Genomic DNA, 55,330 nt, shown 5'->3' with positions numbered 1-55,330 from the left:
GCGTAGCCGTCGCCGTTGAAGTCGGAGTGGGGGCCGGCCGGGGCGGACGCCCGCTCGGGTGCGGCCGGGGCTGCCGGGGCTGCCTGGGCCGTGGGCAGGGTGAGGGCGGCGGAGGCGACGGCGATGGCCAGGACCACACCGGTACCGAGTGCTCGGGATGCCACAGGGACTCCTTCTGCTGACGTGTGCGGAGATCGTTCTCGGGTTGTTCGTCGGGCGTTCCGCCGGTGTCTGCTGTACGGGGGTAGCACAGCGGTTCGTACCCGGTGAGACGGGCCGGCCGGTCCGGGGGTTGCGTACCGTTCCGGACAAGTACGCCTATCTTGTTCCCTGTTACCGACCCCGGACGAAGGAGCGACCCGGTGACCCCACAGGTCGGGCTCGTGACGGTGGAGGCGCTGCGCGGCTACGCCGAGGGCGTCCGCGCCGTGTACGCGGAGGCGTTCTCCGCCCCGCCCTGGCACGAGGACCCCGAGGCGGCGGACGGTTACCTGGAGCGGCTCGCCCAGGACGCGGCGAGGCCGGGATTCACGGCGGCGGTGGCCCTGGACGGGGAGGCCGTGACCGGCTTCGCCACCGCCTGGACCACGCCGGAGGTCTTCCCCCGCGACCGCAGTTACGGACAGGTCGCCGAGGCCCTGGGCCCCGACCGGGCAACGGCGCTGCTGTGCGGGGCCCTTGAGGTGGACGAGCTGGCCGTCAGCCCACGGGCGCACGGCACCGGACTGGGCAGGGCCCTGCTGGCGGCGGTGACGGGCCCCGCCGTGGACGGCCGCTGCTGGCTGCTGACCTCGGCACGGGCGAAGGCGGCGCTGCGGCTGTACGAGCGCGCCGGATGGCACCGCCACGCCACGCCCGTACCGGGCAGGGCGGGGCTCGTCGTGTTCCTCGGTCCCCGGCACCCGGGCCTCCCGGCAGCGGACCCCACGGCGGACCCGGAGGCGGCTGCGGTGTGACGGCCGGCGGGACGAGGGCCGCGGGCGAGAGCGCCGTACGGACCGGGTGGAGGGTGTTCCAGCGGGCCTCCCGCTGGAACACCCTTCACCCGCAGCCGTGTGCGCCCGCCCCCGCCCCTCGCCCGGACGCGCCGGGTGTCAGCCGATCTCGCCCTCCGTCCCGTCGCCGCTCTTCGGCTCCTCGCCGTTCCTGAGCCGGTCGGCCCGGCCGATCGCCGTCGCCAGCTTCCGTACCGAGTCGTCCTCGGTCTCCTGCGCCAGTTCCGAGGCCCGGGAGGCGAGTTCACCGAGGCCGGGCGAGCCCGGCAGCTCGCCGCCGCGCAGACTCTCGGCGAAGTAGGCCGCCACCGCCGCCACCTGGAGCCGCTTGCCCGGTCCGCCCCACAGCGCGCCGTCGATCGCCCCGCTCCCCACGGAGCCGGTCCTCTCATGGGCCTTCCGGGTCCTGGGGTCCAGCCAGCGCACCGTGGCCGTCGCCACATGGCCGGACGCGCCCTCGCGCAGCCGCACGGCGTAGAGCGCGGTCACCGTGTGGCCGGGGCCGACCTCTCCGCCGTCGACACCGTCGTCGCGGAAGTCCTCGTCGGCGACCTTGCGGTTCTCGTAACCGATCAGCCGGAACTGCTGGACGGTCTCGCGGTCGAAGGCGACCTGGGCCTTGGCGTCCCGCGCCGTCAGCTCCACATGGGCGGGCAGCTGGTCGACGAAGACCTTGCGGGCCTGCTCCTCGTCGGCGATGTACGTGGTGTGCCCGTCGCCCTTGTTGGTGAGGCGCTCCATCAGCGCGTCGCCGTAGTCGCTGCCGACCCCGACGCCGAAGAGCGTGATGCCGTGCTCGCGGCGGGCGTCGCCGATCCGTTCCAGGATGGCGTCGGCCTCGGTCTCCCCCGTGTTGGCGAGGGCGTCGGAGAGCAGCACGACACGGTTGTTCGCGCCCTTGCGGCGGCCCTTGACCGCCTCCTCGTAGCCGCGCCGGATGCCGGCGTCGACGTTGGTGGAGTCGGCCGGTTCCATCTCCTCGACCGCCTCGCGGATCCGGTTCCGGTTGCCCTGGAGCCGGGTCATCGGCAGCCGGGTCTCGGCCTCGTCGCTGAAGGTGACCAGGGAGACCGCGTCGTCGTCGCGCAGTTCGTCGGTGAGGATCGTCAGGGACTTCTTCGCCAGGTCCAGCCGGCCCGGTTCGGCCATGGACCCGGAGATGTCGACGACGAAGGTGAGGGCGGCGGGCGGGCGTTCACCGCTCGGCCGCGCCGCTCTGGTGGCCAGGCCGACCCGTACCAGGGACCAGTCTCCGGCCCCCTTGCCGGAGTCCTCACCGGACTTCCCGTCCGACGCCCCGCCGGTCCCTCCGCCGGCCCGTGCTCCGTCGACGGTCACCGAGAAGCCGTTGCCCTCGGGCCGCTCGTAGCCCTGCCGGAAGCTGTTGACGAACTCCTCGGGCCGTACGGTCCCGGGCTCCGGCAGCCTGCCGTCGCCCAGGGTGCGGCGGGCGTAGCCGTAGCTGGCGGTGTCCACGTCCAGGGCGAAGGTGGACAGATAGTCGGGCGGTGCGATGTCCCGCTGCTTCCCGTCCGTCCCGTCCTCGCGTGCGGCGCTGTCCCCCTTCGCGGAGCCGCCGGGCGCCCCGCCCGGGGCGGGCGGGGCGGGCTGTCCGCCGCCGGTCGCCCCGTGCGGCTGCCGTGCGCCGGTACGGCGGTCGGCCGACGCCCCCTCGCCCGTTCCGCCACCGCATCCGGTGATCAGCATTCCGCCCGCCAGCAGCAGCGCGGCGGCCCGTGTCCGGTGCTTCATCCGTATCCCCCACATCGTCGACAACTGTGAATGTGACGTGCGGGAGGGCCGTGGGGAGTCGACGAACACGTTGCGGAAGCGTCTCGATGCGGCAACGGGGACCGCCACCCGGGCGGAACATCAGGTTCAGGACACGATGTCCTTACGACTGAACCCCCGGAAGGCGAACGCGAACAGGATCAGGGCATACGTCACCGAGACCGCCGCGCCCTTCACCATCCCGCCCCACTCCAGTTCCGGCTGGAGCGCGTCCGCCCAGGCGAACTGCCAGTGCGCGGGCAGGAACTCGCGCCAGGAGCCGAGTGCGGTGACGGCGTCCAGCACATTGCCGACGATGGTGAGCCCGACCGCCCCGCCGACCGCGCCCAGCGGAGCGTCGGTCCTCGTCGACAGCCAGAACGCCAGGGCGGCGGTGACCAGTTGGGAGACGAAGATGAATGCCACGGCGAGCGCGATGCGCGGCACCGCGTCCCCGGTCGCGAGCGCTCCCCCGGTGGGCAGCTCCAGCGGTCCCCAGCCGTACGCCGCCGCGCCCGCCGCCAGCGCGACGACCGGCAGCAGCACCATCGCGGCCAGGCTGAAGCCGAGCGCGACGACGAGCTTGCTCCACAGCAGCCGGGTCCGGGGCACGGGGGCGGCGAGCAGATAGCGCAGCGAGGACCAGCCGGCCTCGGAGGCGACGGTGTCCCCGCAGAACAGGGCGACCGGCACCACCAGCAGGAACCCGGCCGAGACGAAAAGGCAGGTCGCGGCGAAGTTCGCGGCGGAGGCGGTCGCGGTGTCCATCAGCGTGAGCCGGTCACCGCCGCCGGGTCCGCCGTCGGGCGTGCCGCCGATCGCGAAGGCGATGATCAGGATGAACGGCAGCGCGGCCAGCACCCCGCCCATCAGCAGCGTGCGGCGCCTGCGCAGTTGCCGCATCGCCTCGACGCGCAGCGGCAGGGTGTGCCGGGCGCGGTAGCCGGGGGCCTGGGCGGGGTCGGCCGCCGTCCGGATGTCGGCTGCGGAGCTCATGCGGATCCTCCGGAGATGAGGGTGAGGAAGGCGTCCTCCAGGCGGCGGTGCGGCCCCACGCCCGTGACCGGGACGTCCAGCCGGACGAGTTCGGTGACGAGGCGGGAGGCGGTGGCGCCGTCGAGCCGGACGAGCAGCCCGCGTCCGTCGCCGGTGCGGACGGCGGAGCCGATGCCGGGCAGCGCGGAGACCTTCTCCACGAGCGGTTCGCTCACCTCCTCCGCCGTGGTGACGAGCAGCATGTCGCCCGAGCCGGTGATCTCGGCGACCGGTCCGGCCTGGACGAGCCGCCCCCGGTCCATGACGACCAGGTGGGTGCAGGACTGCTCGACCTCGGACAGGAGGTGGCTGGAGACGATGACGGTCCGGCCCCCGGCCGCGTACCGGATCATCACGTCACGCATCTCGCGGATCTGGGGCGGGTCGAGGCCGTTGGTCGGTTCGTCGAGGATGAGCAGGTCCGGCATGCCGAGCATGGCCTGGGCGATGGCGAGCCGCTGCCGCATGCCCTGGGAGTACGTGCGTACGGCGCGGGCCAGGGCGTCGCCGAGGCCGGCGATCTCCAGGGCCTCCTCGATGTGCGAGTCCTCGGCGGGGCGGCCGGTGGCCTGCCAGTAGAGCTCCAGGTTGGCGCGGCCGGACAGGTGCGGCAGGAAGCCCGCCCCCTCGACGAACGCCCCGACCCGGGACAGGACGGGGGCGCCGGGCCGGATGGCCTGCCCGAAGACGCGGATCTCGCCCTCGTCGGGGGCGATGAGCCCCATCAGCATGCGCAGGGTGGTGGTCTTGCCCGCGCCGTTGGGCCCGAGGAGCCCGAGCACCTGTCCCTTCTCCACCTGGAAGGAGAGTTCCTTCACGGCGTACCGGTCGACGGACTTGGCGTACTTCTTCGACAGGCCGGTGATCCTCAGCGGTACGCCGGTGAGTTCCGGGTCGGGGGCCGGGGTCGCGGTGCGGCGGCGCGCGGTGAGCAGGAGCGCGGCGGCGATGACGAGGGCGGCGGCCGGGAGTCCCCAGGTCCACCACGGGAGGCCGGCGGGCGCGGTCCTCACGGCGGGTGCGGTGGGGACGGTCAGCGGGCCGTCCGTGCTCACGGTGTACGTGACCGGCTCGGCGGGGGACGCGTAGCCGAGGTCGGTCGCGGACAGCACGAGGCGCAGCCGGTGCCCGGAGTCGAATTCGTGGTCGACGGCGGGGAGGGTCAGCTCGATGGGCCCGCCCTGTTCGGCGGGGGTGATCCGGTACGGGGCGACGAGCTGGGCGGGCAGTACCTGCTGCTTGCCGTCCGGCGACACGTCGTACACCTTGCCGAACAGCACGGCGTCGCCGCTGCCCGGTCCGGCCTTCACCCGGACCCGTACCGTCGGCGTCCCGGTGACCCGTACGGAGGTGTCGAGCGGGGCGGAGTCGAAGCGGGCGTACTGGCCCGGGAAGTCGACCGTCAGGCCGACGCCGAGCGAGGAGAGCCGAGCGAGTCCGCCGCCCACGCCGGGTACGGCGGAGATGGCGGGCGGGCCGGCTCCCGCAGGGTTGCGGAACGTCTCGGTCCGTCCGTCGAGGGCGATCTCCCGGCCGCCGCCGCGCAGTCCCGGGTAGGTGTCGCCGCTCGCGCCCCGCTTGAGCGCGGCGCCGTCGGTGGAGTCGATGCCGCCGGTGCGGGTGACCCGGAAGGCGGGGCCGGTGTCGGCGCCCTCGGAGTCCTTGAGGTAGCGGTCGAACCAGCCGCCGATACGGCTCCGGACGCGGTCGGCCTCCAGGTCCCCGCCGTCGTGCCCGCCCGCGATCCAGTCGACGGAGACGGGGGCGCCGTTGGCCTTGATCGCCTTCGCCATGTCGTCGGCCTGGCCGAGCGGGAAGAGCGAGTCGCTCTGTCCCTGCACCAGGAGCGCGGGGACCTTGATCCGGTCGGCGACGGCGGCCGGTGACCGCTCGGTGAGCAGCTCGCGGGCGGCCTCGTCCGGCTTTCCGCTGACGGCGACCCGCTCGTACATCTCGCAGAGCCGCTTCTCGAACTTCTCGCAGCCGCCGCCCGTGGTGACGAAGATCCCGGCCCAGAGCTTCTTGAAGACCCCGTCGGGGAAGAGCGCTTCGGCGAGGTTCCAGTAGGTGATGACGGGGGCGATGGCGTCGACGCGTTGGTCGTACCCGGCGGCGAGCAGCGAGACGGCCCCGCCGTACGAGGCCCCGGTGACCCCGACGCGGGGGTCGCCCTTGCCGTCGAGCTCCACCTCGGGGCGGCCGGCCAGCCAGTCGATGAGCCGGGAGACGTCCCTGACCTCGCGGTCGGGTGCGTTCAGGGAGATCTCCCCGCCGGACTTCCCGAAGCCGCGGGCCGACCACGTCAGCACGGCGTATCCGGCGCCCGCCAGCTCCTCGGCCTGGGCCCTCACGTCGGCCTTGCTGCCGCCGAAGCCGTGCCCGATGAGCACGGCGGGCCGCCGCTGCGCACCGCCCGCCGTGAAGTACGAGGTGTCGATGGGCACCCCGTCCATCGACAGCGTCCGGTCCTCGCGGTGGACGTCCGGCGCGCTGTCGTCGGCCGCCGCGGTCCAGGTCCCGGCGCCCGCGAGCACGACGAGCGCGGTGACGGCCGCTGCCCACCGGCCGCGTCCACGGGGCAGTCGGCGCCGCCATCGGGAAGTAGGGGTCTCCATGTCTCGACCCTAAACGGATGGTGCCGCCGTTCGGGGTGCCGCCGGGGGGAGCTGCCGGGCCTCCCTGAGAGGTACGGGCTCCGGGTTCCGTACTCCGTACGCGGTATGCCCCCGGCCGGTCCGCCGGGCCGCGCTCACATGGTGTTGACGATGAGGCCGATGTGGGTGAAGTAGTTGAGCCCGCCGAAGAACAGGAAGGCGAGTCCGGCCAGCGCCCACACGACGCCGACGACCGGGACCAGCCAGGTCCTGGGCCGGTGCAGGGCAAAGGGGAACAGGAGCGCGCCGATGCCCACGAGGACGTACAGCCCGGACATGAAGCTCGCTTCGAGCATCGGCATGTCGGCGAACTCCCCGGAGATGGGCTCCTCGGGCGGTGCGGCGAAGAGCGTGTACTTCCATCCGGCGGCGGCGATGCCGAAGCAGGCGAGGCCGATTCCGAAGACGAAGAGCGAGATGGGGGTGGCGACCCTGGCCGTGCGGACGACGCGGTCGGGGTCGTCGGCGAGTTCACCGCCGCGCTTCCAGAGGTAGAAGCACGCGGCGAGGAGGAACACGCCGAACGCGAGCGCCGGTTCACCGAAGATGATGTTGTCGAACGGGAAGCCCTGTCCGGCGAGGGGCCAGGTCAGGGTCATGTGGAGGCCGGTGGTGACGAGCGTGAAGCCGAGGGCTCCGAAGGCCAGCACCCAGCCGTCGGGGGTGATGGTGCGGCCGGGCGTGAGGAGTTGACGCCCCAGGGCCACCACGAGCAGCAGCCCGGCGCCGGCCGCCACCGACATGATCGTGTTGTACGTCGGCATCTGGTTCCAGTCGATCTTCAGACCGGATGCGGCGAGGGGAGTGAGATGGGGGATCATGCGCGGAGCATAACGCCGCATATGCACCATTCAGGGCATATATGCGTCTGCGTCGAAACGCCGCGCGCGCCGCCTCACGTGCCGGACTGTGTGCTTGTCGGACAGCGCGGGGTGCGCGGTGCGCGGGTGCGCGGTGCCCGGCGCGCACGGCGTGCGCGGTGCGTGGCCCGGTGTGCGCGGGTGCGCGGTGTGCGTGGTGCCCGGCCCGGCAAATCCGGTCGCGGAGGCGCGCGTCCGGCTGCCACCCTGCCCGCTTCGCCAACAGCGCCCGGAAGTCCCGGATTCTGGACGCACAGGCCCCGCCCGACACGGCGCGGGTCGCCACGGACGGCCGGACGGTCCCGGAGATCGCGGCAGAGGTGCTGACGGTCACCGGCTGGCCGGCACGGGCCGCGGTGCGCTGAGGCATTCGAGCGGCGTCTCCCTCGGGAGCAGTCCCGCCGCGCCGTCCCACTCGCCCGCGCGGACGAGCCCGTGGATCTCGTGCGCGAGCCCGGTCACGTCCCGCACGGACACCGTCCACTCGTCGGCGTACCGCCGCGCGGCCTCCCCGCTCAGGCCCAGCTGGAGGGAGCGGTACGGGAGCGGGTCGAGGCGCAGGTCGCGCTCGGGGTCCCACTGGACGCGGGCGGGGGCGCCGCGGAGGCTGCGCCGCCAGGCCTCCTGGTCCGGGTGAACACCCCTGACGTAGTGGGAGAGTTCGGCGTTCTCCAGCGCCCACACGAATCCCTCGCGGGTGATCTCCACGGCGAGAACGGTCTCCTGCCCCTCCTTCGTCCCCCAGCCGCAGCGGTACATCATCCACAGGAAACTCGGCTTGATCCAGGTCATCCGGTCGCGCTTCCAGGCGGCGGGGAACCGTCCGTCACGCGCGGCGGGCAGGCCGATGGAGGGCGGATAGGCCTGGTAGACGGTGACGGTGGAGGCCGAGTGCCGGGCGCGGATCTCGTACGGGGGCGGAACGTTCATGGACCCAGGGTGCGGCAGGAGCGCGCGCCCGGCATCCGAATATCCGGGACGGCCGCGGCGGCCCCCTCCCCTCCTCCACCACCGGAGAAAAACATTTCCCATTCTTGGCATTTCCCCAAGTCATATGAGGACAGGGCCCGTTGTAAGCTGCGGCGTCGCACGCGCGGGCCCGAAGAGGTGGGGGTACGGCATGGTGGTGGTCAATCCTGATCTCGGCACGCCCGATGACGACGGGCTGAAGAAGCTGGCCGCCGACCTCGACGAGATGCAGCGTCATCTCGACAGCCAGGTCCGGCGCATGGACGGAGTGGTGGACCGCATCCAGGCCCGCTGGCAGGGGCCCACCGGGACGGCGTACCGCACCCTGCACAACGGCGCGGCCCGGGACGCGGTGCGGATCCGCGAGACGTTGCGCGTCCTGGAGGAGGCCGTCCGCCTCAGCCGTGACGGCTTCACCGAGCAGGAGCTCGACATCCTCGCCCGGATGCGCCGGGTCCAGGACGACACGGATGTCGCGCGTGAGGCGGACGCGCTCCAGTCGCCCGCCCCCGCCCCGGAACCCGGCCCGCGCAGTCGTGTCCACGACCTGTAGGAGGAGAGCCGTACGTGACCGACGCCGAGCACATAGCCGTCGACTTCAGCACGCTCCAGCATCTGGCCGGTGAACTGGAGGACATCCTCAAGCAGTTGAACCAGCGGCTCGCCCTGCTGTACGAGCGGACCGAGAAGGTGGTGCTCACCTGGGACGGCGAGGCTCGGGAGGCGTTCGTCTCCTCGCTGGACCGCTGGAGCACCGACATGGCGGACCTCCAGGCACGGCAGGCCTGGCTGCACGAGGTCGTCACCACGGCCCACACCAACTACAGCTCCGCCCACCGGGCCGTCCTGCGCGGCTGGGGCGCCGCCTGATGACCTCCTCGCCGCCGCCCCCGGGGAACCCCGGGCACCCGCCCCCGCAGGTCCCCCAGCCGGGCTCGACCCCCCAGGTCCCCCAGCCGGGCTCGACCGCGCTGCCGGGTCAGGGGGGCATGCCCGCCTCGCCCCAGGCGCCGGGGCTGCCGGAACCCAGCCCCGGGAAGCTGGTCGACCCGCAGGGCAAGGACATCTCGCAGCACGACACCGGCTCGGCCAGACGGGCACTGATCAAGGAGGTCGAGGATCTCCGGCCCGCGGCGGGCCCGGGGCCCGGCCCCGGCGGAGGTTTCGACGTCCAGCCGCCGCACCTCTACTACACCTCGTACCTGATCCGGAACCTCCAGTTCGCCTTCAAGGAGCACCCGGACCGCCTGCTCGACTCGCTGCGCGGCCATGGCCACGCGTGCGGTACCGGCCGGGGGCCCTCGGCCTTCACCACCGCGTACGACAAGGTCTGCCGTCTCTACCTCCAGGTCTGGGCGAAGTCGGTGGTCTCCATCGGCGGCGCCTCGGTCGGTCTGACCATCACGTCGAACAACTACGTGGCCGCCGAGTACGCCTCCAACCCCCAGGCCGGCCCTCCCCCGGCCCCCAAGGCGTTACCCGGCGTCATCTCCAGGGCCCCGTCGTACGGGGACGTCACCGGCCTCGGCTGGCACGACGGCGGGGGCGGCGGTCCGCTGGGCGACCAGATCGTCGACGGCGCCGCCGAGATCGTGTCCTTCATCGGGAAGATGCTGCTGCGGCCGATCCTCAAGTACGCGCTGCGGCACGGCCGCGTCGCGGAGATCACGCCCGGCGGGGACGACTCCGAGCTGCCGAAGGTGGCGCAGGCCTGGCGGCAGATCGCGGACGACGCGCGGAAGTCGGGCGGCGACCTCGACGGCGCGATCGGCTACATCACCAACAACGCGTCGGGCCAGGACGAGTGGCAGGGGGCGATGCACCAGTTCTGCTCCAGCCTCTGGGGCACCACCCCCTACGGCAACGCGAATCTGCACAACCGCAGCTGGAAGCACGACGGCCGGCAGCAGCCGGTGCTGAGCGTCCTCAGCGACTCCGCGCGGGAGATCGCCAGGGCCCTCGACGAGTTCAAGACCAAGGTGTCGCGGGTCAGGCAGGAGATCACGGACGTCTACAAGCAGGCCGCCAAGGAGCTCGTCGACCACGAATCGTTCAAGTCGGCCGGGGAGACGATATTCAAGGTGGTCGGCGCGAACATCGTCGGACTCGCCGAGCAGTTCATCCAGAACATCGACACCAACCGCCTCAACGCGGCGGTCGATGTCTACAACCGGGAGACCGAGGCCCTCACCGGCATCCTGCTGGCGCTCGAACCGGCCCTGAACGAGGCCCTCCTCAGCGCCCCCACCTACGAGGCGGAGGAGGCGCGGGCCCAGGCGATCGGGGCGCGGGCGCTCGACGAGTTCAAACAGCCCGCGAAGTACACCGTGCCGGGAGGCTCCGCCACGGCCCACGCCTACCCCATCGACCTGGCGAACCAGGAGAACATGGCCGGCTCCCACCCCGTCGACAAGCACGTGGGCAAGACGGACGAGCAGCTGCAACAGCGGCTGCGCGACGATCTCAAGGCCAACGGGGAGATCAGGCCGTCCGCCGCGTCCACGTACGCCACCCTCGCCGATGCCCAGCAGATCACCCAGGCGGTCATCGACAAGGAGAGCCCGCGGATCGCCGCCTGGCTCGCGGGCAACCCGCCCGGCAACACACTGCCGCTGCCCCACTACGACGCCCCGGACGACGCGGTGACCGGCAGGACGGTTCCCAAGACCGGTCCGCACACCTACGGCGCCCCGGCCTACGCGACCGGCGCGAAGGTCATCCTTCGTAGACTGCCGGGCAGCAATCCGCCCACGTTCGTCGTGCTCACCTCGTACCCGGACTAGGAAAGGCCCCGTGGCACCGTGACAGACACCGAGCCCCGCACCCCCGCCGACTGGTGGCTGCGGCACCGCGGCCCGGCCCTGCTGCTGGAGGAGCTGGACCTCGCCGCGGCGGCGCGCCGCGAGCGGGCCGAGGAGGCGCGTGCCGTGCTGGAGCTGGGGGTCGCGCAGTACTGCCGGCGGCAGTGGCTGCTGCCCGCGCTCACCGCCCGGCAGCCGCAGGAGACCGCGTACTCCCTGCGCCAGGTCCTCGCGTACGGCGAGGAGCACCCCGCGTTCGGCGTGCTGGCGCGGACGGTCCCCGCCCGGATGAGGTCGGGGATCGGCACGGCGGAGCTCTTCGGCATCCTCTGCGACGCGATCGAGTCGGAGACCTGGCGCGACACCGAGGACGCCGGTGCGGGGGCCGGCACGGGCGACGGCCCCGGCTTCCGGCCGGACAGCCGGATCGGGATCAGCGGCTGCTTCCCGCGCCTCGTGGAGTTCTCGGAGGCGTATCTGGGGATCTCGGACGGCGAGGAGCCCGGTGACGTGATCGCCTGCTACATCGCGGAGTTCCATCCGCGTCACTGCGGCTGGATCCTGCCCGGACTCGTCGGTGAGGCCCACCGGGCCATCGCCACCTATCCCACCGAGGAGCTGATGAGCGAGGCCTTCGACCGTACGCTTCCCCTCGCCTCGGTGTCCGGAGCGACCTGGGCGCAGTGGTTCGGCCGCCTGGCCGACGAGCTGACCCGGCACATGAAGGAGCAGCATGCGCACGCGTAGCGCCACCTACCCGGACCGGGAGACCGCGCAGTGGGCGACCCAGATGGTCGTGACCCGCAACGACCAGGCCGTGCACCGGTGGCTGGCGCAGTCGACACGGCAGCGGCTCACCATCGAGGCCGCCTGGCCCTCCCGCCCGGAGCCGGTGGGCCGGGTGCTGCTCCAGGCGATGATGCTGGCGGGGCGCGGAGCGGTCGATGTGCGGGCCGCCCGCGTGATCCTCAAGCGGTCCACGTCCTCCCCGCACGGCTTCACCGTGCACGCCACCTTCCCGATCCTCCTCTAGAGGCAGGCCCACGTGCCCCTGACACCCCTGCAACACGACAGTTCCTACGGCGAGTTGGACCAGGTCCTGCACGCCTACGCGGGTCTGGGCGCCGACGACACCCCGGAGCGGCCGAGCGAGGCGCTGGCCGCCTATCTGCGGCACACCTGGCACACCCGGCCGCACGCCCTGGCCGCCGCCGAGGCGCAGCTGCGCTCCTACGCCCGCACCCCGCCGGGGCCGCTGCGGCTGCGTCTGGGGGAGTTCTACCCGGTGCCCGACGTGGGACTGGACGAGGACGCGGTCCGGGACTGGCTGCTGCTGCTCGCCGACCACCTGCGGCGCAGCATCGAGGCGGGCGAGGTCCCGCCGCCCTGCGCCCCGCGGACCCACTGGGAGTGGCACGCCCGCTTCCCCGAGCTGGGGCAGCTGCTCGGCGGCTGGTTCTCGCAGGACATGCCGGACGAGGCCGAGGACCATGACGCGGCGCTCCAGGACTATCTGGACACGACCGACCGTTCCCTGGTCACCCGGCTGGCCGGTGAGCTGCACGAGCTGCTGGCTCTCGGCCTGGACGAGGACGAGTACACGGTGGGGCTCACCGAACTCGGCCTGGAGGTGGATCCGCCGGACTCCTTCAGCCACGGCGCGTGGCTCGTCGCGCTCGCCCATGCCGTCCTGGCGGCCGGGGGTACCGGCCGCCAGGAGTAGCGGGGCCGCGCGTGCGGCGGGGCCGTCCTGTCTACAGGACGACGTCCGCCCGGTACGTGCGCAGCCAGGCGTCGAGCTGGAGGGTCGTCTCCAGCGCGGCGCGGCTCATGCCCTCCTCCAGGGCCGTGGTCCCGTCGCGGCGCAGTGCGGACCTGAGGTCCGACGAGACGAGCGGGCCGAGCGGGCTCGACCCGTCGAGCAGGACGTCCGAGAGGCGCTCGCGGAGCCCCTGGTTGTACGCCGCCGCCCGGATCGAGGGGTACGGCGTCTTGACGCGCTGGGAGATCGCCGTGGGCAGCAGGTCCTTCATGGCGGCGCGCAGCAGGCTCTTCTCACGCCCGTCGAAACTCTTCATCGCCCAGGGGACGTTGAAGGTGTACTCGACCAGCCGGTGGTCGGCGAACGGGACCCGGACCTCCAGCCCGCAGGCCATGCTCATGCGGTCCTTGCGGTCGAAGAGCACCTGGGCGTGGCGGGTGAGGGCGAGGTAGGTGGTCTCCCGGTACCGGGCCTCGGCGGCGTCGTCGAGGTGCCGGCCGGCGTCGATCTCCGCGACGGCGCTGCTGTGGCAGTCGCGTTCGTAGGTGTCCAGGTCGAGCTTGGCCATCAGGTCGGGGCTGAAGACGATGTCGTTGCCCTGGTAGTTGTGGCGGCCCTCGTGGACCCACGGGAACGTGGTGGAGAACACCGCGTCGGGGTCGCGCTGCCAGCGGTAGCCGCCGAACACCTCGTCGCCGCACTCACCGGAGAGGGCGACCGTGGAGTGGCGGCGGACGATCCCGAACAGCATGTGCAGGGAGGCGTGTTCGTCGCCCTTGGCCAGCGGGAGGTCGTACGCCCGCAGGACCGAGTCACGCAGCTCGGGTGCGAGCAGGTCCGGGGCCTTGAGCGGGAGTTCGCTGTGGTCCGAGTCGACGTGTTCGGCGAGCAGCCGGGCGTAGATGTGGTCCTCGTTGGCGGCGCTGCCCGCGCTGCCGTCGAGGTCGGGGTCGCTGACCGAGCAGGACCTGATGCGCCCCCGGCCCTGTGCGCGGGACGCCTGGGCGGCGAGCGCGGTCAGGGAGCTGGAGTCGAGTCCGCCGGACAGCAGGGTGCACAGCGGTACGTCGGAGACCATCTGCTCCTCGACGACGGCGCCGAGGAGGTCCCGTACGGTGCTGATCGTCCGGTCGAGCGGGTCGGGGTGCTCGGTGATCGCCAGTTGCCAGTAGCGCTCCTCCTTCGCGCCGGCGCGGCTGACCCGTACGGTGCAGCCCGGCGGCACCTCGCGCATGCCGCGGAACATCGCGTGGCCGGGGACCTTGGCGACGGAGAGGATGTCGCGCAGTCCGTCGGTGTCCAGGACGGGCCGGAACCCGGGGTGGGCGAGGATCGCCTTGGGCTCGGACCCGAACAGGACGCCGGAGTCCGTCTCGGCGTAGTACAGGGGCTTGACGCCCATGCGGTCGCGGACGAGCAGGAGTTCCTCCCGGTCGGCGTCCCAGGCGGCGAAGGCGTAGATGCCGCGCAGACGTGTGGCGCAGCCGGCGCCCCACTGCTGGAACGCCTTGAGCACGACCTCGGTGTCGCTGCGGGTGGTGAAGGAGTGCCCCAGGCTGCTGAGCTGGGTGCGGAGCTCCTCGAAGTTGTAGGTCTCACCGCTGTAGGTGAGGACGGCCCGGGTTCCGGGGGCCGTCCCGGCGGCCATGGGCTGGCAGCCGCCCTCCAGGTCGATGACGGACAGGCGCCGGTGCCCGAGGGCGACGTGGGTGTCCGTCCACAGGCCGCCGGCGTCGGGCCCGCGGCGTTCCATGGTGGCGGTCATGGCGTGCGCGATGTCGCGGTCCACCGGCCGTGCGAAGTCGACCCATCCTGCAATGCCGCACATGTGAATACTCCTGGGAGATACGGGTGTTGTGGTGCCGTGCGTGTGTGGCGGTCCGGAACTACAGGCGTTCGACGTGGGCCCGGGGGCGCGCGGTGCCCCGGGTGTCGAGCAGCAGCGGCGCGTGCTGTTCGATCACGTCGATGTCGTACTCCTTGTGCTGCTGGAGCAGGATGACGAGATCGGCCTGGGCCAGGGCGGTGGGCAGATCGGCCGGAGCGCTCGGCACGGGTGTGCCGTCCACCTCCCACGTGGGTACGTGCGGGTCGTGGTAGGTCACATCGGCGCCGAGCGAGCGGAGCCGGGTGACGACGGCCCTGGCCGAGGTCTCGCGCTGGTCGGCGATGTCCGCCTTGTACGTCACTCCCAGCAGGAGCACGCGCGAGGTGCTGAGCGTCCGGCCCTTGCGGTCCAGCAGGTGCTGGGCTCGTTCGACGACGTACCGGGGCATCCGGGTGTTGATCTCCTGGGCCAGTTCGACCATCCGGAAGGGGTAGCCCAGTGTGCGGACCTTGTGGGCCAGGTAGTTGGGGTCGATGGGGATGCAGTGGCCCCCGACGCCCGGACCGGGGCGGAACGCCTGGTAGCCGAACGGCTTGGTGGCCGCGCAGGAGATCGCGTCCCAGAGGTCGATGCCCAGTTCGTTGGAGAAGATCGCCATCTCGTTGACCAGGGCGATGTTGACGTGCCGGTAGGTGTTCTCGATGAGCTTGGCCATCTCGGCCTCGCGGGTGCCGGCGGCCTGGACGATCCGGTCGACGACCTTGCCGTAGAAGGCCGCCGCGACGGTGGTGCAGGACGGGGTGTGCCCGCCGATCACCTTGGGGGTGTTGCGGATGTTGTAGTGCTTGTTCCCGGGGTCCACGCGCTCCGGGGAGAAGGCCAGGTGGAAGTCCTGGCCGGCGACGAGGCCGGAGCGTTCGAGGAGGGGGCGGACGATCTCGTCCGTGGTGCCGGGGTAGGTGGTCGATTCGAGGACGACGAGGGTCCCGGGACGCAGGTGCCGGCCGATCGTGGCGCAGACGCTCTCGACCATGGCGAGGTCCGGGCCGCCCGACGGGGACAGCGGGGTGGGGACACAGATGACGACGGTGTCCGTGTCGGCGATCACGCTCTCGTCGGTCGTGGCGGTGAAGCCCTGGGCACGTATACCGACGACGGCGTCGTCGTCGATGTCGTCGACGTGGGAGATTCCGGTGTTGAGGCGGGCCACGGTGGTGGCGTCGCGATCGAGACCGATGACTTTCATACCGGATCGGCTGGCCTCGACCGCGAGCGGAAGGCCGACATAGCCGAGGCCGATGACCACGAGGTCACTGCGCACAACGTTCCCTTTCAGCGTGCGGGAAGAGCGGGACAGCGGTGTTCACACCGCGCGGGCGCGGACTGCCAGGGCGGCCACCAGGAGCGGTGGCGCGAGCAGGAGGGCGAAGGCGACGGCATAGCCGTCGAGCGCCGTCGCGCCGGAGGAGATACAGGCGTTGAGCACGCCGGAGGCCATGGCCAGCACGACGACCTGGCCGAGGTTCATGTTGGTCTGCATGGCGCTGGTGGTGTGGCCCTGCCGGTGCGGGGCGCTGTGCCCGAGCGACAGCACGGTGACACACGGATCGAGCAGGCCCATGCCGACGGCCGCCAGGGGCATCGCCGCCAGAGCCGTGGCCGGGGGGCCGAAGCAGCCCGCGACCGCGAGCGCGACGGAGGCGGCCATGATCAGGGCGCCGACGACGACCAGCCGGTGTCTGGCGACGTCCTGGAGCAGCTTGCCCTGCACCCAGGAGGCGCCCGCCCACAGCACCGCCGAGACGGTGAAGGCCACACCGACCGTCACCGGCGCCACATCCCGTTCGGTGATGAGCATGAGCGGGACCAGCGCCTCGATGGTGAAGTACGACCCCGAGGTCAGACCGCGCAGCAGCACCGTGGTGGGCAGACCGCGGGCGCTGCGCCAGGTGCCCTTCGGCAGCAGCTTCGGGGCGAAGACGACCAGGAGCGCGAGGCCCGCGGCGACGAACAGGAGGTGCCGCACGCTCCAGCCCGACACCCCGTACTGTCCCAGGGCCGCGCCGAGGCTGAGGAGCGCCGCGACCAGGAGCGGGGGGCGGGCCGCCCGTTCCTCCTCCGGCGGCAGGTCGGCCGGCCCGGCGGCGCCGTCTCCCGCCGGTCTGCGCAGGACGGCCATCAGGGCGACGGCGGGCAGGGCGGTCAGGACGGCCAGGCCGTAGAAGACGGCGCGCCAGGACCACCAGTCGGCGACGACACCGGCCAGCGGCGGGCCGACCAGCGACGGGATGACCCAGCTGGCGCTCATCAGCGCGAGCATCCTGGGCCGGAGCGACTCCGGGTAGGACTGGCCGATCGCGGTGGTCACGGAGACCGCGACCATGCCCGCGGCCAGACCGTCCAGGAACCGGCCGGCGGCCAGCTGCCACACGGACACGCTGGAGGCGGACACCAGCAGAGTGACGACCGACAGGACGATGCCGAGGGCCAGCGGGCGCCGGGCCCCCGACCGGTCGGCCCAGTGCCCGCCGAGGACGCCGCCGAGCAGGCTGGCCGCCACGAAGCAGCCCGCCACGACCGGGAACAGGGAGACCCCGTCCAGGTCCTGCACCGCCGTCGGCAGGGTGGGCACCACCGCGAGGGCGGCGAACCCGGTCAGGAACATCACCACGGCGAACGTGGTGGTGGCCGCCGCGTACGGCCGGGAGAAGATCCCGGCCTCGGCGTCCCGGGAGTCGAGCGTGTGCTGTTCGTCAGTCAACGGGACCTCGTCGTCGTGGCCTGGGCGTGAGCGTGTCGTGCGTGTCGCAGGCCAGCCACTGGGCCAGGGCCCGAGCGCCGTCGTGCACCGCGGCGGTGGGCTGCCACCCGGTCTCCGCCGTGATCAGCCCGGTGTCCATGACGGGCGCGTACGGCTGCTGCGCGGGGGTCTGCTCCCATGCGGTGCGGCGTGCGGTGAGCGCCGCGAGTTCGGCGAACTCCGTCTCGTCGAACTGTGCCGAGGCCACGTTGTAGACGGCCGTCGACGCGGGGCGCGCCAGGACGGCGGCGAGTGCGTCGGCCAGGTCCCGGTGGTCGAGGATCTGGTGGCGGCGCCCGTCGGTCAGACGCATCGGCCTGCGGGTCCAGGCGTCCAGCATCCAGCCGGCCAGTACGCCGTCCAGGGGCGCGTGCGGGCCCACGAGTTCGGCGGCGCGGAGGATCTGGACGGCGGCGCCGGTCTCGGCGCCCCAGTTCAGGCAGGCCTGCTCCTCCTGGCGCCGGGCGAGGGCCGACGCGTCGAGCGGCCGGTCGAGCGGCAGGTCCTCCGCGTGGTTCCCGCCGGGCTCGCCCCGGTAGACGGCCGCCGAGCCGATGTGGACCAGCCGTCGGACACCGAGCTTCTCGGCGTCGGCGAGCAGATCCGTCAACGGGTAGGCGGTGTCGCCCGGTCCGCCCGGACTCACGACGGTGGTCACGTTCGGGTACCGCTGCGCGTCGAGGCGCTCCGCGTGGGCCGCGTGCACCCCCGCGTCGCGCAGCAGGCGGGCCAGCTGCCCGGCGAACTCCCGGTCGCCGCCGGTGACCACGACCTCCGCGGTCTCGTCCGGCTCCCCGGCGCGGGGTTCCTCGGAGACGGCCCGGTGGGCCGCGCGCCCGGAGGCGAAGGCGTCCAGGGCCAGCCGGCGGATCAGGGGGATCATGTCCAGGAGTTCGGCGCCGGTGTACTCCTCGCACAGGCCGCCCGGCCCGAGGGAGTTCATCACGGCGTCGGCCACGGCGGGGTCCGGGTCCTCGGCGCTCAGGCCGTCGAACACGGCGCCGGTCGCGAAGGCGGTCAGCCACACCTGGCGGCGGACGCGTTCGGGCAGGTCCGGGGCGTCCGCGGCGGCGAGGCCCGCGTCACTGCGTGCGAGGAGGCCTTCGCGCAGCAGATACCGGTGGGTCTCCAGGTACTCCCAGTGCGCTCCGTAGCGCACCGCGCACTTGGACTCTCCGTACTGGTAGAAGGGCACCACGGTGAAGGTGGCGCAGTCGCCGGTGGCGGTCGCGGGCGTCCGCTCGCCGAAGAACGTGGCCCGCCGCCAGCCGTGGGTGCTGTTCCCGGCGAGGCTGGGTACGTCGTCGTGGTCGACGGTGCTGGGAACGCCGATGCGCACGGGGATGCCGAGCGACTTGAGGTAGCGCTGGATGACGACGTCGTAGGGCCAGCCGTCCCCGTGCTCCGCAGCGAACCGCGCGTAGCCGCGGGCGGCTTCGGCCGGGAGCATCAGGGCGAGCGAGGGGACGTGTTCGTCGATGGCGTACGCCCAGGACGCTCCGGTGAGCGCGCCCAGCCGGACGACACCGCTGTTCCGGCCTTCCCAGCCCTCGTAGAAGGCGACGGCTTCACCGGGAACAGCGGCGGCGACCTCTTCCGCATACGCAAAGAAGTTGTCCGCCATCAGGATGTCGTCCTGGAACACGACATGGTGGGTGGCGTCACCACCTACACAGCTCCACGAGGGATTCGCGGTGCGCAGTGCGGTGGGCGGGCCGGATGGATCAGGGTCGGTGACGACCTGGATCCGGCCCTGCGGGTCCTTGGCCGCGATGCGTTGTGCCGCGTCGATCCGCCTGGGGTGCGTCATGACTGCGCCGGTCAGAGAGACAGCGTTCACCGCTTGCCTTCCGGTCGTTTGGATTCCGGTCCGGTGTGTGCTCCGGACCGGCAAGGAGAAAAGGTGTCCGTGGTCTTCCGGCAGGCAGCACTACGCCGTGCGGTCGAGCCGGCGACCGCCTCCGCGCATCCGGAATCCGTTTTACGGATTCCCCGGGGATGCGGGGCGCGGTCTGTGCGGTCGAATGCGTCAGCCTTCGGACGCGTCGGAGTTGCGTACCTGACGCACGTTCTCCTTCAGCCCGTGATCTGCGCCTTGTTCACGTTCGAGCTGGATCATGGAGGCGGGCCGGTAGTTCAGGATGTACGCCCGCCGGGTTCCGTCGGTGGTGTTGCCGCGCGACGAGTGCAGCGTGGAACCGGAATGTGCCACGCCCTCCCCGGCCCGCAGCGGCACCGCGGTGGCGCCCGGCTCGTCCTCCGAGCAGTCGCACTCGATGTTCTTGCCGTCGCTGGTGGGCCGGTGCGGCCTCAGCGGCTGCAGGTGGGAGCCCTGGACGTACCACATGCACCCGTTGTCGAGGTGCGCGTCGTCCAGCGCGACCCAGATCGAGACGGCCCGGCGGTCGGGCATGTCGACCCAGTACGCGGCGTCCTGGTGCCACGGGGTGGGGACGCCCGAGTTCGGGCCCTTGTGGATCATCATGTCGAAGTCGAGTTCCGCGTCGTCGCCTATGAGTTCACGGGCGACGGACAGGGCCCGGTCGTGCAGCGGCAGATCCCGCAGCGGCGGGTGGAGCGCCGACGGCCACATGATCTGCGTGATGTTCTCGCGGACTCCCGCTTTCCGGGGCACATGCGAACCGAGGTCCGACCGCTTGTCCCCCGTCGCGATGTCCCCACTCAGAAGACGGTCGTAGACTTCGCGATAGAGCGCGAGCTCATCGTCCGAAAGAAGTTCCCCGACAGCTGTGAATCCGTCAGATGTGAACTTCTGCTTAAGTCCGGAAACTACCGGCGTGGCCACAGTGAACAACCCCCCTCACACCCCCTCCCCGCGTCGCGGCGGAGCGCAGAAGAGGGGGAAGACCGTCATGGAGTACCAGCCCAGACCCCACAAGCTGGTCTGGACCTTTGGGCAACGAGGCAGGAATCTACGGAACCGGCCACCCGAGGTCAACCACCTGGAATTGGCCAAGCGAAGGTCTGAAAATTGCCGTTTGATTTCGGCCTACTCGGTGATCTCGCCATTTGCGCCCGGAAAGTCCTGGCTTCCGAATTCGGCGGATCGGATTCCCGTGGCGCGGAAAGGATCAAGCGGCTACGGTTCATCGCGCCGCCGGTCCGCCGAAACCGGACAACTCCCGTCCGTCACCGACAAGGAGCACCGTGAGCGCCCCATCCAGCCCGCCGCGCGTACACGCCGCGATACGTCGCAACCCCTACGGCTACATGCTCAGCGACGCCGAACTCACCGAGCTGCTCACCGATCTGGGCCGGCGCCGCGCCGTGAGCATCCAGCGGAACCACACCGCGTCCGCGGGCGAGGCGCCCCGCGGCCCGTATCCGCGTCCGGCCATGGGTTTTGTGATCCTGGACCCCACCGCGGACGCGGGCACCGGCCACGCCGACGCCGTCCTGGCCGCGCTCACGGTCGGGGAACAGGCGGCGGCGTTCCTGCCGAAGGCGGCAGCCAAGGCCGCCGCCCACCGGCGGCTCGGCCACAACAACGGAACGGCCGCGCACACCGACCCGCACCTCATGGGGAGCGGGGCGTTCCGCTACGGCCACTCGGCCGAGGTCCGCGGGGTGATCGTCGCCGCCAGCTCACAGAGCACCGACCAGGACCTCTACGAGGCCTCCCGGCTGGCCGCCGAACTCGTCGAGGTGCTCGGGGAGCGCCATCGCGCGTACGAATGGCGTCAGGGCGAGACGGACTGGCTCTCCTCGCAGGACCATGTCCCGGAGATCTACCGCGAGATGGTCGCGTGGTTCCCGGACGACGCGCCGGGCGCCGGGGCCTGAGCGGACGTCCGGAGCCTGAGCGGGCGGGCCGCGCCCGGACCCGCGAACGCCCGAGCCCCCACCCGCGAGTGCGGGCAGGGGCTCGGCCGGGCAGCGGCGGGTCAGTGGCCGCCGGGGCGCAGTGGTTCGCCGGGGCTCAGTGGTTGCGGGGGAATCCCAGGTCCACGCCCGAGGGGGCGTCCGCCGGGTCGGGCCAACGGGTGGTGACCACCTTGCCCCGGGTGTAGAAGTGCACGCCGTCGTTGCCGTAGATGTGGTGGTCGCCGAAGAGCGAGTCCTTCCAGCCGCCGAAGGAGTGGTACCCCACCGGCACCGGGATCGGCACATTGACGCCGACCATGCCGGCCTCGATCTCCAGCTGGAAGCGGCGGGCCGCACCGCCGTCGCGGGTGAAGATCGCCGTGCCGTTGCCGAACGGCGAGGCGTTCATCAGGGCCACGCCCTCGTCGTACGAGTCCACGCGCAGCACGCACAGGACCGGGCCGAAGATCTCGTCCCGGTACGCGTCGGAGTCGGTGGAGACGTTGTCCAGGAGCGAGAGGCCGATCCAGTGGCCGTCCTCGAAGCCCTCCACCGTGTGGCCGGTGCCGTCCAGCACCACATCGGCGCCCTGGGCGGCGGCGCCCGTGACGTAGGAGGCGACCTTGTCCCGGTGGGCGGCGGTGATCAGGGGGCCCATCTCGGACGTGGGGTCGTTGCCGGGACCGATCTTGATCTTCTCCGCGCGCTCACGGATCTTGGCGACCAGCTCGTCGCCGACCGCGCCGACGGCGACGACCGCCGAGATCGCCATGCAGCGTTCACCCGCGGAGCCGTACGCGGCCGAGACCGCCGCGTCGGCGGCGGCGTCCAGGTCGGCGTCCGGCAGGACGAGCATGTGGTTCTTCGCGCCGCCGAGCGCCTGGACGCGCTTTCCGTTGGCGGAGGCGGTGGCGTGGATGTAGCGGGCGATCGGGGTGGAGCCGACGAAGGAGACCGCGGCCACGTCCGGGTGGGCCAGCAGGCCGTCGACCGCGACCTTGTCGCCGTGCAGGACGTTCAGGACGCCGTCGGGCAGCCCCGCCTCGGCGGCCAGCTCGGCCAGCAGGTTGGCGGCCGAGGGGTCCTTCTCGCTCGGCTTCAGGACGAACGTGTTGCCGCACGCGATGGCCAGCGGGAACATCCACATCGGCACCATGGCCGGGAAGTTGAACGGCGTGATGCCCGCGACGACACCGAGCGACTGGCGGATCGAGGAGACGTCGACCCGGCTGGAGACCTGGGTGGACAGCTCGCCCTTGAGCTGGGTGGTGATGCCGCAGGCCAGCTCGACGATCTCCAGGCCGCGGGCGACCTCGCCCAGCGCGTCGGAGTGCACCTTGCCGTGCTCGGCGGTGATCAGCGCGGCGATGTCGTCGCGGCGGGCGTCCAGCAGCGCGCGGTAGCGGAACAGGATCGCGGTGCGGGTGGAGAGCGAGGACGTGCCCCAGGTCGCGTAGGCGGCCTTCGCGGCGGCGACCGCTGCGTCCACCTCCTCGGCCGAGGCGAGCGCGACCCGGGTGGTGACGGCGCCGGTGGCCGGGTCCGTCACGGGGCCGTAGTTGCCCGACGTGCCCTCGACGGTCTTGCCACCGATCCAGTGGTCGACGGTCTTCGTCATTGCGTACTCCTTCAAGCTGTCAGAGGTGGCGGCGTCGGGCTGCGACGTGGCGGTCGTACTCCTCGCGGGCCTCGACCGCCGACGAACGGGTCGCGGTCTCGGCTACCGGAACATCCCACCACGCCTGTGCCGGAGGGGGGCCCGACACTGTGTCGGGCGTTTCGGTCTCGACGTAGACACAAGTGGGACGGTCCGCGGCACGGGCCTCTGCGAGCGCTTCGCGCAGGTCGTGCACGGTGCGGGCGCGCAGCACCCGCATGCCGAGGGAGGCCGCGTTGGCCGCGAGGTCGACGGGCAGCGGCTCGCCCGTGAAGCCGCCCGCGCCGTCCCGGCGGCGGTAGGCCGTGCCGAAGCGCTCGCCGCCGACGGACTCCGAGAGACCGCCGATGGAGGCGTACCCGTGGTTCTGGAGGATGACCAGCTTGACGGGCAGCTCCAGCTGGACGGCCGTGACGATCTCGGTGGGGTTCATCAGATACGTGCCGTCGCCGACGAGCGCCCAGACCGGGCGGTCCGGAGCGGCGAGCAGGACGCCGATCGCGGCCGGGATCTCGTAGCCCATGCAGGAGTAGCCGTACTCGACGTGGTACTGGTCGCGGGAGCGGGCCCGCCAGAGCTTGTGCAGGTCGCCGGGGAGCGAGCCGGCCGCGTTGACGAGGATGTCGTCCTCGGTGACCAGGGCGTCGAGCAGACCGAGGACCTGGGCCTGGGTGGGGCGCGCCGCGGGGTCGGGGGCGGCGAGGGCGGTGTCGACCCGGTGCTCCCAGCGCTCCTTGGCGTCGGTGTACTCGGTCTCGTACGCGGGATCGACCCGGTAGCCGCGCCCGGCGAGGGCCTCGCCGAGCGCTTCGAGGGCGGTGCGGGCGTCGGCGACGAGCGGGAGCGCGGCCAGTTTGTGGGCGTCGAAGCCCGTGATGTTCAGGTTGAGGAAGCGGACGGCGGGGTCGGCGAAGAGCGTGCCGGAGGCGGTCGTGAAATCGGTGTAGCGGGTGCCGACCCCGATCACCAGGTCCGCGGTGCGGGCCAGTTCGTCGGCGGTGGCGGTGCCGGTGTGGCCGATGCCCCCGACGTCGGCCGGGTGGTCGTGGCGCAGGGACCCCTTGCCCGCCTGGGTGGAGGCGACGGGGATCCGGGTGGACGCGGCGAAGGCGGCGAGGGTCTCCTCGGCGGCGCTGTGGTGGACGCCGCCGCCCGCGACGAGGAGGGGGCGGCGGGCGGAGCGCACCGCCCGTACCGCCTGTTCCAGTTCGTACGCGTCGGGGGCGGGCCTGCGCACATGCCAGTCCCGTTCCGCGAAGAACTCCTCCGGCCAGTCGTACGCCTGCGCCTGCACGTCCTGCGGCAGCGCCAGGGTGACCGCGCCGGCCGTGGCCGGGTCGGTCAGGGTGCGCATCGCCCGGAGCGCGGCCGGGATCAGGGCCTCGGGGCGGGTGATCCGGTCGAAGTAGCGCGAGACGGGGCGCAGACAGTCGTTGACCGACACATCGCCCGCGTGCGGGACTTCGAGCTGCTGGAGTACGGGGTCGGCGGGCCGGGCCGCGAAGGTGTCGCCGGGCAGCAGGAGGACGGGGAGGTGGTTGACGGTGGCGAGCGCGGCGCCGGTGACGAGGTTGGTGGCGCCGGGGCCGATGGACGTGGTGACGGCGTGCGCGGAGAGCCGCCCGCACTGGCGGGCGTACCCGACGGCGGCATGCACCATGGCCTGCTCGTTGCGCCCCTGGAGATAGGGCATCCGGGAGCCGGTCTCCAGGAGCGCCTGCCCGATCCCGGCGACATTGCCGTGGCCGAAGATGCCCCAGGTGGCGTCGATCAGCCGCCGGCGCCGCCCGTCGCGCTCGGTGTACTGGCGGGCCAGGAACGCGACCAGGGCCTGGGCCGTGGTCAGTCTGCGGGTGCGGGGCGGGGTGCGGTCGCTCGGGTTCGTCACCGGGCATCCTCCGGGCCGTAGAAGGGGAGTCGGGGGTCGAGCGGCTGATCCGGCCAGGTGTCACGGATCCAGCGGTGGTCGGGGTGGTCCCGGATCAGCCACTCGCGCCGCCCCGGCCCCGCCATCACGTTCAGGTAGTACAGGGTGCGGCCGGGCGGTGCGATGGACGGGCCGTGCCAGCCGTCGGGGATGAGGACCGCGTCCCCGCCCCGGACCTCGGCCAGGACATCCGTACCGCCCTCGCGGGAGGGGGTGACCCGGTGGTAGCCGAGCCCGTCGCCCTCCACCTCGAAGTAGTAGATCTCCTCCAGCTGCGACTCCACGCCCGGGTGGTGCTCGTCGTGCTTGTGCGGCGGGTACGAGGACCAGTTGCCGCCGGGGGTGAGGACTTCGACGGCGATGAGCCGGTCGCAGTCGAAGGCGTCGGCCGCGGCGAAGTTGTTGACCTGGCGCGAGCAGTTCCCGGTGCCGCGCAGTTCGACGGGTACCTCCGGCGCGGGGCCGTAGCGAGCGGGGAGTCGTCGCTCGCACTTCGCTCCTGCCAGGGCGAAGCGGCCTCCCGCGCCGGAGGCGATCTGTGCGTGGGCGTCACGCGGTAGATACGCGAAATCGGTCACACCGCTGAACACACTTTCCCGGCCCAGCAGTTCAAAGATGTCACCTGCTGTGTGCACCGTACAGCCGCCGGTCAACGGCAGCACGATCCATTCACTCTCCCCGGTGACAAGCGTGTGAACACCGCCGGGTGCCAGCTCCAGCACCCGCAGGCTCGACCGGTCCCAGCCCGCGCCGTCGGGATCGATGTCGAGGGCATAGGGGCCGCGCGCCGCGCCGCCGGCCCGCACATGGCGGTCGTGGAACCTTACGCCCTGCCGGTCGCCGTCCCGGCCGCCGTCGCCGTCCCGGCCGCGCTCGCTGTCGTGGTGCGTCGTCGTCATGCCCGGTTCCCTACCCTTCGGCAGCCGACTACAGCAGCGACACGGCGGTGTCGACGGCCCCCGCCACGTCCCCGTCGGCCGGGTAGAGCAGTGAACGCCCCACGACCAGCCCCTGGACGGTCGGCAGCCGCAGCGCCGTACGCCACTTCCCGTACGCGCCGTCGAGGTCGTCGCCGACGTCGCCGCCGAGCAGCACGGCGGGCAGCGTGGAGGTCTCCATCACCCGGGCCATGTCGTCGGGGTCCTCGGTGACCGGCACCTTGAGCCAGGTGTACGCGGAGGTGCCCGCGAGCCCGGAGGCGATGGCGATGGAGGTGGTGACGGCGGCGGCGCCGAGGTCGGTGCGCAGCCGACCGCCGGCGCGGCGGCAGAGGAACGGTTCGACGAAGACGGGCAGCCGGTGCGCGGCCATCGCGTCGATGGCGCGGGCGGCGGTGTGGAGCGTTTCGAGGGAACCGGGGTCGTCGTGGTCGATACGGAGCAGCAGCTTGCCCGCGTCGAACCCGAGGCGGGCCAGGTCGGCCGGACGGTGTCCGGTGAAGCGGTCGTCCAGCTCGAAGGCGGCGCCCGCGAGTCCGCCCCGGTTCATGGAGCCCATGACGACCCTGTCCTCCAGGGCGCCGAGCAGCAGCAGGTCGTCGAGGATGTCGGCGGAGGCGAGGACGCCGTCGACTCCGGGCCGGGAGAGCGCGAGGCAGAGCCGTTCGAGCAGCTCGAAGCGGTTGGCCATGGCCAGTGCGCGGTCGCCGACGGCGAGCGCGCCGCGCGCCGGATGGTCCGCCGCGATGATCATCAGCCGGCCGCCGGTACGGATGAGGGGGCGCCGCTGCCGCCGGGCCGCGGCCTCGGCCACCGCCTCGGGGCGGTGCGCCCGCAGCCGCACGAGATCGGCGACGGAGGCGGCGGTGGGCGTGAGGGGCGGCGGCGTCATGGGGTCGCTCCGGTCTCCGGTGCCGCGCCGCCGCCCGACGTGACGGCGCCGTCGGCCAGGGCCTGTTCCACTTCGTACGGGTACGGCATCGCGGACGAGCAGGCGAGGCGGGAGGCGACGATGGCCCCGGCGGCGTTGGCGTACCGCATGATCCGCGCGGTCTCCCACCCGGCGAGCAGTCCGTGGCACAGCGCCCCGCCGAACGCGTCCCCGGCACCGAGGCCGTTGACCACGCGCACGGGCAGGGGCGGCACTTCGACGGTGGTCCCGTCCCGGTGCGCGGCGAGGACCCCCTCGGGGCCCTGCTTGACGACGGCCAGCTCCACCCCGGCCGCGAGCAGGGCGCGGGCCGCCGCGTACGGCTCGCGCTCCCCCGTAGCGATCTCGCACTCGTCGAGGTTGCCGACGGCGACGGTGGCATGGGCGAGGGCCTCGCGGTAGCGGGCGGGCGCGAGGGTGCTGTGGTCACCGTCGTCCCAGAACATGGGGCGCCAGTCCAGGTCGAAGACGGTGGCCGTGCGGGACCCGGAGGCCGTACCCGCACCGCCCGCCCCCGGGGCGCGGGCGCGGAGCGCGGCGAGGGTCGAGGTGCGGCTCGGTTCGGCGCTGAGGCCGGTGCCCGTCATCCAGAAGATCCGGGCGGCACGCACCGCCGCCAGGTCGAGTTCCGGCGGCCGGATCTCCAGATCGGGCGCCTTGGGCTGCCGGTAGAAGTAGAGGGGGAAGTGGTCCGGCGGGAAGATCTCGCAGAACGTCACCGGGGTCGGGTACTCCTCGACATCGCTCACCCACCGGTCGTCGACCCCGAACTCGCGCAGCTGGTGGTGGAGGTACTCGCCGAACGCGTCCCGTCCGGTACGGGTGATCACGGCGGTCCGGCGGCCCAGGCGCGCGCCCGCCACCGCGACATTGGTCGGGGAGCCGCCGAGGAACTTCCCGAAGGTGTCGACCCGGGAGAGCGGTACACCGCTGCGCAACGGGTAGATGTCCACCCCGATCCGCCCCATGGTGATCACGTCGTACGGCTCAGGCATACGCGTCCCTCCGGCCCGCTGCGACCCCGCTCCGACCGTGCCCCGCGCCCTCCCGCCGCCGACGCCCGGCCGCGGCCGGATGGCCCGGTCCCAGGTCTAGCCCTCCCCCGGAGCCCTGTCAACATTTTGTCCGGACATTCGGACGAAGTCTTGACACCTCTTCACGAGGGCCGGAAGGTGGGCGATATGGCCCCCTCCGCACCGTCTCCGGCCCGCATCCGCATCGGCTCGGCACCCGATTCCTGGGGAGTGTGGTTCCCCGACGATCCGGAACAGGTGCCCTGGCACCGCTTCCTCGACGAGGTCTCCGAGGCCGGTTACGAGTGGATCGAGCTAGGACCGTACGGCTATCTGCCGACCGATCCGGCCCGGCTCACGGACGAGACCCGCAGCCGCGGGCTGTCGGTCTCGGCCGGCACCGTCTTCACCGGATTGCACCACGGACCGGACGTCTGGGACCGGACCTGGGCGCATGTCGCGGACATCGCGGCGCTCACCCGGGCCATGGGCGCGGAGCACCTGGTCGTCATCCCCTCCTTCTGGCGCGACGACAGAACGGGTCAGGTGCTGGAGGACCGCACGCTCACCGCCGCGCAGTGGCGCGACCTCACCACCCAGACCGAACGGCTGGGCCGCGAGGTGCGCGACCGCTACGGCCTGCGGATCGTCGTGCACCCGCACGCGGACACCCATATCGACGGCGAGGAGAACGTGAACCGCTTCCTCGACGCCACCGACCCCGCCCTGGTCTCGCTCTGCCTGGACACGGGGCACTACGCGTACTGCGGCGGGGACAGCGTCAAGCTCATCGAGACCTACGGGGAGCGGATCGGCTACCTCCACCTCAAGCAGGTCGACCCGGAGATCCTGGCCGGTGTCGTGGCGGACGGGGTGCCCTTCGGCCCGGCAGTGGCACGCGGGGTGATGTGCGAACCGCCGGGCGGGGTGCCCGCGCTGGGGCCGGTCCTCGACGCCGCCCGCGGTCTGGACGCCGAGCTGTTCGCGATCGTCGAGCAGGACATGTACCCGTGCCCGCCCGAGCGGCCGTTCCCGATCGCGCGCCGCACCCGCGACTACCTCCGCACCTGCGGCACGCCCTCGCGCCCGCTCTGAGACCTGTCGTCCAGCGGCCGGTTGTACGCGTCGAGGTAGGCGATGGCGAGCCGGCCCGTCACCGGATTCCGGTAGGTCTCGCACTCGACCTCGTACACCTCACGGATGAGTTCGCGGGTGAGGACCCGGTCCGGCGGACCGTGGGTCACCACGGCCCCGTCCTTGAGCACATACAGCTCGTCGCAGTAGCCCGCCGCCATCGACAGGTCGTGCAGCGCGGCGAGCACTCCGATGCCGAGCTCCTTGACGATCGAGAAGATCTGCAACTGGTACTTGATGTCGAGGTGGTTGGTCGGCTCGTCCAGGATGAGGAAGGACGGTTCCTGGGCGAGCGCCCGCGCCAGCATCACCCGCTGCTTCTCCCCGCCGGACAGGGTCCGGAAGCTCCGATCCGCGTACGCGCCCATCCGCACCCGGTCCAGCGACAGCCGTACGGTCTCCCGGTCCCGCTCCCCCGTGGTCTCCAGCAGCCGCTTGTGCGGGACGCGCCCCATCGCGACGATCTCCGCGACGGTGAAGTCGAAACTCAGCTCATTGAACTGGGCGACCACCGCGAGCCGGGTGAACACCGTGCGGGGACGGCTCGCCAGCACGTCCAGCCCGCCGAGCGTGACACCGCCGGAATCGGGGGTGACGACCTTGTAGACGCTCTTGAGGAAGGTGGACTTCCCGCAGCCGTTCGGCCCGACCACACCGACGAACCGGCCGGCGGGCACGTGCATGCTCAGCTCTCTCACGACCTGTGCGCCGCCGAGCGTGACCGAGATGTTCTCCGCGGTCAGCCCGGTCCCCTCACGGGGGCGCGCCGCACGCCCGGGTGCCGTCGTAGGGCCACTACTTGTCACCGAACCCGTACTCCTTCCGGATCAGCATGTGCAGGAACAGGGGAGCGCCGAGGACCGAGGTAACGATGCCGATCGGCAGCTCGGCGTTCGGGACGACGACGCGTGCGGCCACGTCCGCCCAGATGAGGAAGAGCGCGCCGAACAGCACGGTGACGGGAAGGAGACCGCGGTGGTCGGGCCCGATGACGCTGCGGGCGACATGCGGGACGATCAGGCCGACGAAGCCGATGATCCCGCAGGTGGCCACGAGCATTCCGGTGACCACCGCCGCCGGCACCAGGTGGATCCGCCGGTACAGCCCCGGGGCGATGCCGAGCGTGACAGCGGCCTCGTCGCCCATGAGCAGCGAGTTCAGGACCCGGCTCTGGAAGAGGAAGAAGACCAGGACGACCAGGACCACGGTGCTCACGGCGGGCAGTGTGGCCCATTCGGCGGAGGCGAGGCTGCCCATGGTCCAGAAGGTGACCGAGCGGACCCCCTCGGCGCTGTTGGCGAAGTAGACCAGCGCGCTGGAGGCCGCGCCGCACAGGGCGTTGACCGCGGTACCGGCGAGGATGAGCTTGACGGCCGAGGCGCGCGATCCGGCGCTCCCCACGACCAGCACCAGCCCGGCCGCGGCCAGCGCCCCGGCGAACGCCCAGAACGGTACGCCCAGTCCGGCGGCGGCTCCGGCGGTCCCGGCCGCGCCGAACCCGACCAGGATCGCGAAGGTCGCGCCGAGGGAGGCACCGGAGGAGATGCCGAGGATGAACGGGTCGGCGAGCGGGTTCTGGAGGGTGGCCTGCATCACCGTGCCGCACAGCGCGAGCCCGGCGCCGACGACCGCGGCCAGCAGCACCCGCGGAAAACGGATGCTCCAGATCACGTCCACGGCCATGGGGTCCCCGGGGCCGCCGATCCCGGTCAGCTCACGGAGCAGGATCCGGAAGGACTCCCCCACGGGGACGTCGACCTGGCCGATGGAGACGGAGACGACGACCGAGACGACGAGCAGGACGAGAAGCCCCGCGGCCAGGACGAGCGGGGCCACCCGCCGCGCCCGTCCGCCGCCGCCCCGCCCGGCGCCCCGGCCCGGCTTCGCGCTCCCGCCCGGCTTCGCCCCTCGCTCCTCGCCCTCCGTCGTGGGCAGGGCCGCGCTCATGCGGCCGGGAAGAGGTCGGGATGGATGAACTCCGCGATGTCCTCGCACAGATCGGCGAGGGCGAGCGAGCCGCGGATCGAGGTCGTGTAGTCGGCGATCATCACCTCGCCGTTCAGAATCGCCGTGACGTTCTTCAGACGTGGGTCACGGAGCAGACGCTCGCGGGACTTCGCCCCGTCCGACTTCTGGAACTCGGTCACGATGATCTTGTCCGGGTCCGCCGCGACGATCGATTCGGGCGAGAGCTGCGCATAGGTGTCGTCGGTCAGTTCCATGTACGTACCGCCGGCGCCGACGACCATCTCGTCCACCAGGCCGAGGGAGGGTGCGTAGTAGTCGTACGTGTCCCGTCCCCCGCTGGCGACCAGGAGCACCTTCGGGGAGTCCGTGGCCTTCTTCGCACGCCGCCCGATCGCCGCGATCCGGCTCTTCTGCTCCCGTGTGTACGCCTCGGTCCGGGCGGTGGCGGCGAAGACCTCCCCCAGGTTCCGGACGTCCTGGAAGTAGCTCTCCAGATCACGTCCGGTGGTGTAGTTGACGGCCGGGAGCACGTCGGCACCGCGTTCGTTCCAGAAGCCGACCTCGCCGATCTTGTCCGGCTTCAGCGCGAACGACATGGTGAGCACCAGGTCGGGGCGCCGGGCGAGTACCGCTTCCTTGGAAGGGAGCTGATCGGAGATCTTCGGCAGCGCGTCGATCCGGTCCGCGTACTTCGAGTACGAATGGTCGAGGTAGCCGACGCCCACGATCCGGTCCTCAAGACCGAACTCGATCATCAGCTCCGCCAGGGCCTGACCGATCACGACGACGCGCTGCGGCGCGGCTCGGACGGTCTGCCGGAGTTTCTTCCCCGCGTCGTCCATGACCTCGACGGTGACCGGGTAGTGGGTCCCGGCGGACGCGTCGGCGGCGTCGGGGGCGGTGGTGGGCCGGGCGGTGTCCGCGCAGCCCGCGAGGAGCAGCACCGCACCGGCGGCGAGGGCCGCGCGGGCGCGCAGCGGTATCCGGAGCCTCGGTGTCCGGAGCGGGAAGACGTTCACGGTGTCCTTTCGGGGAAGGCGTGGCGTTTCGGCCACCCGGCCATCCTCGGAAGGACCGTCGCGGAACGTGTACGGAGAGAGGTGCCGCGAAATGTGGAGCGAGCGTCAGACGACGGCTTCCCGGGCCCCGGCCGGAGCCCTGCCGGCCCGGTACTGCCGGGGTGTCTGCCCGAAGTGCCGCTTGAAGGCGAAACAGAAGTTGCTCGGGCTGGAGTAGCCGGAGCGCAGCGCCACGGCGGCGACACTGAGGTCGGTCTCCACGAGCAGCATCGAGGCCCTGCGCAGGCAGGCGTTGCGGTGATGGCTGAAGATCGTGTCGCCGTAGAGCTGCTTGAAGCCATGGCTGAGCCGTTTGGGAGTCATCCCCAGCGCGCGGGCGAGCGACTCCCCCGTGTGCTGCTCGTGGAGGTTCTCCATCAGCAGTTCCGGAATCCGCCGGATCCGCTCGATCTCGTACGCCGCCATCGGCGCCTGCCCGGCCGGGCCGCGCGGGGGCGGGGACCCGGTGGCGGTGCCGGTCCCGGCGACGATCCGTGCCAGGATCTCCATCACCTTCGATTCGAGGTACAGCGCACGGAACCGGGCCGGCAGCACACAGGTGAACAAGTCGGCGAAGGCCGCGGCCAGTTCCGGGGGAGCCTGTCGCCCCAGGTAGTGCGCGTCGCGCAGCTCCGCCGGCATCCCCTCGACGCTCTCCTCCCACGCCGCGGTCCCCAGGCTCCCGAAGAAGGCGGTGGTGGCCGCCCGCCGGGCGGCGATCGACACGCCCCGGTAGCGCTGGCCCGCCGGCCGGACCAGGCGGCCGGAGCAGGCCCGCGAATGCGAGATGGACAGCTCGTTCGCGCCGAAGACCGCTGTCCCCGTCCCCCGCTCCTCCAGATGCATCAGCCCGTCGACGCAGTACTCCAACTCGAAGTAGTCGCTGGTGAGATCGAAGTCCAGGACCAGCTCGTCGTGGAACGTCAGGTCGTAGAGCGTGAGGGTGACGCCGTGGAGCAGCTCATGGACGGTGATGCTTCCGACCCCGGCCTCCGGCCGCAGGTCGTACACGCGGGCCCCCTCCGCGCCCCCGTCGCGGCAGCTTCCGATCGCCGCGTAGAAGTCCCGGTACTGCCGCCCGAGATCCGCGTACCCGTGCGCAGACGTGAGCGAGAAACGCCTGGTCACACCGCCTCCAGAGACGAAGAATCCACCCCCCGCAAGATAACTTAGGGTACCCTAAGCGACCCTGCGCGACAGGGTGCCGCCCATGACGGACGACGGACGGCCGCCCGCAGATGCCGAAGTCACCCCTTCGTCACACATGTCACCACTTCGCGGGTGTTTCGTCACAGTCGCTCAACAGCCCCACCCCGCCTGCCGCTCGCCGGTGCCCACCGGAGCACAGGCTGAGGGCGCAAGGAAGCGCAGAGAAGTACAGACAAGTGCAGAGAGGCGTCACCGATGACGGACAGAACGCTCTGGTCCTACAAGGACATTGCCGCGCACATCGAGGTCCAGCCCGACACCGTTCGCTCGTACCGCAAACACGGCCTCCTCCCCCCGCCCGACCAGGTGCGGAACGGCAAGCCCCACTGGTACGGGGACACCGTCCACGCCTGGGTCGCCGCCCGCCCCCGCAACCGGAGCCGCTGACACCGCGTCCCCCGCCTCACCGCCGCGCCACCGCCGGCACCGGGGCCTCTCGTTCGGATCATGTCGGGCTCGCCGCCGACGGGTTACGGCCCTCGGGGCGGGCCGCGGTTTCTTCGGCATGCTCGCGACATCGTCCGCGACGCAACGTCCGGCGGCCGGTGAGCGTCTCATCGGGCGTGATGGATCTTCCCGAGACCATGGACTCCGGCGACACCCAGGACGAGCACGAGGACGAGCGGGTGCGGTCCGGCCCGCTGTGGCGCCATGCGCTGTGGGCGGCGCTCGTCACCGCCGCCGGAGTGACGCTGGGGTGGCTGGGCGCCCTGTTCCGCATCGGCCCGGAGGAGTACGGCCTGCCGCCCGCCGCACCGGGAGCGCTCTGGCCCTATCTGCTCGCCTGGGCCGTGATCGGCCTGGGGCTGGGCGCCGTCCTGCGGTTCGTGGCGGCCAAGGTGCCCGTCTACTCCCCGTCGGAGGTCCTCCTGGGCACCGTCATGATCGGCACCCGGCTGTCCCTGGGCTGGCGGCCGGAGCCCCTCGAAGTCGCGGGCCTGGCCGCGGCGGCACTGCTCCTGGTGACCGTCTGGTGCGCCGTCGCACTGCGCGGGGCGGCCGTCGTGCGACGGTCGGAGGACGCTTCCGGGGTCGCCTGAGGGTTGTCCCGTGATCCCTGGCGGATCAGCGCGCGGCGTCGGATTCGGTGCATCGCAGGGCGGAGGGACGCCTCATACCGATCCGAACGAAACCGCCCGGCCCCGGGCGGACCGGCGGAACAGGGCCGTCCAGAGAAAGTCCTCGCCGAAGAGCGGGGACCCGGACGGCTCGTCGCGCATCCGGCGCAGTTCGACCTCCTCCAGGTCCGAGAAGATCCGGCGCAACGACTCCGGCGCGTAGGCGATGCCCCCGTGGAGCCGGGCCTGCCGGTAGAGGTCCGCGTCGGAGAGTTCGGAGCCCATCGCACCGGCCGCGAAGCAGGTGAGGGCGAACCGCCCGCCGGGGGCGAGGGCCCGGTCGAGCAGGGCGAGGTAACTGACGCGGCGGTGCGGCGGCAGGTGGTGGAAGCAGCCGGAGTCGTAGATCAGGTCGTACGGCCCGGCCAGCTCGGCCGCCATGTCGCCGAACGCGTCGCCGCAGTGGAACCGGATGCCACCGCCGGGACCCGCCCCGGCCTCCGCCCCGACCCTCACCCCCGCCTCAAGGGCCCGCTCCCCGGCCCAGGCGATGGCCGCCGGGGACAGATCCACGGCGTCCACCTCGAAGCCCAGAGCGGCGAGCCGGAGCGCGTTGCGCCCCGGACCGCAGCCCAGGTCGAGCGCGCGGCCCGGCGGGATCAGCCCCCGGTCGGCGTACGAGACCAGGTTCTCGTCGGGCTTCGACACGAAGAAGGGCACCGCCTTGGAGCGGTCCGCGTAGAAGCCGTCCCACCAGGAGGACGCGTCGGCCGTCCACCGGTCGGCCTCCGGCGCGAACAGGCCGTCCATGAGCCGCAGTACGTCGTCCATCGTGCGTATGTTCCGGTCCACCGAAGTCCCCTTTTCCATAAGGGAATTGTATGACCGGGATACACAAAAGCCCAGCTCAGAGGGTGTTTCCGGAAGTCGATGAAAGGCGCCGGCGGGCGACTGAGGGGCGACCGGGGACACACGGGACCCGCCCCGCGCGCCGGGCGGGTCCGGTCGGCAGCGCGCCGCCCGAAGGGGTTCCCGGGGGCATTCCCGCCATCGCCGAGGCGGGTTTTCGGGGCGGGCCCGGGGGCGGCCGTCGACGCGCTGCCGCCGAAGACCGCCGGCGGGAGCGGGAGGGGGCTCGAAGGCGGGAGCGGGAGGGGACTCGCATTCATACCCCCTAGGGGTATAGTATGACGTGTATGAGGCACACCGGGCTTCCCGGTGGCCCCTCGTGCCACGTTCCGCGTGTGCCCCACATGTGTTTACCGAAGAGGAGAACGTCATGACTGTCGAGACCGAGACCCCCCAGGCCACCGGCTCCTGCTGCACGCCGGCCGGCACCTGCCACGACGGTGCGGCCGACGTGCAGGTCGGCGCCGTCACCACCGTGTACGAGGTGAAGGGCATGACCTGCGGCCACTGCGAGGGCGCCATCTCCGAGGAGGTCTCCGGCATCGAGGGTGTCACCTCGGTCAAGGCCGTCGCCTCCACCGGCCGGGTCACCGTCGTCTCGCAGGCCCCGCTGGCCGAGGACGCCGTGCGCGCCGCCGTGGACGAGGCGGGCTACGAGCTCGTCGGCCAGGCCGCCTGAGACCGCACCACCCGCACCACCCGCACCACCGCTCTGCCGTCGGGCCGGACCCACCAGCACATACTGGAGGGGTACGGCCCGACCTGCGTCACCCAGGAGTTCGGACATGGCCACCACCACCGCCCCCGAGGCCCCGGCCCCGGGAACCTCCGAAGCCGAGTTCACGATCGGCGGCATGACCTGCGCGTCCTGCGCGGCCCGCGTCGAGAAGAAGCTCAACCGGATGGACGGCGTCACCGCCACGGTGAACTACGCGACCGAGAAGGCGCGGGTCACCTTCGGCGGGGAAACCGCCCTGGCGGACCTGATCGCCACGGTCGAGAAGACCGGCTACACGGCCCGCCCGACAGCGGTCTCCGGGGGAACGGAACCGGCCCCAGCGGCAGAGACGGGGGCCGAGGCAGGGGCATCGGGCGGGACGGACGAGACCGATGCGGCTGTCGGGACCGACGCGGTCAGAGACGCCGACGCGGCCGAGGACGCCAGGGATGCCGCGCTCGCCTCGCTCCGGCAGCGCCTCGTCGTCTCCGCCGCGCTCGCCCTCCCCGTCATCCTGCTCGCCATGATCCCCGCCCTCCAGTTCGACAACTGGCAGTGGCTCTCCCTCACGCTCGCCGCACCCGTCGTCATCTGGGGCGGCCTCCCCTTCCACCGCGCCACCTGGACCAATCTGCGGCACGGTGCGGCCACGATGGACACCCTGGTCTCCATCGGCACACTCGCCGCGTTCGGCTGGTCGCTGTGGGCACTGTTCTTCGGGCAGGCCGGCATGCCGGGCATGCGGCACGGCTTCGACTTCACCGTCTCGCGCGCCACGGGCTCCGCCGACGCGTCCTCGGCGATCTATCTGGAGGTCGCGGCCGGGGTCATCACCTTCATCCTGCTGGGCCGCTACCTGGAGGCGCGGTCCAAGCGGAAGGCCGGTTCGGCACTGCGGGCGCTGATGCACCTGGGCGCCAAGGACGTCGCGGTGCTCAGGAACGGCCGGGAGGTACGTGTCCCGGTCGGCGCGCTCGCCGCCGGTGACCGTTTCGTGGTCCGTCCCGGCGAGAAGATCGCCACCGACGGCACCGTCGTCGAGGGCGCCTCGGCCGTCGACGCCTCCATGCTCACCGGCGAGTCCGTCCCCGTGGACGTCGGGGCCGGCGACCCGGTCACCGGGGCCACGGTGAACGTCTCGGGCCGGCTGGTCGTCGAGGCGACCCGGGTCGGCGCCGACACCCGGCTCGCCCGGATGGCGAAGCTCGTCGAGGACGCCCAGAACGGCAAGGCGGACGTGCAGCGCCTGGCCGACCGGATCTCCGCCGTGTTCGTCCCCGTGGTGCTGCTGATCGCCCTGGGCACGCTGGTCGCCTGGCTGCTGATCACGGACGACGCGACCGCCGCTTTCACGGCCGCCGTCGCCGTACTGATCATCGCCTGCCCCTGCGCCCTCGGGCTCGCCACCCCCACCGCCCTCATGGTCGGCACCGGACGCGGCGCCCAGCTCGGCATCCTCATCAAGGGCCCCGAAGTCCTCGAAACCACCCGCCGCGTCGACACCATCGTCCTCGACAAGACCGGCACCGTCACCACCGGCAGGATGACCCTCCTCGACGTCCACACCGCCGACGGCACCGACCGGCACGACGTCCTCCGCATCGCCGGAGCCCTCGAACACGCCTCCGAACACCCCATCGCCCAAGCCGTCGCCACCGGCGCCACGAACGAGGTCGGCACACTCCCCACCCCCGAGGACTTCACGAACGTCCCCGGACTCGGGGTACGCGGCACCGTCGAGGGCCGCTCCGTCCTCGTCGGCCGCCCGGCGCTGCTCACCGAAGCCGGGATCGCCCTTCCGCAGGGCCTGTCCGCCGCGCTGGCGGACGCCGGGCATCAGGGCCGCAGCGCCGTCGCCGTCGCCTGGGACGGGGAAGCCCGGGGCGTGCTGTCCATCGCCGACGCGGTGAAGGACAGCAGCGCGGAAGCCATCGTGCGACTGCGGGCCCTGGGACTCACCCCGATCCTGCTGACCGGCGACAACCGGGCCGTGGCGGAAGCGGTCGCCGCCGAGGTCGGCATCGACGAGGTGTACGCCGAGGTCATGCCGGAGGACAAGGTCGACGTCGTCAAGCGCCTCCAGGCCGAGGGCCGTTCGGTCGCCATGGTCGGCGACGGCGTCAACGACGCCGCCGCACTGGCCACCGCGGACCTCGGGCTGGCCATGGGCACGGGCACCGACGCCGCGATCGAAGCCGGCGATCTCACCTTGGTTCGTGGAGATCTTAAGGTGACTGGTGATGCAATCCGGCTCTCCAGGCGTACGCTGACCACCATCAGGGGCAACCTCTTCTGGGCCTTCGGGTACAACGTTGCTGCGTTGCCTTTGGCTGCATTTGGCCTGCTCAACCCTATGATCGCGGGAGCCGCCATGGCGTTTTCGTCCGTGTTCGTCGTCACCAACAGCCTGAGGTTGCGCTCCTTCACGTAACTTCCACAAAGAGATCTAGATCACACCGTTTGCAGGGTAACCATCCGGTGGGTTCGCGAGTCTAAGAGTGCGATGCCAAGGATGTCTTGGGGGACGTCCGATGGAGTGTCTTGGGGGACGCTTCATGGCAAGCGTTGGCCGGGGCGCGTGCACCGGGGAGCTTTGAGCGGCCCTCCCGTGCGTACGTTCCCCGGCAGACCGCAGCACAACAGAACAACGGGAGCCTCGGCTCCCTGTAGACGCCCGGCCGGATCCCGTGGGGGGAATCCGCTCCGGGATATGGGAAGCGCCCCGTTCGTCGACCCGTGGGGGGATCGACGGCGGGGCGTTTCTCGCACCATCCACGAACCGGAGCCGTCCGCGTCCGCCCCGGAACGCCGAATCGCCCCGGACACCGCGCTCTGTGCGAAGCGCGGTACGCGGGGCGAAGGCAGTCGGCCGAAGAGGCCGGGTACGACGGGGTTACCCGTACGACGTCGACGTCACGTCGTACGCAGAGCCGTGGGAAGCGGCCCGCGAGCGAAGTGCGCGGGCGGGCCGGCGAAGCCGGTCCGGCTTCAGCGGCCCTCGACCGGAACGAAGTCGCGCAGGACCTCGCCGGTGTAGATCTGGCGCGGGCGACCGATGCGGGATCCCGGCTCCTTGATCATCTCGTGCCACTGGGCGATCCAGCCCGGAAGCCGGCCGAGCGCGAAGAGCACGGTGAACATCTCGCTCGGGAAGCCCATGGCCCGGTAGATCAGACCCGTGTAGAAGTCCACGTTGGGGTAGAGGTTGCGCGAGACGAAGTACTCGTCGGAGAGCGCGTGCTCCTCCAGCTTGAGCGCGATGTCGAGCAGCTCGTCGGACTTGCCGAGCGAGGACAGCACATCGTGGGCCGCAGCCTTGATGATCTTGGCGCGCGGGTCGAAGGACTTGTACACCCGGTGGCCGAAGCCCATCAGGCGGACGCCGTCCTCCTTGTTCTTCACCTTGTTGATGAAGGAGTCGACATCGCCGCCGTTGGCCTGGATGCCTTCCAGCATCTCCAGCACCGACTGGTTGGCGCCACCGTGGAGGGGGCCCCACAGCGCCGAGATACCGGCGGAGATCGAGGCGAACATGTTCGCCTGCGAGGAGCCGACGAGACGCACGGTGGAGGTCGAACAGTTCTGCTCGTGGTCCGCGTGCAGGATGAGCAGCTTGTCGAGCGCCGAGACGACGACCGGGTCCAGCTCGTACTCCTGGGCGGGGACCGAGAAGGTCATCCGCAGGAAGTTCTCGACGTACCCGAGGTCGTTGCGCGGGTAGACGAAGGGGTGACCGATCGACTTCTTGTAGGCGTACGCCGCGATCGTCGGGAGCTTGGCCAGCAGCCGGATCGTCGAGAGGTGGCGCTGCTCCTCGTCGAACGGGTTGTGGCTGTCCTGGTAGAAGGTGGACAGCGCACTGACGACCGAGGACAGCATGGCCATCGGGTGGGCGTCGCGCGGGAAGCCGTCGAAGAACCGCTTGACGTCCTCGTGCAGCAGCGTGTGCTGGGTGATCTCGTTCTTGAAGGTCGACAGCTCGTCGACCTTGGGAAGCTCACCGTTGATCAGCGTGTACGCGACCTCAAGGAAGGTCGAGCGCTCGGCGAGCTGCTCGATCGGGTATCCGCGGTAGCGCAGAATGCCCTGCTCGCCGTCGAGGTACGTGATGGCGGACTTATAGGCGGCGGTGTTGCCGTATCCGCTGTCCAGCGTCACCAGGCCGGTATTGGCCCGGAGCTTCCCGATGTCGAAGCCCTTGTCGCCGACGGTGCTGTCGATCACCGGGTAGGTGTACTCGTCATCGCCGTACCGCAGTACTACAGCGTTGTTGGTGTGCTCGCTCACGTCATCCCTCACCGACGTAGTGCCTCTTCTTCGAGGTGCCCTGACTGTCTCCACCCTCCCCCATTTGGCTCAGGAGAGTGCACTCGGGGTCGTCCATTGGACCTACTGGCGGCACTGAGTGCCGCCAACTTACTCATCCTGCCCCCTTGACTGCGGTTCCGGAAGACCTCCGTGATGTTTCCCACCGATTTGATCGATCATTTTTGTACGAGGCTCACACGAAGTCTCCGCCGCTACCGCCCCTGAGCCGGAAATCCAGCGCCGTACAGCGTCTGCCTGCGGAAACCGTGCGCACCGCCTGGCCGATCGCCTTGCGCGATCCGACCAGCACGACGAGCTTCTTGGCCCGGGTCACCGCTGTGTACAGCAGGTTCCGCTGGAGCATCATCCAGGCGCTGGTCGTGACGGGTACGACGACGGCCGGGTACTCGCTGCCCTGGGAGCGGTGGATGGTCATGGCGTACGCGTGGGACAGCTCGTCCAGCTCGTCGAAGTCGTAGCCGATCTCCTCGTCCTCGTCGGTGCGGACGGTCAGCTTCTGTTCGTCCACGTCGAGGGCGGTGACGACGCCGACCGTGCCGTTGAAGACGCCGTTCTCGCCCTTGTCGTAGTTGTTGCGGATCTGCGTGACCTTGTCGCCGACGCGGAAGACCCGGCCGCCGAACCGCTTCTCGGGCAGGTCGGGGCGGCCGGGCGTGATGGCCTGCTGGAGCAGGCCGTTGAGATGGCCCGCCCCGGCCGGCCCCCGGTGCATCGGGGCGAGAACCTGCACGTCACGGCGGGGATTCAGGCCGAACTTGGCCGGGATGCGGCGCGCCGCGACATCCACGGCGAGCACGCCCGCGTCCTCCGTCTCGTCCTCCACGAAGAGGAAGAAGTCGCTCATGCCCTCGGTCAGGGGCGGCTGTCCGGCGTTGATCCGGTGGGCGTTGGTGACGACCCCGGACTGCTGGGCCTGGCGGAAGATCCGGGTCAGCCGGACGGCCGGGACCGGGCCGCCGTCCGCGAGCAGGTCGCGCAGCACCTCGCCCGCGCCCACGGAGGGGAGTTGGTCGACATCGCCCACGAGCAGGAGGTGGGCACCGGGTGCCACCGCCTTCACGAGCTTGTTGGCGAGGAGCAGATCGAGCATCGACGCCTCGTCCACGACGACGAGGTCGGCGTCCAGCGGACGGTCCCGGTCGTACGCCGCGTCCCCGCCGGGCTTCAGCTCCAGCAGCCGGTGCACGGTGGACGCCTCGGCTCCGGTCAGCTCGGACAGCCGCTTGGCGGCCCGCCCGGTGGGTGCGGCCAGCACCACCTTCGCGCGCTTGGCACGGGCCAGTTCGACGATGGAGCGGACCGTGAACGACTTCCCGCAGCCGGGCCCGCCGGTCAGGACGGCGACCTTCCGGCTGAGCGCCAGCCGGACCGCCTCCTCCTGCTCGGGCGCCAGCGTCGCGCCGGTACGGGTGGCGAGCCAGGCCAGCGCCTTGCCCCAGGCCACGTCCCGGAAGGCGGGCATCCGGTCCTCCGGGGTGTGCAGCAGCCGCCGGACCTGAGCGGCGAGCGAGATCTCGGCACGGTGGAACGGCACCAGATACACGGCCGTGACAGGCTCCCCGCCCTCGGGGGACGGCACCTTCTCCCGTACGACGCCCTCGGGGTCGGCGGCGAGTTCGGCCAGGCAGTCGATGACCAGGCCGGTGTCGACCTGGAGGAGCTTGACCCCGTCCGCGATGAGCCGCTCCTCGGGGAGGAAGCAGTGCCCCTGGTCGGACGACTGGGACAGGGCGTACTGGAGTCCCGCCTTGACCCGCTCCGGGCTGTCGTGCGGAATGCCGACCGCCTGCGCGATCCGGTCGGCGGTGAGGAAGCCGATGCCCCAGACGTCGGCGGCCAGCCGGTAGGGCTGGTTCTTCACGACGGAGATGGAGGCGTCCTCGTACTTCTTGTAGATACGGACGGCGATGGAGGTGGAGACGCCGACGCCCTGGAGGAAGACCATCACCTCCTTGATCGCCTTCTGTTCCTCCCACGCGGCGGCGATCATCTTCGTCCGCTTCGGCCCGAGTCCGGGGACCTCGACGAGGCGCTCGGGTTCCTGCTCGATGATGTCGAGGGTGTCGACGCCGAAGTGGGTGGTGATCCGGTCGGCCATGACGGGGCCGATGCCCTTGATCAGACCGGAGCCGAGGTAGCGGCGGATGCCCTGGATGGTGGCGGGCAGCACCGTCGTGTAGTTCTCCACGGTGAACTGCTTGCCGTACTGGGAGTGCGACCCCCAACGGCCTTCCATCCGCAGCGACTCACCCACCTGCGCACCGAGCAGCGCGCCGACCACCGTGAGGAGATCGTTGGCACCGCGCCCGGTGTCGACCCGGGCGACGGTGTACCCGTTCTCCTCATTGGCGTACGTGATCCTCTCCAGGACCCCTTCGAGAACGGCCATGTTGGACATGCGCCGACGCTACCGGGTCCCGCCGACAAGCGGTGCGGTCCGGTCCCGGTCCGCCTCCTCGGCCAGGAAAGTACTTTCCTTAATGGAAAGTACATGCCAGGATGAGCGGGCAGATCACGCACTTCGCTGACGAGAGGTCCGGGAAACACGATGTCCCCGCAGGAGAACACCCCCATCCACTCCGGCGGTACGGACGTATCCGCCGACCGCGCCACGGAAGCCCTGCGGAGCGTCGAATCGGCGAGGGAGGGCGCCCGCCTCCGGGCCGGGCTGGCTCCCGTCTGGTACGGCCCCGCGGCTGCGGCGGCGTTGATCGTTCCCGCTCTCGGGCAGGCGTGGGCCGAGGAGCGCGGCAGCTGGGGGGTGCCCCTCTCGCTGACCATCTCACTCGCGGGCCTGGCCGTGGTGCTCGTACTCGTCAACGCCGCCGGGCGGCGGGCGGGCGTCACAGTGGCCCGCCCCCTGTCCGCACGGCTGCGCCGGGCCGCGGGTCCGCTGTCGGCACTCCTCGCCGCGGGGCTCGTGACGTGGGGGCTGTGCCACCTGTTCGGGGCCGACCGCTCCGTCACCAAGGTCGCGCTGTTCACCGTCCTCGGACTCGGCGCCTGGGCGGTGTTCGCCGCGCGGAACGCGTCGATCACACGGAAGCTCCAGGACGTCGGATGACCGCGGCCCCCGCACCTGGACAGCCGGCGGTCGACGCGGCAATCAACCACCCCACCCGGCTGGCGGTCGTCGCGTTTCTCTCCGCGTGCGACGAGGCCGAGTTCGCCACCGTACGGGACAGCTGCCAGGTGTCCGACTCGGTGCTGAGCAAGATCGCCTCCGCCCTGGAGGGGATCGGATACCTCGCCGTCCGCAAGGGCTACGTCGGCAGGCGCCCCCGGACCTGGCTCTCCCTCACACCCGAGGGGCACCAGGCCCTGGCCCTGCACATCGCGGCGCTCCAGGGCATCGCCGCCACGGCCCGGCGGGCGGGCGCGGAAGCGGGGGCGGCCCCGCCGCCCTGACCCGGACCCGCGCCGGGCGGAACCGCGGAACGCGGCGGGACCGATCGCTCCGTCACCGAGTTCGCGCGGTGTTCAGTCGCCGAGAGCCAGCCGGACGCCGAAAGCGGCGATGACGGTCCCGGTGATCCGGTCGAGCAGGCGACGGGCCCGCGGCTTGCGGAGCCAGCCGTGCAGGACACGGGCGAAGCCGATGAGGACGGCCGACCAGATCAGGCCGATGAGGATGTGCACCGTGGTGAGCAGGAGCCCCATGGTGAAGTGGCTCGCGCCGACGGGGATGAACTGGGGCAGGACGGCCACGTAGAAGGCGCCCATCTTCGGGTTGAGCAGGTTGGTGAGTGTCCCCTGCCGCCACCCCGCGCCCACCGAGTCCGTGCCGGCGAGCAGCGCGGAGTCATGGGCGTCCGGGGCCGGAAGCCCCCGGAAGGTGTCCCGGAGCATGCGGATACCCATCCAGACCAGATAGGCGGCTCCGACCCAGCGCAACGTCGTGTAGGCGAGGTGGGAAGCCGTGAGCAGAGCGGTCACTCCGAGAGAGGTGAGCGCGCCCCACAGCAGGGTGCCGGTCTGGATTCCGAGGACGACGCCCCAGGCTCTGCCGCGTCGGCCGAGGGCCGATGTGCGCAGGATCAGAGCGGTGTCGAGACCGGGGGTGAGAGTGAGAAGCCCTACGACGAGGGCGAAGGACCACAGCGCGGTGCTCATTGCCATGGAATGCCAGCGTACGCCACCTGATCTGCGGCCCTGCTCACGCATCCCCCCTCGTTCGCATCCGCTCCGCGCCCATGAACAGCGCACCGGTACGACGACGGCACGGTCACGGCCCACGACCTGACAGGGGTGTCGTCATGCCCCATTGGCTCAACTAGTCAAATTTTATTACTGTGCGGGGCATGACCGAGAAGACCATCCCGCTCCTCCCCTGCCGGACGCAGTTGATCAGGCCGGTGGTCGACTTCTACACGGCCCTGGGCTTCGGGACGACGTACCTCCAGACCAGCCCGTACGCCTACGCGGTCGTCGAACGCGGGGCGATCGAGCTTCAGTTCTACGGAATGAAGGAGTACGACCCCGCCGCCTCGCACTCCGGCTGCTACGTCCTCACCGAGGACGTCGACGGCCTGCACACCGCGTTCCGGGAAGGACTCAAGGCGGCGTACGGCAGGATTCCCACGCGCGGGCTGCCCCGCATCGGCCCGCTCAAGGACATGTCGTACGGGGTGCGGCAGTTCCTGATGACCGACCCCACCGGCAACACGATCCGGATCGGGCAGCCGACGAGCGACGACCCGAGCCACCGGCCCGCCCCCAAGGAGACCTTCGCCCGCGCCCTGCACATGGCGGACCTCTTCGCCGACTCCAAGCAGGACCTGCCCGGGGCCGCGCGGATCATCGACCGGGTGCTGAACCTGGAGGACGAACACCCCACCCCCGCACAGCGGTTGCGGCTGCTGGTCCTGCGCGGGGACATCGCGCAGCGGCTCGGCGGAACGGAACCGGCCCGCGAACTGCTGGAAGAGGCGGCGGCGGTGGAACTGACCGACGAGGAACGCCGGTCGGTGGACGACGATCTCGTCAGGCTCCGGGAGCTGCTGGGCTGACCGGGCGCCCTGGCAGACTCTGTCGCGTGAGACCTGACCTGACACAACTGCGCGAGCTGGTGGAAGCGACACCGGAGTTCGGCCGCCGGCCGGGCGTTGCCGTACCGGAAGCGGCGATCCGCGAAGCCGAGGGGCGGGTCGGTCCGCTGCCGCCCTCGTACCGGTGGTGGCTGACCGAGTACGGACACGGCCGGGCCGGTGGGGCGGACCTCGCGACAGTCGTGCCGGGCGGGTTCGCCGACGACGTGTACGAGGACGTCACCGCCGGGTGGCGCAGCGACGGCGCCAGGCTCTGCTTCGCCGTCGAGCCCGACTGCGGTGACGGCTACTCCTTCGCCCTCGACGGAAGCGGCGCGTGCGGGGAGGGCGAGTATCCGGTGGTCCGCCGCGACGGCCTCGACGGCGAGGAAGAGCGGGTGGCGGAGTCGTTCGCGGGGTTCCTCGCCACCCGCTCCGCCCTCGCCCGCGGGCTCCGGGACGGCCCCAATCCCGCCGTCGCCCGGCTGTGGCGGTCGACGCCGGGCGCACTCCTCGACAACGGCATCCTGGTCTACGGGCCGCACCTGATCGAGGAGCGGAACGAGACCTTCGAGGTGGCCCGGTACGCGCCCGAGTGGGTGCTGGTCGGGGACGACAGCGGGGGCGGCGGACTGCTCATGCGCCGCCACGGCCGCGACCGGACCCGTGTGTACCACCTCGGTCTGGGCGCGATCAGCGCGGACGTCGAGACGGACGGCGAGCTGCTGACGGATGACCTGGTCGGCTGGCTGGAGTCGTCGGGCGGCTGACGGCGTCGGACGGACGTCTCCGGGCGGCTGACGGCGTCGTACGTCTGATGGCGTCGTACGTCTGATGGCTTCCGGCAGTCGACCGCCGGAAGCCGCCGTCCGGCCGTCAACTCCGAGGGCCGTGGATACCGTTGCGCCCCTCTACGGCCAGTACAGCTTCACGCCGTCCGGGGCCGGGGCCTTGGCCTCTTCAGCTGTCACCTTCGAGAAGGTGGTCGAGACCCTCGATGGTGTGCCACACGTCCAACTCGTCCATGCCGAGGCTGTACATGGCGGCACGCTCGGCGAGCTGTTCGTAGCTCATGTTCACGTCGGCCAGCAGCTGTGCACGCCGATTCTCCAGCTGATCACGCGTCTTGTGGATCACAGTCGGCATGAACTCGCTCCCCGGTATCGATGGCCTCGGAATCGATGGCCTCGGTGAAGCAGGGCCCACTGACCATGGTGTTGCCGCCCCGGCTGAATGTCACCCTCACGGGGCTCAACTCATCGCTACCCGTCACCCGTCGCACGAACCCGGGCCGCCGGGGGCGGCCTCTCGCGCCGGGGGCATTTCGCGCTACCGCTCCGTGTGCCGGGAGGCCGTCCGGCCTCCGGGGGGAGAGACTGTCAGCATGCGGGACCGGTCTGCTCCCCGTGCGGGAAGCGGGCCGGCGGCATCCTCGTGCGGCGGAGCGCGGCACAGGTGACGGGCGTGAGAGGACCGGCGCGATGACCGTGACCCCTCGCGGCGGGCGCCCCCCGCTGCGACGCAGTCGGCAGGTACGGGCCGGACTGGTGCAGCTGCTGCTGGCCCTCGTGGGGCTGGCTCTGGGCCTGCTCGTACCGAGGATCACCGGTGGCCCGAGCGCACCCGCGCGGCAGGTGGCCGATCTGCTGCTGTCTCTGGGTTTCGGCGTGCTCGGCACGACGGCTGTGATCTTCTCTCTGCTGTTCCTGGTGGTGCAGTGGGCCCACACCAGCTTCACCCCCCGCCTGGCCCTGTTCCGTCAGTCGCCGATCGTCTGGCGGACCTTCGCCTTCGCGATCGGTCTGGCGGTCTTCTGCGTCACGGCCGCGCTGGCGATCGGCGACCGCTCCGAGGTGACGGTCGCCGTCCCGGTCATCACCTCGATCCTGCTGCTGGCGATGCTGGCCCTGTTGCGGACCCTGCTGCTGCGCGCTCTCGCCTCGATCCAGCTCGCCCCGGTCCTGCGCTCGATCACCGAGCGGGGATCCACCGCCCTGGACACGCTCTACCCCTCGGGCACCGTTCCGGCGGCCTCCGGTCCCACCGTGACCGACGGCCCACCGGCTGCCACCGTCACCTGGCCGAGGCCCTCGGCCGTGCTCCAGCAGATCGACGTGAAAGGGCTGAGGGAAGCCGCCCGGGAAGCGGACGCGGTCATCGTGCTGCACAAGGCCCCAGGCACCACCCTGCACCAGGGGGCGCGGATCGCCGACGTGTACGGCGCCGCCATCGCGGACACCAAGGTCCTGGCATCGCTGGCGACCGGGCTGGAGCCGACGTTCGAGCAGGACCCGATGCTCGCCTTCCGCCTCCTGGCCGACATCGCTCTCAGGGCGCTCTCCTCCAGCATCAACGACCCGGCCACCGCCGTGCAGGCCCTGGACTGCGTGAAGGATCTGCTCGGCGGCCCGGCCGCGAAACGTGCGGGGGAAGCCGGCCCCCTGCGGGTCACCGGCCCCGACGGCGCGGTACGGGTCGTGATCCGGCGGCCCCCGTGGGAGGACTTCGTGCGCACGGGCATCGACGACGTCATCGTGGCGGCTCTGAACTCCCCCCTGGTCCTCACCCGTCTCCGTACGCTGTTGGCAGATCTGGAACCAGGCGCCCATCCTCACGGCCGGGAGCTGCTGAACCGGCGACGTGCCTGGGTGGAGCGCGAGATGGCCGACCGGTTCCCCGTCCTGTGGCGGGAAGCCCCACCGGACCCGCACCCGCAGGCCGGCGGAAACAGGTGACAGCCCGGGGAACCGGCCGTCAGGCCGTTGGCCGGCTCACCGGCCCCCGGGGTCCGGCTCTCGGACCCGATGCCCCGGTGAGCCGCTGTCCGGACCCGCGCCGATCGCGCTCAGCCGCCAACCCCGGCTCTCCGCGACCCTCTTGACCTCAACCAACGACTCGCTCAGCCGGCTGGCGAGGAAGTGCAGCTCCGCTCCGGTGACCCGCTGGTCCGCCAGCAGGTCAGCGGCATGCCCGAGCAGGTCGTGCGCCATGTCGAGCTGCACACGCTCCATGTCGTCCGCCATCCGTGACACATAGCCGGTGCCATCACCCAGGACGTAACCCGGTTTCCCCTCCGGCCCCGTCCAGGGAAGCAGCCTGAACGCGTGCTGGTCGTCCCACTCCCTGTTCACGCTGCGGCCTCGACGCGGCGAAGAGGCTCGGGCGTGATCTCCACACCGCGCACGGCCACCAGCAGTCCCCCGCGACGGACCCGCCGCCGTCGCTGCTCCGCCACCAACGCCTCGGCCTGCTCCCGCTCGTACGCGACGAAGTACGGACGCACCAACGGGCTGTCCTCCCCGCGCGGGGGACGCTCGCCGGTCCGGAAGACGGTCGGTCCGCCGACGTAGTCGCAGGAGTAGGGGTGGACGTACGCGCACGTGTCCAGTGGGTGCCACTGATGACGCTGATGCCGTTGGTGTCGTGCGGGGATCAGCAATCGCAGCACCGGCTCCAGAAGCCGGGCGATAGCGTGATTCATGTCAGCCTGCTTTCTCGGTGTGGCCACGCCCCCGGACCGGTTGCGTCGGTCGCGGGGGTCTCTCCTGCGTCGGCATCGCTTCTTTGCGTAGCGAACTCATCACAGAGTGGGGTCAGAAGTCGCTACGCTTCCAGGGGGTTGGGGATGACAGAACGCCGGTCAAGTCTGGGAGTTGGGCTTTGATGAGGACGAACCGAAGGCCACGCACGCCACGGGAGAAGTACGGCGAGGAGCTGAGGCTGCGACGGCTCGCCGCCGGCTTGACGCAGGAGGCCCTGGCCGAAGAGGTCGTCTGCTCACCGACGTTGATCAGTCACTTCGAGGCCGGCCGCCGGCTGCCGAGCCCGGACGACGCCCAGCGGATCGACCGCGCCCTGGGTACGGACGGGTTCTTCGCCCGCTGGCTGGAGGACCTGGACACGATTTTCGCGCATTACTTTGGCGTGGTAGCGGAGTTGGAGCGAGAGGCCACGGAGATCCGCCAGTACGGTGCTTCGCTTATCCCGGGCCTGCTCCAGACAAAGGCGTACTCACGTGCCGTGTTCCAGGCGTTCCGTCCGAATTACTGCACCGAGGAACTTGACGAACTCGTTGTCAGCCGTGCCAAACGAAGTGTGATCTTCGAGAATCCGTCAGCCCCGGTATCTTGGATCCTGCTCGACGAGGCCGCGCTCAGGCGCCGTGTCGGTGGACCGCAGGTGATGGCGGAGCAACTGCACAAGGTGGCGGACATGGCCGATTCCGGCCGCCTACGCCTGCACGTGCTGACTCTTGCATCCGGAGCACACGCGCTCCTGGAGAGCATGCTCTATCTCCTGTCCTTCGCAGACGCTGCCCCCATGGCCTACGTCGAGGGGCTTCGCACCGGTCGCCTGATGGATGATCCAGCGTCCGTTGAGGCCTGCCGCACGTCCTACACTCTCGCCCTGAGCGACGCGGCCCCGCAACGGGAGTCCCTGGCGCTCGTCAGAGCCATCGCGGAGGAACACGAACATGCACAACACCAAGTCCGCCCTCGCTGACAGCACCGCACTGACCGGGTGGCGCAAGTCCAGCTACAGCGGCGGGGCCAACGGCGAGTGCCTTGAGGTCGCGGACGGCCACCTCTCCGTCCCCGTCCGCGACAGCAAAACCCCCACCGGCCCGGCCATCCTCTTCTCCCCGGACGGCTGGTCATCCTTCGTCGCAGCCATCAAGCACGACCACCTCACCGCCTGACTCGTACCGAACCCCGACGAGCCACACGCCCATGTCAAGGACACCAGGGCGACACGGCCCGCAACGGGAGTCCCTGGCGCTCGTCAGAGCCATCGCGGAGGAACACGAACATGCACAACACCAAGTCCCCCATCACTGACAGCGCGACCCCGGCCGGATGGCGCAAGTCCAGCTACAGCGGCGGGGCCAACGCCGAGTGCCTTGAGGTCGCGGACGGCCACCTCTCCGTCCCCGTCCGCGACAGCAAAACCCCCACCGGCCCGGCCATCCTCTTCTCCCCGGACGGCTGGTCATCGTTCGTCGCAGCCGTCAAGAACGGCCACCTCACCGCCTGACGCAAACAGCCTCCCGGCCCCCGGCGCCGTCTCAGGGGGCGAGTGCCTCGCGCAGCCTCGCCATCATGAGCCGGGCGGCCGGGGAGCGCTGGTCCGGGCGGATGGCCAGGCCGAGGCAGGCGTGCGTCGCGGCGTCCGTGATGGGTACCGGCACAACGTCCTCGTCGGCCCCCGAGGACGGGCTCAGGACCGCGACTCCGGCCCCTCGCCGGGCGAGCCCGATCAGTGTCTGCGGCGAACTGGCGTCGATGTCCACGCGCGGTTCGATTCCCGCCTGGAGGCAGGACCGCTCGTACGCCTCCCGGATGCCCGTACCGTGCGGCAGACAGAGGACCTTCTCCGCCTGTACGTCGGCGAGCCGCACCGACGCACGGTTCAGCGGGTGGTCCTCGGGCACGACCACGGCGATCGGTTCGTCGACGATCACGCTGACGTCCAACCCGGGCTCGGCCTGCCCGGCGAACGCGATCAGGGCCAGGTCGAGCGACCGGGCGAGCACCTGGGACCGCAGGGCTCGCGAGTCGTCCTCGTGCAGACTCACGACGAGGCCCGGGTGGGTCCTGCCGAGCCCTGCCACGGCATCCAGGAAGCCGGGGATCGAGCAGCCCGTGATCATTCCCAGGCGGATCCTGCCCCGTGTGGTCTGCGCGAACTCGGCCGCCGTGTGCTCGATGCCGTCGAGGGCCTCCAGAGCCTCACGGGCGAGTGGCAACACGGCTTCCCCGGCGGCCGTCAGCCGGACCCGGCGTCCCGAGCGCTCCAGGAGCCGCTGCCCCAGCTCCCGTTCGAGCTTGCCCACCTGCGTACTGATGCCCGACTGACTGACGTGCAGCCGTGCCGCCGCAGCGGTGAAGGTGCCCTCGTCCACCACTGCGGCGAGGTAGCGCAGCTGATGCATTTCCATAACCAACGATGATAGTGAACATCTGAATCATCTGTTGGACGGATGGTTCGGCTTGCGGGACCCTGGACGCATGACGACTCCGGCACAGATTTCCGAGAAGTACTTCACCGCCTGGCAGGCGGGCGACTTCGACACGCTGCGCGGCCTCCTGGCCGATGACGTCGAGTTCGTCGGCGCGCTCGGGCGGGCCTCCGGGGTGGAGGAGTGCCTCGGCGGCCTGCGCGGTCTGGGCCAGGTCATGGAACGGATCGACGTGCACGCCCGGGTGGCGGACGACACGGACGTGATCACGTGGTTCGACCTGCACGTTCCCGGCGCGGCGCCCACCCCGACGGCGAACTGGAGCCATGTGGAGGACGGGAGGATCACCAGGATCCGGGTCACCTTCGACCCACGGGAAATTCTCGCGGCACTCAACCGGTGATCAGCCGGTGATCAGCCACGTCGCCCCGGCGAGCCGCTCCCTCCCCAGGTCGGGCACACCGGGGTGACGTCATGCCCGTGCGAGGAAGGCCGCACGCAGGGCCGGGTCACGCAGGAGTCCCAAGGTCTCCTCCTCGCCGTCGAAGAGCAGGTCCGCCGCCGGGTGGCCCGACTGGTGGAACATCGCGGCCAGTACGTCGGCGAGCGGGCGGTCCCACGCGACCCTGACGATCTTCGCCGCCTTGTCGTGCCGGCCCAGGTCCGTGGCGATGCTCCAGAGCTCGATGGACTGCTTGGCGGTTTCGTACGCCGTCCTGCGGCCGTCGACGAGGACCCCGCGCGAGTTGAGGCCGAACACGTCTATGCACGCGTCGCCCTGGGGCGTCAGCCCCTTGTACGTACAGAGCGGCAGCACGAGGCGCAGATGGGTCAGCGGGTCCTGGAGCGTGGGGTCCAGGAGGAGCGGGCTGCCGTCCTCCCGGGACCGGGGGAACTTGTTCCGCTTCTGGTTGCTGTTGCAGTACGAGCAGGCCAGCAGGTGGTTCAGCCACTCGAAGGTACGCAGCGGAGCGAGGCTCTTCGGCTCGAAGTGGTCGATGTCCGTGCCCTGTCCGTCGCCGCAGTACATACAGCGCTGGTGGCCGGGGGCCATGTCCGCGAGGGTGGCGAGGAGTCCTTCCCGTACCCGTCTCCGTACGGTCGAATGGGCCCACAGAGCCGCCGCCTTCTCCTTGCGCTTCGGCTCGGCGGTCCCCTCGATCTCCTGGGTGTACGTCTTCATGTGCGCTGCCGTGTCCGGGGGCAGGTCGGCGCGTTCCAGCCTGATCACCCGGCCCCGCCCGCCTCTCCGTTCCCGATCTCCCCGGCGATGCGGTGCAGTTGGGCGGACATCTCGTGCACACGCGCCGCGGGAGAGCTGGTGAGCAGGTCCTTCAGGGCCTTGTAGCGGGCGACGGTGTCCGGCGAGGTGTCGCCCTCGTACACCTGGGACTCCAGCGCGACGAACTCGGCCCGGAGGTGTTCGGCGCGCACCGAGTAGGGGGTGTCGAGTCCGAAGAGATCGGAGAGGATCGCGTCGTCGCCGCTGCCGTAGACCACGCGTTCGTACAGGTCCTCCGGTACGACCTCGGGCGCGGCGTCCTCCTCCACACCCGGCAGCCGGATCAGGCCGCCGGGGTCGGCCGCCTGGCAGATGTACGGGCTGTGGGTCGTCACGATGAACTGGATGTGGGGGAAGTGCGAGGTCAGCCAGGGGCCGATGCGGCGCTGCCAGGAGACATGGAGGTGGGCGTCGATCTCGTCGATGATCACGACACCGGGCACATGCAGGGGGCTGGGTCCGTCCTCGTTGCCCTCTCCGGCGAACACCACGTCGCCGAAGGTGTCGTGGATCTGCTTCAGCAGGTCGACGACGAGTGCGGCCACGGTACGGAATCCGTCGCTCATCTCCCGCAGCGGGAACCGGTGGCCGTCGCGCGAGACCCACAGCCCCTCGGAGTCGACGTCCTCCACGCGGTAGCCGTCGGGAAGAAGTCCGTCGCCGAGCACGGAAAGCGCTGCCCACTTCAGTGCTGCGGCGCCCTCACGTCCTTCGAGCGCGCGCAGGTGCTGTTCGATCAGCCAGGCGACGCCTTCGGCCAGGGAGGCGTCCTCGTGGAAGAGGCTCGCCTGCCGGGCCACCGGCCCCGAGGCCAGCATCAGCCGCTGCACCTCGCCCGATCCCCCGGCCATCCGCCGGAACGGTCCGTAGGCGGCGCAGAACCAGCCGACCGGGTTGTCGGCCCAGGGGCCGCGTCGAGCGGTGCTGCTCTGCGCGTCGGTGTAGCGGATCTCCTCCAGCGACGGCCGGCTTCCCCTCCTGTGGGAGGACCGGGTGTCCGATGCCCCGTCCGGTCGGGCCCGCCACCGCAGACCGGCCTTGAAGCCGGTGCTCGGAGGCCGGCCGTAGGTGAACCGGTCGAAGTCCGCGTCTCTGGCGATCAATGCCTCGGCCCGTCCCGCCGACGTGCCCCGCGTCACCCAGTTGTCGAAGTCGGGCACCAGGCCCCGCGCCGCCACCGGTCCGCTCAGGGCCAGGGCCAGCGCCCGGAGCAGCGTCGTCTTCCCCGCGCCGTTGCGTCCCGCGAGGACGGTCCACCCGGCGTGCGAGCCGTCCGGGCGGGTCAGTGTCAGGTCGACGACGCGCGGACCGTGGAACGACTTGATGTTCTCGACGTACACGCGGGAGACGTACATGGGTGACGGTTCCGTCCGGTGTGGAAGGGGCGGGGCGGAGGTCGCTGTCGCAGCGGCCGGCCCTCGCAGCGCTCCTCGACCACCGTACGGTACGGACGGAGCCCACCGTCCGACTCGTGCGGACGGGTCGAGGAGGAGCGGCCCCACGAAAGCCGGGGAGGAGCGGCCCCACGAGAGTCGGGGAGAAGCAGCCCCGCAAAAGCGGAATGGGGCCCGGCCGCACGGCCGGACCCCCCTCGCTTTCCCCTCCCGTCGGGCTTCCCGATCCCCCCGGACCCCTCCCCGGAAGTCCCGACGCCATGTGTGACCCGGCAGGGTACGCAAAGGTTGCATCCCTTTGCGATCTCTTTACCCCGGGTCGCCAACAGGCCTCTCAGCAGGCATGTTGCAGGTAACGGGCCGCCACTTCGGCGAGGACTTCGGCTCCTTCGCGGGCCCACAGGCCCTCGTTGAAGATCTCCACCTCGATGGGCCCGTCGAAGCCCGCCGCCTCGACCAGACGGCGCCAGGCGCGGAAGTCCACGCTGCCGTCGCCCAGTTGGCCACGGCCCACCAGAACGCCCGCCGGAAGCGGGGTGATCCAGTCCGCGAGCTGGAAGGAGTGGATCCGGCCGCCCCGCCCCGCCCGTGCGATCTGGGCGGGAGCCTGGTCGTCCCACCAGATGTGGTACGTGTCGACGACCACCCCGACCTGCTCGGCGGGGAAGCGTTCCGCGATGTCGAGCGCCTGGCCGAGCGTGGAGACCACGCAGCGGTCCGAGGCGAACATCGGGTGCAGCGGTTCGATCGCGAGGCGTACGCCGCGCTCGGCCGCGTACGGGCCCAGTTCGGCGAGGGCGTCCGCGACGCGTTCACGGGCGCCGTGCAGGTCGCGGCTGCCCGGCGGGAGGCCGCCGGAGACGAGGACCAGGGTGTCGGTGGACAGGGCCGCCGCCTCGTCGACCGCCGCCCGGTTGTCGTCCAGGGCGCGGGCCCGTTCGGCCGGGTCCGGGGCGGTGAAGAAACCGCCCCGGCACAGGCTGGTGACGGAGATCCCCGCGTCCTTCAGCAGGCCCGCCGCGCGCTCGGCCCCGTACTCCTGGACCGGCGCACGCCACAGGCCGACCTTGTCGATGCCCGCCTTGACGCAGCCCTCCGCCAGCTCGGGCAGGGACCACTGCTTGATGGTCTCCTGATTGAGGGAGAGCCTGGCCAGGTCGTTGGTCATCGGGAACCTCCGTGGACCGTCAGCAGCGCCCGCATCCGGGACGCGGCCAGCTCGGGGTCGGGGAACAGGCCCAGCCGGTCGGCCAGTTCGTACGCCTTCGCCAGGTGCGGCAGCGAGCGGGCGGACTGGAGACCGCCGACCATCGTGAAGTGTTCCTGGTGGCCCGCGAGCCAGGCGAGGAAGACCACGCCCGTCTTGTAGAAGCGGGTGGGGGTCCGGAACAGATGACGCGACAGTTCGACCGTGGGGTCGAGCAGATCTCGGAAGCCCTGGGTGTCGCCGGTGTCCAGCACCCGTACCGCGTGTGCCGCCAGGGGGCCGAGCGGGTCGAAGATGCCGAGCAGCGCGTGGC

54 protein-coding genes (2 of these 54 cut by a window edge) are annotated in these 55,330 nt (G+C 71.3%); 22 read left to right on the top strand and 32 right to left on the bottom strand.

All coding sequences use genetic code 11. The features are described 5' to 3' along the window. Window positions 1-164, bottom strand: partial view of an FG-GAP-like repeat-containing protein gene (locus ABT170_RS07685; RefSeq protein ID WP_351864938.1) — the 5' portion only. The gene continues 1,318 nt to the left of window position 1, outside the view; 164 of the gene's 1,482 nt are visible here — the first part of the coding sequence; its start codon is at window positions 162-164; its stop codon lies off the left edge, out of view. 198 nt (window positions 165-362) lie between these two features. On the opposite strand from ABT170_RS07685, the gene ABT170_RS07680 reads away from it, so the two are divergent. Beyond that, a complete protein-coding gene (locus ABT170_RS07680) occupies window positions 363-956 on the top strand; it encodes a GNAT family N-acetyltransferase (protein ID WP_329944111.1) in 594 nt (197 codons plus the stop codon). A gap of 138 nt (window positions 957-1,094) precedes the next feature. Here ABT170_RS07680 and ABT170_RS07675 read toward each other — a convergent pair whose 3' ends face one another. From ABT170_RS07675 to ABT170_RS07655, 5 genes are all read right to left on the bottom strand, one after another. Beyond that, on the bottom strand, window positions 1,095-2,747 hold the full coding sequence (locus ABT170_RS07675) for a vWA domain-containing protein (RefSeq protein WP_351864934.1): 1,653 nt from the start codon (window positions 2,745-2,747) through the stop codon (window positions 1,095-1,097). A 126-nt stretch (window positions 2,748-2,873) separates the two neighbouring features. Then, window positions 2,874-3,761: an ABC transporter permease gene (locus ABT170_RS07670; protein WP_329944113.1), complete on the bottom strand. Its 888-nt coding sequence runs from the start codon at window positions 3,759-3,761 to the stop codon at window positions 2,874-2,876. After that, complete coding sequence (locus ABT170_RS07665) at window positions 3,758-6,415, bottom strand: alpha/beta fold hydrolase (RefSeq protein ID WP_351864931.1); 2,658 nt, start codon at window positions 6,413-6,415, stop codon at window positions 3,758-3,760. Before ABT170_RS07665 ends, ABT170_RS07670 begins: the two co-directional genes overlap by 4 nt. A gap of 134 nt (window positions 6,416-6,549) precedes the next feature. After that, window positions 6,550-7,275, bottom strand: a complete 726-nt coding sequence (locus tag ABT170_RS07660) for a DUF981 domain-containing protein (protein ID WP_329944115.1) — start codon at window positions 7,273-7,275, stop codon at window positions 6,550-6,552. Window positions 7,276-7,644: 369 nt separating this feature from the next. After that, a complete protein-coding gene (locus ABT170_RS07655; protein WP_351864928.1) occupies window positions 7,645-8,244 on the bottom strand; it encodes a DUF4291 domain-containing protein in 600 nt (199 codons plus the stop codon). A 190-nt stretch (window positions 8,245-8,434) separates the two neighbouring features. Between ABT170_RS07655 and ABT170_RS07650 the strand changes: the two genes are divergently transcribed. The 6 genes from ABT170_RS07650 (at window position 8,435) to ABT170_RS07625 (ending at window position 12,807) form a co-directional block, all read left to right on the top strand. Continuing rightward, entirely contained in the window at window positions 8,435-8,836 is a 402-nt protein-coding gene (locus ABT170_RS07650; RefSeq protein ID WP_266931117.1) for a WXG100 family type VII secretion target, read from the top strand. Between the two features lie 14 nt (window positions 8,837-8,850). Then, entirely contained in the window at window positions 8,851-9,153 is a 303-nt protein-coding gene (locus ABT170_RS07645) for a WXG100 family type VII secretion target (protein ID WP_329944119.1), read from the top strand. 119 nt (window positions 9,154-9,272) lie between these two features. Continuing rightward, entirely contained in the window at window positions 9,273-11,066 is a 1,794-nt protein-coding gene (locus ABT170_RS07640; RefSeq protein ID WP_351864923.1) for an RNase A-like domain-containing protein, read from the top strand. An 18-nt stretch (window positions 11,067-11,084) separates the two neighbouring features. Further along, a complete protein-coding gene (locus ABT170_RS07635; protein ID WP_351864920.1) occupies window positions 11,085-11,831 on the top strand; it encodes a hypothetical protein in 747 nt (248 codons plus the stop codon). Then, a complete protein-coding gene (locus tag ABT170_RS07630) occupies window positions 11,818-12,117 on the top strand; it encodes an RNase A-like domain-containing protein (RefSeq protein WP_329944122.1) in 300 nt (99 codons plus the stop codon). Before ABT170_RS07635 ends, ABT170_RS07630 begins: the two co-directional genes overlap by 14 nt. A 12-nt stretch (window positions 12,118-12,129) precedes the next feature. Beyond that, a complete protein-coding gene (locus tag ABT170_RS07625) occupies window positions 12,130-12,807 on the top strand; it encodes a contact-dependent growth inhibition system immunity protein (protein WP_329944123.1) in 678 nt (225 codons plus the stop codon). A gap of 31 nt (window positions 12,808-12,838) precedes the next feature. Here ABT170_RS07625 and asnB read toward each other — a convergent pair whose 3' ends face one another. The 5 genes from asnB to ABT170_RS07600 form a co-directional block, all read right to left on the bottom strand. Beyond that, window positions 12,839-14,674, bottom strand: a complete 1,836-nt coding sequence (gene asnB / locus ABT170_RS07620) for an asparagine synthase (glutamine-hydrolyzing) (RefSeq protein WP_329944124.1) — start codon at window positions 14,672-14,674, stop codon at window positions 12,839-12,841. A 58-nt stretch (window positions 14,675-14,732) separates the two neighbouring features. Beyond that, window positions 14,733-15,995, bottom strand: a complete 1,263-nt coding sequence (locus tag ABT170_RS07615; protein WP_329944125.1) for a nucleotide sugar dehydrogenase — start codon at window positions 15,993-15,995, stop codon at window positions 14,733-14,735. A gap of 42 nt (window positions 15,996-16,037) precedes the next feature. Beyond that, window positions 16,038-17,435, bottom strand: coding sequence for an MFS transporter (locus ABT170_RS07610; RefSeq protein WP_329944126.1), 1,398 nt, complete (start codon window positions 17,433-17,435; stop codon window positions 16,038-16,040). After that, the gene (locus ABT170_RS07605) at window positions 17,428-19,284 is read right to left on the bottom strand and encodes an NAD-dependent epimerase/dehydratase family protein (protein WP_351864913.1); all 1,857 of its coding nucleotides are present in this window, start codon (window positions 19,282-19,284) and stop codon (window positions 17,428-17,430) included. Before ABT170_RS07605 ends, ABT170_RS07610 begins: the two co-directional genes overlap by 8 nt. 219 nt (window positions 19,285-19,503) lie before the next feature. Continuing rightward, window positions 19,504-20,280, bottom strand: a complete 777-nt coding sequence (locus tag ABT170_RS07600; RefSeq protein ID WP_329944128.1) for a phytanoyl-CoA dioxygenase family protein — start codon at window positions 20,278-20,280, stop codon at window positions 19,504-19,506. A gap of 362 nt (window positions 20,281-20,642) precedes the next feature. Between ABT170_RS07600 and ABT170_RS07595 the strand changes: the two genes are divergently transcribed. Continuing rightward, window positions 20,643-21,278 (top strand): hypothetical protein, encoded by a 636-nt coding sequence (locus ABT170_RS07595; protein ID WP_329944129.1) that lies wholly within the window; start codon window positions 20,643-20,645, stop codon window positions 21,276-21,278. Between the two features lie 136 nt (window positions 21,279-21,414). Here ABT170_RS07595 and mmsA read toward each other — a convergent pair whose 3' ends face one another. The 5 genes from mmsA to iolC are packed head-to-tail and all read right to left on the bottom strand — an operon-like array spanning window position 21,415 to window position 27,747. Continuing rightward, window positions 21,415-22,917 carry a CoA-acylating methylmalonate-semialdehyde dehydrogenase gene (gene mmsA / locus ABT170_RS07590; protein ID WP_329944130.1) on the bottom strand — a complete coding sequence of 501 codons (1,503 nt, stop codon included), beginning with the start codon at window positions 22,915-22,917 and terminating at the stop codon, window positions 21,415-21,417. 19 nt (window positions 22,918-22,936) lie between these two features. Further along, window positions 22,937-24,844, bottom strand: coding sequence for a 3D-(3,5/4)-trihydroxycyclohexane-1,2-dione acylhydrolase (decyclizing) (iolD, locus tag ABT170_RS07585; RefSeq protein ID WP_351864908.1), 1,908 nt, complete (start codon window positions 24,842-24,844; stop codon window positions 22,937-22,939). Beyond that, window positions 24,841-25,782: a 5-deoxy-glucuronate isomerase gene (gene iolB / locus ABT170_RS07580; protein WP_351864906.1), complete on the bottom strand. Its 942-nt coding sequence runs from the start codon at window positions 25,780-25,782 to the stop codon at window positions 24,841-24,843. The genes iolD and iolB overlap by 4 nt, the downstream gene beginning before the upstream one ends. A gap of 28 nt (window positions 25,783-25,810) precedes the next feature. Then, window positions 25,811-26,713: a Cgl0159 family (beta/alpha)8-fold protein gene (locus ABT170_RS07575; RefSeq protein WP_351864904.1), complete on the bottom strand. Its 903-nt coding sequence runs from the start codon at window positions 26,711-26,713 to the stop codon at window positions 25,811-25,813. Further along, entirely contained in the window at window positions 26,710-27,747 is a 1,038-nt protein-coding gene (gene iolC / locus ABT170_RS07570; RefSeq protein ID WP_329944134.1) for a 5-dehydro-2-deoxygluconokinase, read from the bottom strand. Before iolC ends, ABT170_RS07575 begins: the two co-directional genes overlap by 4 nt. A gap of 186 nt (window positions 27,748-27,933) precedes the next feature. On the opposite strand from iolC, the gene ABT170_RS07565 reads away from it, so the two are divergent. Next, window positions 27,934-28,860, top strand: a complete 927-nt coding sequence (locus tag ABT170_RS07565) for a sugar phosphate isomerase/epimerase family protein (protein WP_329944135.1) — start codon at window positions 27,934-27,936, stop codon at window positions 28,858-28,860. Here the strand turns inward: ABT170_RS07565 and ABT170_RS07560 are convergent. From ABT170_RS07560 to ABT170_RS07545, 4 genes are all read right to left on the bottom strand, one after another. Further along, a complete protein-coding gene (locus ABT170_RS07560) occupies window positions 28,821-29,705 on the bottom strand; it encodes an ABC transporter ATP-binding protein (RefSeq protein WP_329944136.1) in 885 nt (294 codons plus the stop codon). The genes ABT170_RS07565 and ABT170_RS07560 overlap by 40 nt on opposite strands. Further along, window positions 29,695-30,846 carry a FecCD family ABC transporter permease gene (locus ABT170_RS07555; protein WP_329944137.1) on the bottom strand — a complete coding sequence of 384 codons (1,152 nt, stop codon included), beginning with the start codon at window positions 30,844-30,846 and terminating at the stop codon, window positions 29,695-29,697. The genes ABT170_RS07560 and ABT170_RS07555 overlap by 11 nt, the downstream gene beginning before the upstream one ends. Continuing rightward, window positions 30,843-31,886, bottom strand: coding sequence for an ABC transporter substrate-binding protein (locus ABT170_RS07550; protein WP_329944138.1), 1,044 nt, complete (start codon window positions 31,884-31,886; stop codon window positions 30,843-30,845). Before ABT170_RS07550 ends, ABT170_RS07555 begins: the two co-directional genes overlap by 4 nt. 105 nt (window positions 31,887-31,991) lie before the next feature. Next, the gene (locus ABT170_RS07545) at window positions 31,992-33,053 is read right to left on the bottom strand and encodes a helix-turn-helix transcriptional regulator (protein WP_329944139.1); all 1,062 of its coding nucleotides are present in this window, start codon (window positions 33,051-33,053) and stop codon (window positions 31,992-31,994) included. Between the two features lie 276 nt (window positions 33,054-33,329). Here ABT170_RS07545 and ABT170_RS07540 point away from each other — a divergent pair, with 276 nt between their 5' ends. After that, the gene (locus ABT170_RS07540) at window positions 33,330-33,521 is read left to right on the top strand and encodes a helix-turn-helix transcriptional regulator (protein ID WP_266931149.1); all 192 of its coding nucleotides are present in this window, start codon (window positions 33,330-33,332) and stop codon (window positions 33,519-33,521) included. Between the two features lie 179 nt (window positions 33,522-33,700). Continuing rightward, entirely contained in the window at window positions 33,701-34,174 is a 474-nt protein-coding gene (locus ABT170_RS07535; protein WP_351864898.1) for a hypothetical protein, read from the top strand. A 72-nt stretch (window positions 34,175-34,246) separates the two neighbouring features. On the opposite strand, the gene ABT170_RS07530 is transcribed toward ABT170_RS07535, so the two are convergent. Continuing rightward, window positions 34,247-35,044, bottom strand: coding sequence for a class I SAM-dependent methyltransferase (locus ABT170_RS07530; RefSeq protein WP_329944155.1), 798 nt, complete (start codon window positions 35,042-35,044; stop codon window positions 34,247-34,249). Window positions 35,045-35,471: 427 nt separating this feature from the next. Here ABT170_RS07530 and ABT170_RS07525 point away from each other — a divergent pair, with 427 nt between their 5' ends. Both ABT170_RS07525 and ABT170_RS07520 read left to right on the top strand, forming a co-directional pair. Then, window positions 35,472-35,780, top strand: a complete 309-nt coding sequence (locus tag ABT170_RS07525) for a heavy-metal-associated domain-containing protein (protein ID WP_329944141.1) — start codon at window positions 35,472-35,474, stop codon at window positions 35,778-35,780. A gap of 106 nt (window positions 35,781-35,886) precedes the next feature. Beyond that, window positions 35,887-38,250: a heavy metal translocating P-type ATPase gene (locus ABT170_RS07520; protein WP_351864893.1), complete on the top strand. Its 2,364-nt coding sequence runs from the start codon at window positions 35,887-35,889 to the stop codon at window positions 38,248-38,250. A gap of 557 nt (window positions 38,251-38,807) precedes the next feature. Here the strand turns inward: ABT170_RS07520 and ABT170_RS07515 are convergent. Together ABT170_RS07515 and recD2 are read right to left on the bottom strand one after the other, a co-directional pair. Further along, window positions 38,808-40,106 carry a citrate synthase gene (locus tag ABT170_RS07515; RefSeq protein ID WP_266931154.1) on the bottom strand — a complete coding sequence of 433 codons (1,299 nt, stop codon included), beginning with the start codon at window positions 40,104-40,106 and terminating at the stop codon, window positions 38,808-38,810. A gap of 214 nt (window positions 40,107-40,320) precedes the next feature. Continuing rightward, window positions 40,321-42,546, bottom strand: coding sequence for an SF1B family DNA helicase RecD2 (gene recD2 / locus ABT170_RS07510; protein WP_351864889.1), 2,226 nt, complete (start codon window positions 42,544-42,546; stop codon window positions 40,321-40,323). Window positions 42,547-42,696: 150 nt separating this feature from the next. Between recD2 and ABT170_RS07505 the strand changes: the two genes are divergently transcribed. Beyond that, window positions 42,697-43,212: a hypothetical protein gene (locus ABT170_RS07505; protein WP_351864886.1), complete on the top strand. Its 516-nt coding sequence runs from the start codon at window positions 42,697-42,699 to the stop codon at window positions 43,210-43,212. Next, the gene (locus ABT170_RS07500) at window positions 43,209-43,556 is read left to right on the top strand and encodes a winged helix-turn-helix domain-containing protein (RefSeq protein WP_329944398.1); all 348 of its coding nucleotides are present in this window, start codon (window positions 43,209-43,211) and stop codon (window positions 43,554-43,556) included. Before ABT170_RS07505 ends, ABT170_RS07500 begins: the two co-directional genes overlap by 4 nt. A gap of 72 nt (window positions 43,557-43,628) precedes the next feature. On the opposite strand, the gene ABT170_RS07495 is transcribed toward ABT170_RS07500, so the two are convergent. After that, the gene (locus ABT170_RS07495; protein WP_351864882.1) at window positions 43,629-44,267 is read right to left on the bottom strand and encodes a LysE family translocator; all 639 of its coding nucleotides are present in this window, start codon (window positions 44,265-44,267) and stop codon (window positions 43,629-43,631) included. A 182-nt stretch (window positions 44,268-44,449) separates the two neighbouring features. Here ABT170_RS07495 and ABT170_RS07490 point away from each other — a divergent pair, with 182 nt between their 5' ends. Together ABT170_RS07490 and ABT170_RS07485 are read left to right on the top strand one after the other, a co-directional pair. Further along, a complete protein-coding gene (locus ABT170_RS07490) occupies window positions 44,450-45,157 on the top strand; it encodes a bleomycin resistance protein (protein ID WP_351864879.1) in 708 nt (235 codons plus the stop codon). 26 nt (window positions 45,158-45,183) lie between these two features. Beyond that, the gene (locus tag ABT170_RS07485) at window positions 45,184-45,945 is read left to right on the top strand and encodes an SMI1/KNR4 family protein (protein WP_351864876.1); all 762 of its coding nucleotides are present in this window, start codon (window positions 45,184-45,186) and stop codon (window positions 45,943-45,945) included. A gap of 190 nt (window positions 45,946-46,135) precedes the next feature. Here ABT170_RS07485 and ABT170_RS07480 read toward each other — a convergent pair whose 3' ends face one another. Continuing rightward, window positions 46,136-46,321 carry a hypothetical protein gene (locus tag ABT170_RS07480; RefSeq protein WP_351864873.1) on the bottom strand — a complete coding sequence of 62 codons (186 nt, stop codon included), beginning with the start codon at window positions 46,319-46,321 and terminating at the stop codon, window positions 46,136-46,138. 335 nt (window positions 46,322-46,656) lie between these two features. Here ABT170_RS07480 and ABT170_RS07475 point away from each other — a divergent pair, with 335 nt between their 5' ends. After that, complete coding sequence (locus ABT170_RS07475; protein WP_351864870.1) at window positions 46,657-47,910, top strand: DUF2254 family protein; 1,254 nt, start codon at window positions 46,657-46,659, stop codon at window positions 47,908-47,910. 36 nt (window positions 47,911-47,946) lie between these two features. Here the strand turns inward: ABT170_RS07475 and ABT170_RS07470 are convergent, their stop codons facing one another. Together ABT170_RS07470 and ABT170_RS07465 are read right to left on the bottom strand one after the other, a co-directional pair. Further along, window positions 47,947-48,306, bottom strand: a complete 360-nt coding sequence (locus ABT170_RS07470; protein WP_266931168.1) for a hypothetical protein — start codon at window positions 48,304-48,306, stop codon at window positions 47,947-47,949. After that, window positions 48,303-48,656, bottom strand: a complete 354-nt coding sequence (locus ABT170_RS07465) for a hypothetical protein (RefSeq protein WP_266931169.1) — start codon at window positions 48,654-48,656, stop codon at window positions 48,303-48,305. Before ABT170_RS07465 ends, ABT170_RS07470 begins: the two co-directional genes overlap by 4 nt. Before the next feature lie 182 nt (window positions 48,657-48,838). Between ABT170_RS07465 and ABT170_RS07460 the strand changes: the two genes are divergently transcribed. The 3 genes from ABT170_RS07460 to ABT170_RS07450 all read left to right on the top strand — a co-directional run bounded on the left by ABT170_RS07460 (window position 48,839) and on the right by ABT170_RS07450 (window position 50,209). After that, window positions 48,839-49,678, top strand: a complete 840-nt coding sequence (locus ABT170_RS07460; protein ID WP_351864867.1) for a helix-turn-helix domain-containing protein — start codon at window positions 48,839-48,841, stop codon at window positions 49,676-49,678. Beyond that, a complete protein-coding gene (locus ABT170_RS07455) occupies window positions 49,650-49,874 on the top strand; it encodes a DUF397 domain-containing protein (RefSeq protein ID WP_351864865.1) in 225 nt (74 codons plus the stop codon). Before ABT170_RS07460 ends, ABT170_RS07455 begins: the two co-directional genes overlap by 29 nt. A gap of 110 nt (window positions 49,875-49,984) precedes the next feature. Next, on the top strand, window positions 49,985-50,209 hold the full coding sequence (locus ABT170_RS07450; protein WP_351864862.1) for a DUF397 domain-containing protein: 225 nt from the start codon (window positions 49,985-49,987) through the stop codon (window positions 50,207-50,209). Window positions 50,210-50,240: 31 nt separating this feature from the next. Here the strand turns inward: ABT170_RS07450 and ABT170_RS07445 are convergent, their stop codons facing one another. Beyond that, window positions 50,241-51,113, bottom strand: coding sequence for a LysR family transcriptional regulator (locus ABT170_RS07445; protein ID WP_266931177.1), 873 nt, complete (start codon window positions 51,111-51,113; stop codon window positions 50,241-50,243). A 70-nt stretch (window positions 51,114-51,183) separates the two neighbouring features. On the opposite strand from ABT170_RS07445, the gene ABT170_RS07440 reads away from it, so the two are divergent. Continuing rightward, on the top strand, window positions 51,184-51,537 hold the full coding sequence (locus ABT170_RS07440; RefSeq protein ID WP_266931178.1) for a nuclear transport factor 2 family protein: 354 nt from the start codon (window positions 51,184-51,186) through the stop codon (window positions 51,535-51,537). Window positions 51,538-51,606: 69 nt separating this feature from the next. On the opposite strand, the gene ABT170_RS07435 is transcribed toward ABT170_RS07440, so the two are convergent. The 4 genes from ABT170_RS07435 to ABT170_RS07420 form a co-directional block, all read right to left on the bottom strand. Beyond that, window positions 51,607-52,365 carry an HNH endonuclease family protein gene (locus ABT170_RS07435; RefSeq protein ID WP_266931180.1) on the bottom strand — a complete coding sequence of 253 codons (759 nt, stop codon included), beginning with the start codon at window positions 52,363-52,365 and terminating at the stop codon, window positions 51,607-51,609. Beyond that, window positions 52,362-53,771: an AAA family ATPase gene (locus tag ABT170_RS07430; RefSeq protein ID WP_266931182.1), complete on the bottom strand. Its 1,410-nt coding sequence runs from the start codon at window positions 53,769-53,771 to the stop codon at window positions 52,362-52,364. Before ABT170_RS07430 ends, ABT170_RS07435 begins: the two co-directional genes overlap by 4 nt. Window positions 53,772-54,144: 373 nt before the next feature. Continuing rightward, the gene (locus tag ABT170_RS07425; protein ID WP_351864857.1) at window positions 54,145-54,978 is read right to left on the bottom strand and encodes a sugar phosphate isomerase/epimerase family protein; all 834 of its coding nucleotides are present in this window, start codon (window positions 54,976-54,978) and stop codon (window positions 54,145-54,147) included. Continuing rightward, window positions 54,975-55,330: the 3' end of a dihydrodipicolinate synthase family protein gene (locus ABT170_RS07420; RefSeq protein ID WP_266931186.1), read on the bottom strand. The gene runs 793 nt beyond the window's last position; 356 of the gene's 1,149 nt are visible here — the last part of the coding sequence; its start codon lies beyond the right edge, outside the window — the gene reads right to left on this strand; its stop codon occupies window positions 54,975-54,977. Before ABT170_RS07420 ends, ABT170_RS07425 begins: the two co-directional genes overlap by 4 nt.

The sequence above is a fragment of the Streptomyces sp. NPDC001787 genome (genome assembly GCF_040297465.1).
Classification (GTDB): domain Bacteria; phylum Actinomycetota; class Actinomycetes; order Streptomycetales; family Streptomycetaceae; genus Streptomyces.
This window is presented reverse-complemented; position numbering and strand designations above follow the sequence as displayed.

What these genes read in the sequence shown, in the direction of transcription:
- ABT170_RS07440 (WP_266931178.1), top strand. Translation starts at nt 51,184, where the DNA reads ATGACGACTCCGGCACAGATTTCCGAGAAGTACTTCACCGCCTGGCAG.
- ABT170_RS07650 (WP_266931117.1), top strand. Translation starts at nt 8,435, where the DNA reads ATGGTGGTGGTCAATCCTGATCTCGGCACGCCCGATGACGACGGGCTG.
- ABT170_RS07430 (WP_266931182.1), bottom strand. Translation starts at nt 53,771, where the DNA reads ATGTACGTCTCCCGCGTGTACGTCGAGAACATCAAGTCGTTCCACGGT.
- recD2 (WP_351864889.1), bottom strand. Translation starts at nt 42,546, where the DNA reads ATGTCCAACATGGCCGTTCTCGAAGGGGTCCTGGAGAGGATCACGTAC.
- mmsA (WP_329944130.1), bottom strand. Translation starts at nt 22,917, where the DNA reads ATGACGAAGACCGTCGACCACTGGATCGGTGGCAAGACCGTCGAGGGC.
- ABT170_RS07480 (WP_351864873.1), bottom strand. Translation starts at nt 46,321, where the DNA reads ATGCCGACTGTGATCCACAAGACGCGTGATCAGCTGGAGAATCGGCGT.
- ABT170_RS07540 (WP_266931149.1), top strand. Translation starts at nt 33,330, where the DNA reads ATGACGGACAGAACGCTCTGGTCCTACAAGGACATTGCCGCGCACATC.
- ABT170_RS07445 (WP_266931177.1), bottom strand. Translation starts at nt 51,113, where the DNA reads ATGGAAATGCATCAGCTGCGCTACCTCGCCGCAGTGGTGGACGAGGGC.
- ABT170_RS07535 (WP_351864898.1), top strand. Translation starts at nt 33,701, where the DNA reads ATGGATCTTCCCGAGACCATGGACTCCGGCGACACCCAGGACGAGCAC.
- ABT170_RS07525 (WP_329944141.1), top strand. Translation starts at nt 35,472, where the DNA reads ATGACTGTCGAGACCGAGACCCCCCAGGCCACCGGCTCCTGCTGCACG.
- ABT170_RS07660 (WP_329944115.1), bottom strand. Translation starts at nt 7,275, where the DNA reads ATGATCCCCCATCTCACTCCCCTCGCCGCATCCGGTCTGAAGATCGAC.
- ABT170_RS07655 (WP_351864928.1), bottom strand. Translation starts at nt 8,244, where the DNA reads ATGAACGTTCCGCCCCCGTACGAGATCCGCGCCCGGCACTCGGCCTCC.
- ABT170_RS07460 (WP_351864867.1), top strand. Translation starts at nt 48,839, where the DNA reads ATGAGGACGAACCGAAGGCCACGCACGCCACGGGAGAAGTACGGCGAG.
- ABT170_RS07670 (WP_329944113.1), bottom strand. Translation starts at nt 3,761, where the DNA reads ATGAGCTCCGCAGCCGACATCCGGACGGCGGCCGACCCCGCCCAGGCC.
- ABT170_RS07520 (WP_351864893.1), top strand. Translation starts at nt 35,887, where the DNA reads ATGGCCACCACCACCGCCCCCGAGGCCCCGGCCCCGGGAACCTCCGAA.
- ABT170_RS07675 (WP_351864934.1), bottom strand. Translation starts at nt 2,747, where the DNA reads ATGAAGCACCGGACACGGGCCGCCGCGCTGCTGCTGGCGGGCGGAATG.
- ABT170_RS07505 (WP_351864886.1), top strand. Translation starts at nt 42,697, where the DNA reads ATGTCCCCGCAGGAGAACACCCCCATCCACTCCGGCGGTACGGACGTA.
- iolC (WP_329944134.1), bottom strand. Translation starts at nt 27,747, where the DNA reads ATGCCTGAGCCGTACGACGTGATCACCATGGGGCGGATCGGGGTGGAC.
- ABT170_RS07605 (WP_351864913.1), bottom strand. Translation starts at nt 19,284, where the DNA reads ATGACGCACCCCAGGCGGATCGACGCGGCACAACGCATCGCGGCCAAG.
- ABT170_RS07490 (WP_351864879.1), top strand. Translation starts at nt 44,450, where the DNA reads ATGACCGAGAAGACCATCCCGCTCCTCCCCTGCCGGACGCAGTTGATC.
- iolB (WP_351864906.1), bottom strand. Translation starts at nt 25,782, where the DNA reads ATGACGACGACGCACCACGACAGCGAGCGCGGCCGGGACGGCGACGGC.
- ABT170_RS07555 (WP_329944137.1), bottom strand. Translation starts at nt 30,846, where the DNA reads ATGAGCGCGGCCCTGCCCACGACGGAGGGCGAGGAGCGAGGGGCGAAG.
- ABT170_RS07455 (WP_351864865.1), top strand. Translation starts at nt 49,650, where the DNA reads ATGCACAACACCAAGTCCGCCCTCGCTGACAGCACCGCACTGACCGGG.
- asnB (WP_329944124.1), bottom strand. Translation starts at nt 14,674, where the DNA reads ATGTGCGGCATTGCAGGATGGGTCGACTTCGCACGGCCGGTGGACCGC.
- ABT170_RS07465 (WP_266931169.1), bottom strand. Translation starts at nt 48,656, where the DNA reads ATGAATCACGCTATCGCCCGGCTTCTGGAGCCGGTGCTGCGATTGCTG.
- ABT170_RS07495 (WP_351864882.1), bottom strand. Translation starts at nt 44,267, where the DNA reads ATGGCAATGAGCACCGCGCTGTGGTCCTTCGCCCTCGTCGTAGGGCTT.
- ABT170_RS07475 (WP_351864870.1), top strand. Translation starts at nt 46,657, where the DNA reads ATGACCGTGACCCCTCGCGGCGGGCGCCCCCCGCTGCGACGCAGTCGG.
- ABT170_RS07450 (WP_351864862.1), top strand. Translation starts at nt 49,985, where the DNA reads ATGCACAACACCAAGTCCCCCATCACTGACAGCGCGACCCCGGCCGGA.
- ABT170_RS07500 (WP_329944398.1), top strand. Translation starts at nt 43,209, where the DNA reads ATGACCGCGGCCCCCGCACCTGGACAGCCGGCGGTCGACGCGGCAATC.
- ABT170_RS07665 (WP_351864931.1), bottom strand. Translation starts at nt 6,415, where the DNA reads ATGGAGACCCCTACTTCCCGATGGCGGCGCCGACTGCCCCGTGGACGC.
- ABT170_RS07575 (WP_351864904.1), bottom strand. Translation starts at nt 26,713, where the DNA reads ATGACGCCGCCGCCCCTCACGCCCACCGCCGCCTCCGTCGCCGATCTC.
- ABT170_RS07640 (WP_351864923.1), top strand. Translation starts at nt 9,273, where the DNA reads ATGCCCGCCTCGCCCCAGGCGCCGGGGCTGCCGGAACCCAGCCCCGGG.
- ABT170_RS07425 (WP_351864857.1), bottom strand. Translation starts at nt 54,978, where the DNA reads ATGACCAACGACCTGGCCAGGCTCTCCCTCAATCAGGAGACCATCAAG.
- ABT170_RS07565 (WP_329944135.1), top strand. Translation starts at nt 27,934, where the DNA reads ATGGCCCCCTCCGCACCGTCTCCGGCCCGCATCCGCATCGGCTCGGCA.
- ABT170_RS07630 (WP_329944122.1), top strand. Translation starts at nt 11,818, where the DNA reads ATGCGCACGCGTAGCGCCACCTACCCGGACCGGGAGACCGCGCAGTGG.